The organism is Microcystis aeruginosa LEGE 91341, assembly GCF_015206885.1.
Classification (GTDB): domain Bacteria; phylum Cyanobacteriota; class Cyanobacteriia; order Cyanobacteriales; family Microcystaceae; genus Microcystis; species Microcystis aeruginosa_H.
In genome coordinates this window covers 1-40,455 of the sequence record NZ_JADEXY010000020.1, presented here as the reverse complement: position 1 = coordinate 40,455, position 40,455 = coordinate 1, and the positions used below count along the sequence as shown (strand labels likewise).

General features: G+C 42.6%; 39 protein-coding genes and 1 tRNA gene. 21 read left to right on the top strand and 19 right to left on the bottom strand.

Annotated features, from left to right (window positions below; translation table 11 throughout):
- Positions 1-192: 192 nt before the first annotated feature.
- Positions 193-2,241 (bottom strand): molecular chaperone DnaK, encoded by a 2,049-nt coding sequence (gene dnaK, locus IQ234_RS05260; protein WP_193956304.1) that lies wholly within the window; start codon positions 2,239-2,241, stop codon positions 193-195.
- A 413-nt stretch (positions 2,242-2,654) separates the two neighbouring features.
- Here dnaK and ahr point away from each other — a divergent pair, with 413 nt between their 5' ends.
- Positions 2,655-3,659 (top strand): NADPH-dependent aldehyde reductase Ahr, encoded by a 1,005-nt coding sequence (gene ahr, locus IQ234_RS05255; RefSeq protein WP_193956303.1) that lies wholly within the window; start codon positions 2,655-2,657, stop codon positions 3,657-3,659.
- A gap of 28 nt (positions 3,660-3,687) precedes the next feature.
- Positions 3,688-4,422, top strand: a complete 735-nt coding sequence (locus IQ234_RS05250) for a Uma2 family endonuclease (RefSeq protein WP_193956302.1) — start codon at positions 3,688-3,690, stop codon at positions 4,420-4,422.
- A gap of 125 nt (positions 4,423-4,547) precedes the next feature.
- Here the strand turns inward: IQ234_RS05250 and IQ234_RS05245 are convergent, their stop codons facing one another.
- The 3 genes from IQ234_RS05245 to IQ234_RS05235 all read right to left on the bottom strand — a co-directional run bounded on the left by IQ234_RS05245 (position 4,548) and on the right by IQ234_RS05235 (position 5,936).
- Positions 4,548-4,748, bottom strand: coding sequence for a hypothetical protein (locus IQ234_RS05245; RefSeq protein ID WP_110579292.1), 201 nt, complete (start codon positions 4,746-4,748; stop codon positions 4,548-4,550).
- A 297-nt stretch (positions 4,749-5,045) separates the two neighbouring features.
- Positions 5,046-5,633 (bottom strand): hypothetical protein, encoded by a 588-nt coding sequence (locus tag IQ234_RS05240; RefSeq protein ID WP_193956301.1) that lies wholly within the window; start codon positions 5,631-5,633, stop codon positions 5,046-5,048.
- A gap of 171 nt (positions 5,634-5,804) precedes the next feature.
- A complete protein-coding gene (locus IQ234_RS05235) occupies positions 5,805-5,936 on the bottom strand; it encodes an LPXTG cell wall anchor domain-containing protein (protein ID WP_216362260.1) in 132 nt (43 codons plus the stop codon).
- A 736-nt stretch (positions 5,937-6,672) separates the two neighbouring features.
- On the opposite strand from IQ234_RS05235, the gene IQ234_RS05230 reads away from it, so the two are divergent.
- Positions 6,673-8,583, top strand: coding sequence for an Hpt domain-containing protein (locus IQ234_RS05230; RefSeq protein ID WP_193956300.1), 1,911 nt, complete (start codon positions 6,673-6,675; stop codon positions 8,581-8,583).
- Between the two features lie 11 nt (positions 8,584-8,594).
- Here IQ234_RS05230 and IQ234_RS05225 read toward each other — a convergent pair whose 3' ends face one another.
- The 3 genes from IQ234_RS05225 to clpS are packed head-to-tail and all read right to left on the bottom strand — an operon-like array spanning position 8,595 to position 11,275.
- Positions 8,595-10,112, bottom strand: coding sequence for an ammonium transporter (locus IQ234_RS05225; RefSeq protein ID WP_193956299.1), 1,518 nt, complete (start codon positions 10,110-10,112; stop codon positions 8,595-8,597).
- A 52-nt stretch (positions 10,113-10,164) separates the two neighbouring features.
- A complete protein-coding gene (locus tag IQ234_RS05220; protein ID WP_193956298.1) occupies positions 10,165-10,995 on the bottom strand; it encodes a CPBP family intramembrane glutamic endopeptidase in 831 nt (276 codons plus the stop codon).
- On the bottom strand, positions 10,988-11,275 hold the full coding sequence (gene clpS, locus IQ234_RS05215; RefSeq protein WP_002738526.1) for an ATP-dependent Clp protease adapter ClpS: 288 nt from the start codon (positions 11,273-11,275) through the stop codon (positions 10,988-10,990). The genes IQ234_RS05220 and clpS overlap by 8 nt, the downstream gene beginning before the upstream one ends.
- 200 nt (positions 11,276-11,475) lie before the next feature.
- Here clpS and IQ234_RS05210 point away from each other — a divergent pair, with 200 nt between their 5' ends.
- The 3 genes from IQ234_RS05210 (at position 11,476) to IQ234_RS05200 (ending at position 13,962) form a co-directional block, all read left to right on the top strand.
- On the top strand, positions 11,476-11,889 hold the full coding sequence (locus tag IQ234_RS05210) for a hypothetical protein (protein ID WP_193956297.1): 414 nt from the start codon (positions 11,476-11,478) through the stop codon (positions 11,887-11,889).
- Positions 11,890-12,190: 301 nt separating this feature from the next.
- On the top strand, positions 12,191-13,084 hold the full coding sequence (locus IQ234_RS05205) for a DUF4351 domain-containing protein (RefSeq protein WP_193956296.1): 894 nt from the start codon (positions 12,191-12,193) through the stop codon (positions 13,082-13,084).
- Positions 13,081-13,962, top strand: coding sequence for a DUF4351 domain-containing protein (locus IQ234_RS05200; protein ID WP_193956295.1), 882 nt, complete (start codon positions 13,081-13,083; stop codon positions 13,960-13,962). Before IQ234_RS05205 ends, IQ234_RS05200 begins: the two co-directional genes overlap by 4 nt.
- Positions 13,963-14,015: 53 nt before the next feature.
- Here the strand turns inward: IQ234_RS05200 and priA are convergent, their stop codons facing one another.
- Positions 14,016-16,505, bottom strand: a complete 2,490-nt coding sequence (gene priA, locus IQ234_RS05195) for a primosomal protein N' (protein WP_193956294.1) — start codon at positions 16,503-16,505, stop codon at positions 14,016-14,018.
- Positions 16,506-17,097: 592 nt separating this feature from the next.
- Here priA and IQ234_RS05190 point away from each other — a divergent pair.
- From IQ234_RS05190 to IQ234_RS05185, 3 genes are all read left to right on the top strand, one after another.
- Positions 17,098-18,231, top strand: coding sequence for an RNA polymerase sigma factor, RpoD/SigA family (locus IQ234_RS05190; RefSeq protein WP_110579282.1), 1,134 nt, complete (start codon positions 17,098-17,100; stop codon positions 18,229-18,231).
- Between the two features lie 116 nt (positions 18,232-18,347).
- A complete protein-coding gene (locus IQ234_RS21545; protein ID WP_265578465.1) occupies positions 18,348-18,473 on the top strand; it encodes a hypothetical protein in 126 nt (41 codons plus the stop codon).
- Positions 18,474-18,677: 204 nt separating this feature from the next.
- A complete protein-coding gene (locus IQ234_RS05185) occupies positions 18,678-19,838 on the top strand; it encodes an aminotransferase class V-fold PLP-dependent enzyme (protein WP_193956293.1) in 1,161 nt (386 codons plus the stop codon).
- Between the two features lie 97 nt (positions 19,839-19,935).
- Here IQ234_RS05185 and IQ234_RS05180 read toward each other — a convergent pair whose 3' ends face one another.
- Complete coding sequence (locus IQ234_RS05180) at positions 19,936-20,712, bottom strand: RNA polymerase sigma factor SigF (RefSeq protein WP_193956292.1); 777 nt, start codon at positions 20,710-20,712, stop codon at positions 19,936-19,938.
- Between the two features lie 359 nt (positions 20,713-21,071).
- A complete protein-coding gene (ruvB, locus tag IQ234_RS05175; RefSeq protein ID WP_193956291.1) occupies positions 21,072-22,148 on the bottom strand; it encodes a Holliday junction branch migration DNA helicase RuvB in 1,077 nt (358 codons plus the stop codon).
- Between the two features lie 23 nt (positions 22,149-22,171).
- On the opposite strand from ruvB, the gene hisF reads away from it, so the two are divergent.
- The 4 genes from hisF to IQ234_RS05155 all read left to right on the top strand — a co-directional run bounded on the left by hisF (position 22,172) and on the right by IQ234_RS05155 (position 24,755).
- The gene (hisF, locus tag IQ234_RS05170; protein WP_193956290.1) at positions 22,172-22,936 is read left to right on the top strand and encodes an imidazole glycerol phosphate synthase subunit HisF; all 765 of its coding nucleotides are present in this window, start codon (positions 22,172-22,174) and stop codon (positions 22,934-22,936) included.
- A gap of 246 nt (positions 22,937-23,182) precedes the next feature.
- Complete coding sequence (locus tag IQ234_RS05165) at positions 23,183-23,383, top strand: hypothetical protein (protein WP_185240401.1); 201 nt, start codon at positions 23,183-23,185, stop codon at positions 23,381-23,383.
- A gap of 118 nt (positions 23,384-23,501) precedes the next feature.
- Positions 23,502-23,574, top strand: a tRNA-Ala gene (locus IQ234_RS05160).
- Between the two features lie 131 nt (positions 23,575-23,705).
- Positions 23,706-24,755: an AI-2E family transporter gene (locus tag IQ234_RS05155; RefSeq protein ID WP_193956305.1), complete on the top strand. Its 1,050-nt coding sequence runs from the start codon at positions 23,706-23,708 to the stop codon at positions 24,753-24,755.
- Between the two features lie 244 nt (positions 24,756-24,999).
- On the opposite strand, the gene IQ234_RS05150 is transcribed toward IQ234_RS05155, so the two are convergent.
- A complete protein-coding gene (locus IQ234_RS05150; protein ID WP_193956289.1) occupies positions 25,000-25,839 on the bottom strand; it encodes an ACT domain-containing protein in 840 nt (279 codons plus the stop codon).
- A 232-nt stretch (positions 25,840-26,071) separates the two neighbouring features.
- On the opposite strand from IQ234_RS05150, the gene IQ234_RS05145 reads away from it, so the two are divergent.
- The 4 genes from IQ234_RS05145 to IQ234_RS05130 all read left to right on the top strand — a co-directional run bounded on the left by IQ234_RS05145 (position 26,072) and on the right by IQ234_RS05130 (position 28,698).
- Positions 26,072-26,236, top strand: coding sequence for an Asr1405/Asl0597 family protein (locus IQ234_RS05145; RefSeq protein WP_193956288.1), 165 nt, complete (start codon positions 26,072-26,074; stop codon positions 26,234-26,236).
- Between the two features lie 122 nt (positions 26,237-26,358).
- Complete coding sequence (locus tag IQ234_RS05140; RefSeq protein ID WP_193956287.1) at positions 26,359-26,934, top strand: (2Fe-2S) ferredoxin domain-containing protein; 576 nt, start codon at positions 26,359-26,361, stop codon at positions 26,932-26,934.
- Between the two features lie 121 nt (positions 26,935-27,055).
- Positions 27,056-27,910: a formyltetrahydrofolate deformylase gene (gene purU, locus IQ234_RS05135; protein ID WP_193956286.1), complete on the top strand. Its 855-nt coding sequence runs from the start codon at positions 27,056-27,058 to the stop codon at positions 27,908-27,910.
- Between the two features lie 137 nt (positions 27,911-28,047).
- Positions 28,048-28,698: a DUF3782 domain-containing protein gene (locus IQ234_RS05130; protein ID WP_193956285.1), complete on the top strand. Its 651-nt coding sequence runs from the start codon at positions 28,048-28,050 to the stop codon at positions 28,696-28,698.
- Between the two features lie 375 nt (positions 28,699-29,073).
- Here IQ234_RS05130 and IQ234_RS05125 read toward each other — a convergent pair whose 3' ends face one another.
- The 3 genes from IQ234_RS05125 to IQ234_RS05115 form a co-directional block, all read right to left on the bottom strand.
- A complete protein-coding gene (locus IQ234_RS05125; protein ID WP_193956284.1) occupies positions 29,074-29,295 on the bottom strand; it encodes a hypothetical protein in 222 nt (73 codons plus the stop codon).
- A gap of 347 nt (positions 29,296-29,642) precedes the next feature.
- A complete protein-coding gene (locus tag IQ234_RS05120) occupies positions 29,643-31,208 on the bottom strand; it encodes a TRAP transporter substrate-binding protein (RefSeq protein WP_193956283.1) in 1,566 nt (521 codons plus the stop codon).
- A gap of 365 nt (positions 31,209-31,573) precedes the next feature.
- Entirely contained in the window at positions 31,574-32,569 is a 996-nt protein-coding gene (locus IQ234_RS05115; RefSeq protein ID WP_002788122.1) for an L-lactate dehydrogenase, read from the bottom strand.
- Between the two features lie 413 nt (positions 32,570-32,982).
- Here IQ234_RS05115 and IQ234_RS05110 point away from each other — a divergent pair, with 413 nt between their 5' ends.
- The gene (locus IQ234_RS05110) at positions 32,983-33,324 is read left to right on the top strand and encodes a DUF952 domain-containing protein (RefSeq protein ID WP_193956282.1); all 342 of its coding nucleotides are present in this window, start codon (positions 32,983-32,985) and stop codon (positions 33,322-33,324) included.
- On the opposite strand, the gene IQ234_RS05105 is transcribed toward IQ234_RS05110, so the two are convergent.
- Positions 33,301-34,614 (bottom strand): cytosine deaminase, encoded by a 1,314-nt coding sequence (locus tag IQ234_RS05105; RefSeq protein WP_193956281.1) that lies wholly within the window; start codon positions 34,612-34,614, stop codon positions 33,301-33,303. The genes IQ234_RS05110 and IQ234_RS05105 overlap by 24 nt on opposite strands.
- A gap of 303 nt (positions 34,615-34,917) precedes the next feature.
- A complete protein-coding gene (gene cofG / locus IQ234_RS05100) occupies positions 34,918-35,805 on the bottom strand; it encodes a 7,8-didemethyl-8-hydroxy-5-deazariboflavin synthase subunit CofG (protein WP_193956280.1) in 888 nt (295 codons plus the stop codon).
- A 112-nt stretch (positions 35,806-35,917) separates the two neighbouring features.
- Between cofG and IQ234_RS05095 the strand changes: the two genes are divergently transcribed.
- Positions 35,918-37,582 carry a transglutaminase domain-containing protein gene (locus tag IQ234_RS05095; RefSeq protein WP_193956279.1) on the top strand — a complete coding sequence of 555 codons (1,665 nt, stop codon included), beginning with the start codon at positions 35,918-35,920 and terminating at the stop codon, positions 37,580-37,582.
- On the opposite strand, the gene IQ234_RS05090 is transcribed toward IQ234_RS05095, so the two are convergent.
- The 3 genes from IQ234_RS05090 to IQ234_RS05080 form a co-directional block, all read right to left on the bottom strand.
- Positions 37,579-37,845 (bottom strand): hypothetical protein, encoded by a 267-nt coding sequence (locus IQ234_RS05090; protein ID WP_193956278.1) that lies wholly within the window; start codon positions 37,843-37,845, stop codon positions 37,579-37,581. The genes IQ234_RS05095 and IQ234_RS05090 overlap by 4 nt on opposite strands.
- Before the next feature lie 204 nt (positions 37,846-38,049).
- Positions 38,050-38,637 (bottom strand): hypothetical protein, encoded by a 588-nt coding sequence (locus tag IQ234_RS05085; protein ID WP_193956277.1) that lies wholly within the window; start codon positions 38,635-38,637, stop codon positions 38,050-38,052.
- The gene (locus tag IQ234_RS05080) at positions 38,627-38,899 is read right to left on the bottom strand and encodes a hypothetical protein (RefSeq protein WP_193956276.1); all 273 of its coding nucleotides are present in this window, start codon (positions 38,897-38,899) and stop codon (positions 38,627-38,629) included. The genes IQ234_RS05085 and IQ234_RS05080 overlap by 11 nt, the downstream gene beginning before the upstream one ends.
- A 236-nt stretch (positions 38,900-39,135) precedes the next feature.
- Between IQ234_RS05080 and IQ234_RS05075 the strand changes: the two genes are divergently transcribed.
- Positions 39,136-39,906 (top strand): sirohydrochlorin chelatase, encoded by a 771-nt coding sequence (locus IQ234_RS05075; protein WP_193956275.1) that lies wholly within the window; start codon positions 39,136-39,138, stop codon positions 39,904-39,906.
- Positions 39,903-40,367 carry a 2-amino-4-hydroxy-6-hydroxymethyldihydropteridine diphosphokinase gene (gene folK / locus IQ234_RS05070; protein WP_193956274.1) on the top strand — a complete coding sequence of 155 codons (465 nt, stop codon included), beginning with the start codon at positions 39,903-39,905 and terminating at the stop codon, positions 40,365-40,367. Before IQ234_RS05075 ends, folK begins: the two co-directional genes overlap by 4 nt.
- Positions 40,368-40,455 lie beyond the last annotated feature (88 nt).

Genomic DNA, 40,455 nt, shown 5'->3' with positions numbered 1-40,455 from the left:
GAATTATGAATTATGAATTATGAATTATGAAGTGGGGAAGCTGTCTCATCACCCTATCACCCGTTCGGCGGTTCGGCTGGGCTCACCGTCGAAGCCTGAGCTCACGGCCGAAGCCCAAAACCCTATCACCCCAAAAACCTATCACCCTATCTCCTGACGACCGTCTCCTGACGACCGATAGCTTTTCCCTTTTTAATCTACGGCCTCATAGTCACTGGCGCTCATTTCTTCCCCATCGTAGGGATCATCATCGCTGTCCGATTCGGTGGATTTAGTTTCCAGATTACTATAAGTTCCGGTTCTAGTGCGGGAGAGGGTTGGCCCATTGGTGAAGGTATTCGAGGAAGTAGCCCTGGTGCGGGTGGCTCGAGTCAGTTTTTCGGTGACATCGATCGATTCAAACCCAGTACCGTTAAGGGATTGGTTTTGCTCTTGTCCACCCGTGTAGATGCGGGTACCGATTTCGAGGACAATCTGACGAAATTCTTCCAAGGTGGTTTTTAGCTTTTCTGGGGATAGGGAGGGGTCGCGCAGAGCGATTTCCAACTGTTGCCGCTTCTGGTCGGCCAGTTGCCGGATATCGGGGGCGACTAACTGACTGTTTTCCCTGATGGTGACTTCGTAGCTATAGAAAAGACTATCGGATTGGTGGCGAATATCGATCATTTGCAGACGACGGCGATCGGATTCGGCGTATTTTTCGGCTTCTAGGCGCATTTTTTCAATTTCGTTCGGTTTCAGCCCCCCAGTATGACTAATTAAAATGCTTTGTTCTTTGCCGGTGCCTTGGTCGCTGGCGGCTACTTTCAAGATACCGTTGACATCGATCTCAAAGGCCACTTCGATTTGTGGCACCCCCCTAGGAGCGGGAGGAATTCCTGTCAGGAGAAATTTACCCAGGGTTTTATTATCCTGGGCCATAGCCCTTTCCCCTTGCAGAACATGAATTTCCACCGAAGTTTGACCATCGGCAGCGGTGGAGAAAACCTGAGATTTACTGGTGGGGATAGTGGTATTGCGATCGATAATTTTGGTAAAGACTTCGCCGAGGGTTTCAATGCCGAGGGAAAGGGGGGTGACATCGAGTAGGAGGATATCTTCCACTTCTCCACCTAAAACTCCGGCTTGAATCGCTGCCCCCAAAGCAACGGCTTCATCGGGGTTAACAGAGCGATCGATCTGGCCGGTAGAAAAGAAACGGGAGATTAATTCCTGGACGGCGGGGATTCTGGTGGAACCACCAACGAGAATGACACGATTGATATCGCTAGGCTGCAGTTCGCTATCTTTGAGGGACTGTTGTACGGGTTCGAGGGTTTTTTCCACTAATTCTCTGGTTAATTCCTCAAATTTAGAGCGAGTTAGTTCCAATTCTAGGTGTTTAGGGCCAGTTTCGTCGGCGGCGATGAAGGGGAGATTGATCGAGGTGGTAATCATGCTAGAAAGCTCGATTTTGGCTTTTTCGGCGGCTTCTCGCAGTCTTTGGATCGCCATGCGATCGCTGGATAGATCGATGTTTTCTTGACTTTGAAAGTTCTCCACCAGCCACCGCACTAAGAGGTTATCAAAATCGTCCCCCCCAAGATGGTTATTGCCGGCCGTGGCTTTCACTTCAAAGACTCCCTTCCCCAGTCGCAGGATAGAAACGTCGAAGGTTCCTCCCCCTAGGTCAAAAACGAGGATATGTTGATCTTCGTTTTGTTTATCTAAACCGTAGGCCAGGGCGGCGGCGGTGGGTTCGTTAATAATTCTTAATACTTCTAGTCCTGCGATCATCCCCGCGTCTTTAGTAGCTTGACGTTGGGCATCGGTAAAATAGGCGGGAACTGTAATCACGGCCTCGTTAATCGGTTCTCCCAGATAGGCCTCGGCATCGGCCTTTAATTTTTGCAGGATCATGGCCGAGATTTCTTGGGGGGTAAATTCCCGACCACGAATTTTGATATTGACGGTATCATCGCGACCGCGTTGGCAATGATAGGCAACTCGTCCCCTTTCTGCCTCCGTGTCTTGCCAACGCCTACCGATAAAGCGTTTGATGCTATAGACGGTATTTTCGGCATTAGTGACCGCCTGACGTTTGGCCAGTTGTCCCACTAGGCGCTGGGCCTTGCCGAATCCCACGATACTAGGAGTGGTCCTTCCCCCTTCTGAGTTGGGAACTATAATCGGCTGACCTCCCTCTAGTACGGCAATGCAACTGTTGGTTGTCCCTAAGTCGATGCCGATGACTTTTCCCATGACGCTCTAATAATAACGGTAGTTAATAGGATACAATCGCTGACAAAAATTGTCCCCAAATTAGAAAAGGGCCTTTTACCCCGTCTAATCTTGCCCCGGTTGAAAGCTGGTAGTTTTCCTGTGAGGCTAACAAAACTTGTTGGTAAAGTCCGCACGCCCGCCCAGATCGGTGTAATGGACCATATATCAAGAGTAACCTAAAACCAGTAATTTTGCTGATGCCTCCGCTGCCTATTCTTTGTAGCATCAAAAAATCACCCTTGGAACTATTTGGCGATCGCTGGTAGGATCAAATCCGTTCCCTTCTCTCCACTTCCCATCCTTCTATACTTTTTAAACAGGATTTAGTGCAAGCCATACTCAGAGCAATTTAGGATAAGATAACCAATAAACCAATCCTAGAGGACTTAATCATGATTAGAGCCTATGCTGCCCGAGAAAAAGGGGGAAAACTAGAGCCTTTTGACTACGATCCGGGTATATTAGCGGATGAAGATGTAGAAATCGCGGTGGAATATTGCGGCATCTGCCACAGTGACCTAAGTATGCTCGATAACGATTGGGGACTGACCACCTATCCCTTTGTCCCCGGTCATGAGGTGGTCGGTACGATCGCCGCTCTTGGTGCTAAAGTCAAAGAGTTAAAATTAGGGCAAAGAGTCGGTCTTGGTTGGTTTTCCCGTTCCTGTTCCACCTGTGAAACTTGTATGTCGGGGGATCAAAACCTTTGTGCTACTGCCGAAGGAACTATTGTCGGTCGCCATGGCGGTTTTGCTGAAAGAGTCCGGGCCCATCATAGTTGGTTAGTTCTCTTACCAGAGCAGTTAGATGCGGCCAAAGCTGGCCCGCTTTTTTGTGGTGGTATTACCGTCTTTAATCCCATTGTCCAATTTGATATTAAACCCACGGCCCGAGTTGGTGTCATTGGTATTGGTGGATTGGGCCATATAGCCTTAAAATTCCTCAAAGCTTGGGGCTGCGAAGTAACCGCTTTTTCCAGTAGTCCCGACAAAGAAACAGAAGCAAAAGAACTAGGGGCGACTCATTTTATCAATTCCAGAGACCCAGAAGCCTTGCAATCGGTACAAAATTACCTTGATTTCATTATCTCTACCGTTAACGTTAATCTCGATTGGGGTCTTTATATCGCCTGTTTACGTCCCAAGGGTCGTCTGCATATTGTTGGGGCTGTTCTTGAACCCATGGCTACCTATGCTTTTCCCTTGATTATGGGTCAAAAATCGATTTCTGGCAGTCCTTTGGGTAGTCCCAGTACCGTCAGTAAAATGATTGAATTTGCTGCTCGTCATGGCATTGAACCAGTCACAGAAACCTATCCTATCTCCCAGGTGAATGAAGCTATGGAAAAATTGCGAACTGGACAACCTAAATATCGCCTCGTCTTACAAATAAAATAAAACCATCTCTATCCCGGACGTAACCCCGATGACTCAACCCCTCACTCCTCCAGTTATCGATTGGGAAGAACCACTCATTCCCCCAGAAGATTTGATTTTTGATGATGGAGAACCTTTGGAAACGCACCGTCACCGCAAGGCCATGAATGTCTTAATCGATTCTATCGAACAAGCCTATCAGGATCGAGAGGACTTTTTTGTTGGCGGTAATATGTTTATTTACTTTAGCCGTGAGCGGGTTTTTAATAAAAATTTTCGTGGGCCCGATTTTTTCGTTGTCCTCGATATCGATGGTAGTTATAAACGACAAGGATGGGTGGTTTGGAACGAAAACGGACGTTATCCCGATGTGATCGTGGAATTAATGTCAGAAAGCACCGCAAAAATCGATTTAACTACCAAAAAAAACCTCTATGAGCGGACTTTTCGCTGTTCCCAATACTTCGTTTATAATCCCTTTGATGCCACTTCCCTGCAAGGTTGGGCGTTAGACCAAAATCAATGCTATCAAGAAATTATTCCCGACCAGCGCGGTTGGTTATGGTGTCAACGTTTGGGATTATGGTTAGGAGTCTGGATGGGCAGCATCCAACGAGAAGAAGCCCCTTGGCTGCGTTTTTATGACCTAGACGGCAATTTAATCCTCCTACCTGCGGAATTAGCCGAAATCGAACGTCAGAATGCTGAAATTGAACGTCAACGGGCGGAACGTTTAGCAGCGCAATTACGGCAATTAGGCATAAATCCCGATGAAACCCCGTAATCAGCCTAGGACTGACCCCTATCTCTAAAAACCAAAAGCCCACACCTTCCGATCTCGGTTTGTGTGGGCTGATTGTTCACTTAATTCTAAGATTGAAAGCTGACACTTTGGCGAAATCTAAGAGCCTAACTCAGAGTAGCACCAGAGCGATCATAGGTTTGTGAAGAGAAGTCGGCCGAGAAGCGACGTTGAACGGTTTCCCCGTGGCCATTATCATTGTCAATACCGATTTCAGAAGCACTTCTGTCTAACATCGATTGTTGACGATTTTTAACGGCGTGGTGGTGACGCATCATTAAGGCACGAGCTTGTTGTTCTGTGGACATAATCATTTCCTCCGATCTGCAAATCGCATTTTGAACTTTTTTAATCACCCACTAATATATATAACATACAATTCTGTATCTATTTTTACAAAACGCCCTAATCCCAGAAAAATTAACAAAACTTTACAATAGGAGACAGGGGACAGGGGGCAGCTTTATTCTCCCCACACCCCACACCCGTTCGGACCTCGGCGTGAACTTTTGTCGAACGCTGAGCTCACGGCCGAAGCCCACACCCCAATTCATAATTCATAATTGATAATTCATAATTCATAATTCCCAAGACATCAATCGCCCTCAGACCTTAATCGAACTGGGTTCATCGACGGCGGCGATAATGCGATGACAACCGGAAAAGGGTTGCGCCCATTGATACTGGTGTTCTAAAGGATTACCCCAACAGAGACCGAGATATAATTCCGTGCGCGCCACATCTAATTCCGCCCATTCCGACTGGGCGACTAATTCAGCTAGAGAATCGGCAGAAATAGGACGACGGGAGTTAAGCGCCCACCAAAAATTCATATTAGGGGTGATACTGTTCCAAAAATCTAAAACCGAGGCTTTGGCAGCCATGAGAATTTCCTTGTCACCTGCGACGGCAACTAATTGATTATGAATTTCGGGATAACGGAGAGTGCGATCGCCCCATTGACAAACACGCCAGATAATGCCCGAAACCTGATATTGTTGTTGATAATCGTGAATTTGGCGGCGAAAATCCTGATAGGCGAAGACTTTGCCCACCTTTTCTAGATTGATCGCCTTGGCAATCACCGGATTATCAATGCGCTCCGCCGGAGAGAGTAACAGACGTTCCCCTTTGCAAGTGGCGTGCATTTCTCGCTCGAGGATTTCAATTAACTGCTGTGTCGAGTAAGCCATACTACCGCTCTTACCTGAGAGAGGATTTCTTTTTATGATAAACTCGAATTTCCCTAGTGGAAAGGCTCGATCGCTAGAAAATTGTCATTCATCGGACATATCAGCAGCATACCCCTTAATACTTATGGGCGAAAAAACCTCTGAAAACACCTGTCAGGGAGAGAAGACAGTCTAACTGCTAGGTTTTACATCGGTTGCTTTTTTTCTAGTCCAGAGGGCGAGAATTGTCAGGAAAAGTCCACCCATCACTCCCGCTAAAGGATTTTTATCGATTCCAGTTAATCGATCGGGAATAGTAAGCATAGCTGTTTCAATTAAATTGAGGACTGATAGAATAATATAGTCTGGTTCTCTTCTTTAGCAGTTTCGTGTCTAAAAGCCCGATAATGGATATTTAAAATTCTTTGTACAACTCCAATATCTTATTAATCAGACTGGAGACAGCAGTAACTGTCAATAGGCTAAATACCCGATCACTACCATTTAATTCCTCAGATAATGGCTAAAATTGGGCTTTACTTTCGGTTTTATCAATTAATCCAAGCTTTTGGGGGGTTATAAGCTGAGACCTATTTATAGCGTTTCCTAAGCTAGTGAGGTACGCCTATTTTTCTTCCCTTTTGCCTTTTGCCTAAAACCCATAACTTTTGTACCTCATCAGACTGAAAAACGCTATAAACCAATTATTCTTAGATTAGCCGAATCTCCGCCAATCCCTTTACTGTTGATTTTTGCATGAATGCCGCTTACCTTGTCTCAAAAAGTAATTTAAATTACAAAAAGCTTAACCCCCGAACCCTGGAGCGCATTAATTTTTCCATGAGATGCTCACAGGCAGTTGTTGATGTATTTATAGCGTTTCCTAAGCTAGTGAGGTACACCTATTTTTCTTCCTTCTTGCCTTTTGCCTAAAACCCATAACTTTTGTACCTCAGCAGACTGAAAAACGCTATATAATGATTTAAGAGTCACTGATATATTTAATGAAAAACTAGGCCAATCCAGGACTAGATAGCATCGTGATAAGGGGGATAGGACTTTGGACTCCGCTAACGATCAGAAAATTCTCGGCTATTTTATCGAAGAAGCAAAAGAACACCTGGAAACTTTGGAACAGGGGATTTTAGACTTAGGCAATCTCGTGAACAACAATGAACAGATGAACGAGATGTTTCGTGCCGCTCATTCCGTCAAGGCAGGGGCGGCCATGTTAGGCTATAGCAGTATCCAAAAAACTGCTCACCGTCTTGAGGATGCTTTCACAATATTGAAAGAAAATCCCCTAGAAGTGGATCAAGAATTAGAGTCTTTGTTCCTCAAGGGTTATGATCTGCTTCAGATATTGATCGATAAGCTGCAGGAGCCCTTGGGTTTGCAAGCCGAGGGAGCTGATGCGATCGTTAAAAACGGTGAAGCGACTTTTGCCGAATTACAGGCCCATCTTAACTATCTTCTCGGCCAGGGAAAATCTACTCCAGCTATTGCGGCAGCCCCTTCTATCTCCATCAGCGTCAGAGATATCCTCAAACAGATGTTACAACTGTTTAAACAGGAAGAAACCAGTGCTTCCCGTCAGCAATTACAAAAACTAATTTTATCTCTGTCTCAATTGGCTTCAGAACAGGAACAATGGCAATATTTAGTTAAAAATGCCCAATCGGCCTTGGCTAACCCCAAGCATTCCTATCGTACTCTCGCCCCGGTTATTATTAAGGAATTAAAACAAGCTAGTAATTTATTAGAATGGGGTCGCGGGGAAGAAATCACCGTTAGTCAAGAATTGCAATTATTAGCCGCCGCCAAATTACCACAAATCCTGATTAACCCGGAAGCGGAATTGGTAGCTAGTACTCCAGAACTTCTTTCTGATCAAGATTTAGAAGAAGCTTTAAAATGGAGTGAAAATCAAGATATTAATGAGTCAGAAAAGCCTTCTTTAGAGTTAAGTCAAATCCCAACCGAGCGAAAAGCACAGATAGCAAGTCAAAGGGAAGCATATCAACTGGCTGAAGAAAAATTAACCGCCGAATTTGAGGAAAACCAACGAGCAACTTTAATTGAGGAAACTCTTGCTTGGACTGGTGATAACTTGGAGTTAACCCAAATAGTTATTCGTTTGCTAATCGACAATAAAAACGAGTTGCGGGAAGGACAAGAAAAACCAAAAATTGAACAATTAATTCAGAAACATATTCTAGAAAATTGGTTACAAAATAAAGCGGCAGCCCATCTCCAAAAAATACAAAACATTCTCTTAAATCCTGATGCAAATGTTAGGTCAAGATTAGAGACCTATCAAGACATTTTGCAGGGGAGAGTATTGGCTGATAATAAACCAGAAAAATTGGCACTTCAGCAAGCAGCATTAGTGATTAAAAATGATGATTATCTAGAAGTGACCAATCGAATTTATCAAGAGGTATTTAATGTTCAATGGGTTAGACAGGAATTAGAAAAATTACTTGATGTGGAAAATTCTCCTGCTGATTTAACTAAAGTGTTATCTTTCTTGGCACTATTAGGCTTTCTTGGATTTACTTTCTTGTCATTAAAGACTCCTGAAAAGAATTCTGATGTTGTGGTGACACCCTCACCTAGTATTCCAGAAATTTGTGCTAAACGAGATTTTAATATTAGCTTAAACAAGACTATTCAACAACTGCAAGACTTGAAAAGTAAACAAGGTAATCGGCTTTCTGAAAAGTGTGCGACTCAATTAAATGAGTTAATGTTAATTCAGCAAGCAATAGGATTAGCTGCCAATAATTTTGTGGCTAATCTGCCGGGTAGAGAAGGTGCTTTTGAAATTTTGTGCCAAATCCCCCCAACTTCTGATAACTTTAAAGAAGCTCAATTTTGGGCAAAACGTTGGCACAATGACAAAGCCTGGAAGCTGGATATCGAGCGAGCTTTGCCAGATAATCCAGATTGCCAAAAACTTATTAAATAAACATCAATTTTTCAATCACTAAATACTCCATCACTACCCGTTAATTCATCGGATAATGATACCCGGATTCCTTCCCTTCCCCGTGACCAAAATAAGGAGAATAGGTCAGAAACATTGAAGGATTGACTCCTGATAACAGGAGAGAAGTTAACCTGTGGGTTCTTTTGACGTAAAACAATTACTTGCATATAGTAGAGGAGATTGCCAATTATTAGCCAGAGAATTAAACTAAAAATAAACGTAAATGCCATGACTATAACCCATCCAAAAAATTGAAAAGCGACTTGAGATATGCGACTATTCTGTGTTAATCCAAGGGCGAATTCTCCTGCATCTTTGGTACTAAAGAAACCCACCGCCATTGTTCCCCAAAAACCACAAAAAAGATGTACTGAAATTGCTCCCACTGGATCATCAATTACTTTAGTTTTAACTAAAAATTCTTCCCCTAATAAGACGATAATGCCACTAATGCCACCGATGATAATAGCTGATTTGATATTAACATAACCTGATGATGCCGTAATCCCCACTAATCCCCCCAAAATGCCATTAATCATTATGGATAAACTGACTTTGCGGCCAATTAAAGGATTAAAAATTAATGCCAAAAATCCCCCCGTGGCAGCGGCAATCATTGTGGTAGTAATTGTCATGGGGACATCATTCAAATTTACCGCCGAACCACCATTAAAACCAAACCATCCTAACCAAAGAATGAAACAACCAAGAGTTGCAAATCCTAACTGATGGGGAGCAAAATTTCCCCTTTCTTTTTCTTCATAACGATCGGTTTTGCGATTATAACCAAAGCGTCCATCTCTCGGTTTTAGCAACCAAGCACCCACTAATCCTGCCATTCCTCCCACCGAATGCACCACCGTTGAACCAGCAAAATCTCGAAACTTAAATAAGTTATATAACCATCCTTCCGATGACCAAATCCAATGTCCGGTAAGAGAATAAGAAAAAGCAACTAAAAAGAAACTAAATAGCAAAAATGCCCAAAATTTAACCCTTTCTGCCACTGCTCCCGATACAATGGTCGCCGCAGTTCCTGCAAAGGTTAATTGAAAGAAAAATAAAGTGGCAATTGAACGACCTTTCCACACCTCTTGGAATTGACTGTATTCATTATTAGAGGTCAGAATTTCCAAGAAAAATCCTGTGCCACCAGAGAAACTATTTCCTAGTGCTGATGTATTGCCAAACATTAAACCGAAACCAAACATCCAATAAGCCAAGGCAGAAACACAGAAGACAATTAGGTTTTTAGCTAAGACATTAGTGGCGTTATTAGTACGACAAAAACCCGTTTCTAGCATGGCAAAACCAGCATTCATAAAGAATACTAAAGAGCCGGCTGTTAACATCCAAATATTAGCAACTAAATCCAGAGTAGAATTATTTAAATCCTGTGCTGTGACTTTGCCTACACCGATCAACAGCATGACGATAAGAGAGAAACAAAAAGATAGGATATTACGCAAACGCGGGCGATATTCTAGAAAAGATAATAATCGATTCATCGGCTATAACTCTCATGGGCAATTTCCCCTTTATAGTAATTGATTTAATCCCCTATCGTTCACTCAAAACTGCTTTTTTTCTGATCCAGATAGCGAGAATTGTCAGGAAAAGTAAACCCATCACTCCCGCTAAAGGATTTTTATCGATTCCAGTTAGCCAATTGGGAACAGTACCAGTGTATTTAATTAACTGACCCACATTTAATATATAGTATGCCCAGACTAAACCCGCGTGCAGACCGATACTTTTACCCAAATTACCACCACGGGCGCGTTTTGCCCAACCGAGAATCAATCCTAGCAAGACTAAGGCAGGAAATTGGGGAAAAGTGCGGATAATTTCGGCTAAAGGTTTAATAAAGTGGGTAAGAGCGAAAATTAAGGCACTAATCACTAGAGCGATAGCGGGACGATAATCCTTTTCTAATTCTCGCAGTAACCAGCCCCGAAATAGCAATTCTTCGGCAAAACCCACCGCTAAAGCGACTAAAAACCCCTCCAGGATGATTTTGCTGATTGGGGGATTTGCGGGTAAGAAATTTAACCAACCTAGGAACGCTTGGGACAGAAAAAGCGAGAAAGTGAAAAATAGACCGATCGCTAACCCGTTAATTAACTCGATCAGCGTTTTTCTTCGCCAAATCAAACCATAATCGGCTAATCCCTCATCGCTATAAATTGTCCGTCCCCACCAATGGGATAACCCCAAAAATTCCAGATAGAGAACAGAAAGGGTCAAAATTGAGACCAGATTAGCATTAGTGGCAAAAAAGTGATAGAGGGGAAGTGCGATCGGCAACCAGAGAAAAAGTAAGAGCAAAATAAAAATTCCCAGTCGCAGGGGGACTGGGTAAGTGGCAATTACCCGCAATCTTTTATTCATCCGGTTCGATGCTGCTGGTTAAACCTTTATTTTTCAAGGTTTCACAGTAAAATTCCGCGTGTTCTTGGATGCAGGTAATCACCAAGGCTGTACCATTCGTGTGCGCTTCCATCATGATATCAACTGCTTGGGGTTGCGTCATACCGGCGATCGTTTGCATTAAACTCTGAACCACATACTCCATCGAGTTAAAGTCGTCATTGTGGAGTAAAACGCGATAACGCGGTGCTGGTTTACGGATTGTCGCTGTGGAACGCTTTTCGATGACTTCTGTGGACACCGTTTCTCTCCTTTGAATCTATATCGCGAATACAAGTCAATTACTTAATGATCATAATCAAAATTTCCAGATTGAGCTAGGCTTTTTCTGTGATCCGTGAGGGGGTTGGGTGTTGGGGAGTGGGGGACAGCCAAAGGAATGACATTTTTAGATGGATAGATCATAATTGAATTAACCCTGTAATTTAACCTTATTTCTCTATGTCTGCTGGCGAATTACAAAATCTCGATAAAAATATTCAACGCTTAAAACAACAATTAGCGGGAAAGCGAAACACTTTAGTCACAATTGCACTGGAAGAACAAGTTAGGATCAAGCAGCAAATCGAAGATTTACTCCGACTAATTCGGGATTTTGAACGGGAAAAATGGGATTTAGTCGCCAGCGAGAGTCAAGAAGCTTCCTTTCCTGATGCCGAGGTAATGGTAGCAGAAATTGTCACAGAATTGACGGCAATTACCACAGAACCACCCCCTGAACTTGCTTCTGTACAAATCCTAGAATCATTAAACCAAATTCTGGCTAAACTCAATCAACCAGAGCGATCAGCAGCAGCCAAATTAAAAGCGGCCATATCTACTATACCCCCTTTTGTTTCCCTTTTGGGGCGATAAGCTGAATAATTTAACAGCAAATATCAATATTTATCTTTATCTAAGCAGATTTTAGAAAGTTTTTTTGTCGATGTTAATGTTAATTATCAGTAGTGGGAGATAAAACCTTAAGAAATGTCAATTATCGCTATTCTTACTGACCCTCAATAAATTAGAATCAGATCATAAATGCGATCGCTTGCTCAATTCTCGATGATTAATCTAGAGGCTAAAATCAGCAACTGAGGCAATTAACCTTTTTCAAGCTACCGAGTTTAGGTGGTAGTCACTGATAACTGATAACTGGTAACTGATAACTGAAATGACTCGCTTTATTTGGGATAAATTTAGCAAAGACTTCCTAGAAACCCTTCTTTCTCCCTACGGTACAGTAGTTGTCAGCAAAGAAGTCACCTCAGAAATTAAAGAAATTGATGTGTATTTTAGTCCTAATATCTCTGAAATTCCCTCTCAGTTAGGATTATTAGGCAAATTATGCCAAAATCCCTGTTTATTGGAACCCTATCGCAATGGGATTACCCTTGATGGTATCAATGATTGTCTGTCCAAGCGCTTTGCTATCCGTGAAATCTTCCAGAGAGAAGCAAAGAGAAATAAACAGAGAATATCAGAGGATGAGATACCTAAGTTATGGATTCTCACCCCTACAGCTAGTGAACGCATTTTATCCCTGTTTACTGCTCAATTACAACCCAATTGGGGAGAAGGGGTTTATTTTCTCCCGGAGGGTTTCGGTACAGCTATTGTCGTCATTCATCAATTACCCGCAATCCCAGAGACATTATGGTTAAGATTATTGGGTAGAGGAGGAACAAGAGAGAGAGCAATTGACGAATTAGAAAGATTATCGCCGAATAATCCCCTAAAATCGGCTTCTTTAAACTTATTGTATAATTTGAGTAGAAATCTAGAAGCGTTATCGAAAAAAACACAGGAGGATAGGGAGTTTATTATGCGTTTAGCTCCACTTTACCAACAGGATAGGGAACAAGCGGTTCAGCAAGGTATTCAACAAGGAAGACAACAGGGAGAAGCGTATTTACTCCTCCGTCAACTTCAACGACGTTTCGGTGAAATACCCCAAAATCTAGAAGAAACCATCCGTAACCTTCCTGTGGAGCGGTTAGAAGACTTAGGACTCGCTTTATTAGACTTTGACACTTTGACGGATTTAGACAACTGGTTGCATCCGTGACTCGCTTTATTTGGGATAAATTTAGCAAAGACTTCTTAGAAACCCTTCTTTCTCCCTACGGTACAGTAGTTGTCAGCAAAGAAGTCACCTCAGAAATTAAAGAAATTGATGTGTATTTTAGTCCTAATATCTCTGAAATTCCCTCTCAGTTAGGATTATTAGGCAAATTATGCCAAAATCCCTGTTTATTGGAACCCTATCGCAATGGGATTACCCTTGATGGTATCAATGATTGTCTGTCCAAGCGCTTTGCTATCCGTGAAATCTTCCAGAGAGAAGCAAAGAGAAATAAACAGAGAATATCAGAGGAGGAGATACCTAAGTTATGGATTCTCACCCCTACAGCTAGTGAACGCATTTTATCCCTGTTTACTGCTCAATTACAACCCAATTGGGGAGAAGGGGTTTATTTTCTCCCGGAGGGTTTCGGTACAGCTATTGTCGTCATTCATCAATTACCCGCAATCCCAGAGACATTATGGTTAAGATTATTGGGTAGAGGAGGAACAAGAGAGAGAGCAATTGACGAATTAGAAAGATTATCGCCGAATAATCCCCTAAAATCGGCTTCTTTAAACTTATTGTATAATTTGAGTAGAAATCTAGAAGCGTTATCGAAAAAAACACAGGAGGATAGGGAGTTTATTATGCGTTTAGCTCCACTTTACCAACAGGATAGGGAACAAGCGGTTCAAGAGGGTGTACAACAGGAAGCATTAAAGTTAGTCATCCGTCAACTTCAGCGACGTTTCGGGGAAATACCCCAGAATCTAGAAGAAATCATCCGTAATCTTCCTGTGGAGCGGTTAGAAGACTTAGGACTCGCTTTATTAGACTTTAACACTTTGACGGATTTAGACAACTGGTTGCATCCGTGAACAATAGCGATCTCGCGTAGCGAGCGCGTTGCGAGCGCATTATCCATCCTTGATTATTCTATCGTTAAGGGATCCACATCGATCGCCATACTTACCTTGGGTAAAACTAAGCTTTTTAGGGGAAGAAAAAGACGACCTATATCAGCCTTTTCTCCCGATAATTTTAACAGAATTTGCCAGCGATAACGGTTAGCAACTCGCATAATTGTTGCGGGTGCAGGTCCCAAAATATCCCAATCGGAACCGAAATTATTAACACATTCCTCCGCGACATTTTCAGCACTTTTCTGCACTGCTTCCCCATCTAAACCACTAAAGCGAATTAAGACTAAACTGCCGTAGGGAGGATAATTTAAACCCTCTCTCTGCATTAATTCCGTCTCGACAAAACCCTCATAATCGTGGGTTTGTACTGCTCTAATCACGGGATGTTCTGGGGTATAGGTTTGGATAATTACCTTTCCTTCTGTTTCTCCCCTTCCTGCTCTCCCTGCTACTTGGGTGAGGGTTTGAAAAGCGCGTTCGGAGGCGCGATAATCGGAGTGATAAAGTAAACCATCGGCTGCCATTACTCCTACTAAAGTAACTCGATCAATATCTAACCCTTTGGTGAGCATTTGGGTTCCCACTAAAACATCGAATTCACCATCAGTAAATAGTTTTAATAGTTCCCGGGGAGCATTTTTGTTGCGGGTGGTATCACTATCAAAACGCAAGCAGCGCAAATCAGGAAATTCTTTGCTTAATTCTTGGGTGACTCGCTGAGTGCCAGTACCGAAAAATTTTAGATAGGGAGAACCGCATTCAGGACATTGTTTCGGATGAATGCGACCATAGTTGCAGTAGTGACAGCGTAGTAATTCTTGCGCTCCCGGTTCGGTGTGGTGATAGGAGAGAGAGACATCACAGTGGGGACACTCCAGCACATAACCGCAACTTCTGCAAGATACAAAGGTACTATGTCCCCGACGACTAACGAATAAAATTGCCTGTTCTCCCTTGTCGCGCAGGGTTTCCAGCGCTGAACGCAGGGATTGACTAAACAGGGAACGATTGCCTCGTTGCAATTCCCGTCGCATATCGACGATTTCCACCTGCGGTAAGGGGCGATTTTGGATGCGATCGGGCAAAGATAGGTAAAGACGGGGATTAGCTTGGGATTCTAGCCATGTTTCTAGGGATGGCGTTGCCGAGCCTAAAATTACGGGACAATGGTTTAATTGAGAGCGCCATTTAGCCACGGTACGCGCGTGATAGGTGGGGAGTAATTGACTTTGTTTAAAGCTGCTATCGTGTTCTTCATCGAGGATAATCATGCCTAGGTGGGGTAAAGGGGCAAAAATCGCCGATCTCGTCCCGATAATAACTTGTGGGGTTCCTGTCAACATCTGTCGCCAGGTATCGTATCTTTCTCCTTCCGAGAGGGCGCTATGATAAACATAGACTCGATCGCCAAAACGGGCCACAAAGCGATCGGTTAGTTGCGGTGTTAATCCAATTTCGGGGACTAAAACCAAGGCAGATTTACCCGCTGCCAGGACAGGTGCGATCGCCTGTAGATAGACTTCTGTTTTACCCGATCCCGTCACTCCATGTAAGAGAGTGCTTTCACCACCTTTTAGGGTTTGAATGGCTTCTAAAGCCTGTTTTTGACTAGAAGTGAGTGTTTTTGGTTGATCCCTGCTCATAATCGCCGAGGATAAGCGCAGAAATTCCCGGTCCTCAATCACCACATAACCCTTGTCAATGAGCGGTTTAAAATGTTTTGTCCCCGCAAGTTTTACCAATTCTGGCAGCCACATTTCTCCTCCCTGATGACGGAGAATTTCGACAATTTTACGCTGATTTTCGGTTAAATCCGGAGGAAAGTCGGTTATTAGCAGGGTAATGGCTTTTTTTTGTTTAATATTGGTACTTTTGGGTGCTTCTAGATAACTTTCTACCCAACCGCGCTTAACTAAGTCTCGGATACCGTAATTGGCATTTTTTACTTTTTCTTGCAGGTATTTCGCCGAATAATCGCCTTCTTTTTGATTTTTGAGCAGGGATAAAATCTGACGGGAGAGGGGAGTACAAAAAACTTCCGCACCGGGGGGAATCGCTTCTGGTTTTAATCTGATGCGACGTTGGGAACTTCGCAGTAAACCCGTAGGTAAAGCGACGCGAACAACGGTGATTAAATCCGTTGCGTAGTATTGGGCGATTTTCGTCAATAACTGCCAATAATTATCGGGGAAAAAGCCCTTAGCAATCACATCTTCCACGGGACGAATTTGATTTTCTTCTAGTCCTGCGGGCAAATTTTCGATAAATCTAAGGGCAATTCCCCCTATTACCTGAGAACCAAAGGGAACGCTTAAAATATCGCCGATTTCTACTGTTAAATCCTGGGGGATACTATAGGTTAATATTTGCTGATCCTCTTGACTATCTCTAGGATAAGGGCGATCGACCAAAACCTCTAACCACGGTTGTCCAGTTGTGGTTAATTGGTAAGGTGTGCGAGGTTCCGCTACAGTTAGAGTAGCATGGCGATCGAGCATAGTCAGTGGGGTGATGGGGTGATGGGAAGAATGGGGTATTTAAATTATAGTTTAAAGCTTGAGGGGAATAAAACCAGTTAATTTTCTCTAAAAACAGTTTAAATATTGATTTTTTGCTCACAAATTTTAATTTTTAGCTAGTGAAATCTTCCCAAAAGAATTTTTATCCACCCTTAAGCATTGATAAAGTTAATGATAACTATTGACTATTAGCTATTAAATTGCACCATAGTTAGTCAAAAGGTGAGAATGGTTCTCAATAGAAAAAGCGAAGAATATTAATAAAAAGCTGACTGCTCTCTTGATTGTTAAGAAGCGTGATCTTTACCTAGTCAAATACCAAAAACCTTAGTTAGAGTGTATAAGTGGAAACCCTGAAAGTCTCCCCTATTCACCAGAAAATCTGATTATCTGGTTGAGGGATTTGTAACAATCCACACAGAAGCACCCAATTATATCCCAGAAATGGCCGCCATTAATTAAGAAAACGTTTAAAAAATCTGCTCCCCGAAAATTCAATGCAACAATCAGCCCATTGGGAGAAACTAAGTTTTTCCCCGCTATTATAACCCCACTCCATCCATAACTGCTTATGAAAATCTCTAAACTAGCCGCTGATGATAATTTTAATCAAATCATTGCCCTGGAGACAAATCCTTTAGAACTGGACAGCGTGGATTTTAATGAAAGAACTGACGAAGATCTGACTGAATCTTTACCGGAAACCCTAAAAAACACTCGTGGGAGTAGTGGAACGGGATACGATAAAGGCAGCAATGAAGATACTGTTGGGGCATTTTTTAAAGAAATGGCCCGTTATCCCCTGCTTAGTGCGGAAGAAGAAATTGAATTAGCCTACTCGGTTAAGTTTCTCATGGAAGCGGAAGAAGTACGCCAAAAACTGCAAGAAAATTTACATCGTCCCCCGACGAAAACGGAATGGGCGATCGCTTTAGAATTAGATAATGAACGTCAACTGGAAAACCGTCTTTATCGCGGACGAACAGCTAAACGGAAGATGATTCGTTCTAATTTGCGCTTGGTGGTTTCTATCGCTAAACGCTATTTAAATCGCGGGGTTCCTTTCTTAGATTTAATTCAAGAAGGTGCGATCGGACTCAACCGTGCGGCCGAAAAATTTGATCCCAATAAAGGTTATAAATTCTCTACCTATGCTTATTGGTGGATTCGACAAGCAATCACCCGCACTATTGCTAACGATGCGCGGACAATTCGTTTACCGATTCACATTGTCGAAAAACTCAATAAACTCAAAAAAGCGCAGCGCATTCTCAAGCAAGATTTACAGCGCAATCCCAATGAACGGGAACTCGCGGAAGCGTTGGAAATAACTCCCGAACAATTGCGGCAATTATTACAATTGCGTCGTCAATCTCTCTCTTTAAATCATCGTGTAGGGAAGGGAGAAGATACGGAATTAGTGGATCTTTTGGAAGATGATGATCTACAACTTCCCGAAGATAAAATGAATGAGATGATGATGCGTCAGGAAATTTTCGCAGTTTTAAGTGATGTTCTCACGGAACGGGAAAAAGATGTTATCTCCCTCCGTTATGGTTTAGCTACCAGTCAACCCTATACCCTAGAGGAAGTGGGAGGAATGTTCAATTTATCTCGCGAACGAGTACGTCAAATTCAAACTAAAGCGATGCGAAAATTACGTCGTCCTCAAGTCGCACGTCGTCTGAAAGGATGGTTACATTAATAACTTTTTCTAACTCGTTCTCTCCCCTCTCCTTTTTCCCGGAGAGCTTTTTTTTGTCGATATTTAGCTTAAAATTAAGGTAAAGCTGATTTTCTCAGTAGATAGTCATAATAGCTATGAACCGACATCTCCAACAGAAAGTGAAAACGGGAAAATATCAATCTCCAGAGAATCATCCTCTCATAGATGGAGAAACTTTTGTCACTGAAATTATTCATCGTTTGAAAACGATGGGAGATTAATCTAAAATATAGCGTTTCCTAAGCTAGTGAAGTACACCTATTTTTCTTCCCTTTTGCCTAAAACCCATAACTTTTGTACCTCAGCAGACTGAAAAACGCTATAGGTGGTTATGTCATAAATATACTAGCTAGTCAGTATTTGGATACAATAGGTAATTTTTCAGCTATTTTTTCTAGTTCTCAATAAAATCAAACTAATTCAATATGTCTAAAAACTATTGGTTAATTCCCGATAATATTTATTTTCTCAACCATGGTTCCTATGGTGCAACCCCTAGAATAGTCTTGGATTATCAGCAACAATTGCGGGAACGAATGGAAAGGCAACCTTTAGCATTTTTGGGGAGAGAATTAGAGGGTTTATTAGATATTGCTAGGCAAAAATTAGCGGATTTAGTCAGTGTAAATAGCGATGATTTAGTCTTTGTTCCCAATGCAACCACAGCAGTGAATGCGGTGTTAAATTCCTTAACTTTTCAGGAAAATGAGGAAATTCTGATCACCGATCAGACCTATAATGCTTGTGCTAATGCAGTTAAACATATAGCTAAAAGATGGGGTTTAAAGGTAATTATCGCTAAAATTCCCTTTCCTGTACAGTCCCCTTTAGAAATTAGTCAAGCAATTTTAGCATCTGTTTCTCCCCAGACAAAATTAGTAGTTTTAGATCATGTCACCAGTCCCACGGCCTTAATTTGGCCAATCGCAGAAATTGTGCAAGAATTAAATAATCTGGGCATTGATACTCTCATCGATGGCGCTCATGCTTTAGGTTTTTTACCCCTTAATATCGCGGCAATTAATCCCACCTATTATACTGCTAATTGTCATAAGTGGTTATGTAGTCCCAAGGGGGCTGCTTTTCTCTATGTGCGCGGGGATAAACAGGCAATAATTCGACCTTTAACTATTAGCCATGGGGCTAATTCTCCTCGACAAGATCGCTCCCGTTTTCAGTTAGAATTTGCTTGGATGGGAACCGATGATCCCAGCGCCTATTTATCAGTGCCAAAAGCGATCGAGTTTTTAAATTCTCTCTCTATTGATGGTTTACTGGGTCTGATGGCGAGGAATCGTAATTTGGTTTTAAAAGCCAGAAATTTGCTTTGTCATGCCTTGCAGGTCAATTATCCCTGTCCAGAATCAATGATTGGAGCGATGTCCTCAATTTTAATTCCTAGTTATGCTTGGATAGCAGAAGATTTATCCAGACAACTGTGGGAAAAATATCAGATTGAAGTGCCGATAATTCCTTGGGGAGAAGCATCATTAATTGTGAGAATTTCTGCTCACTACTATAATTCGATCGAGCAGTATGAATATTTAGCCGGGGTTTTAAATTACTTGCTATTGGAGCTAAGATAAGCGGGGAGCATCGGAGCAGGGAAAAAAATCCATAACTGAGTTTTTAAAGTTGGATTGGGAGTTAATAACGAACTTGCGATGAGAACCGATAATTGGGCTAAAATGCCTCTTGGAGCATGGTTTCCTTGAGCATTTCTAAACCCTTTTTCACCCGACGGGAGACGGTAACAACACTAATGCCTAATTGTTCGGCGGTTTCCCGTTGAGTAAGATCTTTAAGGAAGACAAATTCAAGAATATGACGGGTTTTGTCTTCTAATTGAGCCAGTGCCTGTTGTAAACGAATGCAATCCTCTTGACAAAGTTGAAAGCTGCGATAACCGGGATCGGGAACGATGTCTTTTAAACAGGTGTTATTATCTTCATCGTTATTAACCGTCGCATCGAGACTCAGAGGTTCACGGTTTTGGAAAGCCAGTTTTACCTCTTGCCATTCTTCGATCGAAATATTTAAAGCGAGGGAGATTTCCGTATCATTGGGTTGACGATTGTGGATAGTTTGAAAATCCCGACGCATATTTGCCGCTTGTCTGCCTAAATCTAACCAACGACGAGGAATGCGAACCGTGTAACCTTTATCCCGCAGATAGTGTTGAATTTCGCCACGAATATAGGGAATAGCGAAGGAACTAAAAGCATGACCTTTGCTGCTGTCAAAACGCTTAATCGCCCGAATTAGTCCCATACAGCCAACCTGCACTAAATCTTCGTAATTTTCATGGCATTGATTGACCCAATGATGAGCTTCCCTTCTGACTAATCCTAGGTTTAACCGTATAATTTGATCCCGTAACTTATTCTCCCCTGTTTTTTGGTATTTTTGAAACAGGGTAAGAGTTTCTAGTTTAAGATTTTCTTTATTTAGGACAGACATAGGGCGTTAACAGATTTAAAAAACTATTGACTGTAAAAGATTACTATTGCATAGCTTTGACCAATCCCAACACAGTCTGGATTAGAAGCGGCAAGCAATCGCAACAATATAACCTACTACGATCTTGATCATACGGTCTTTACATAAAGGCTTGTGTGATTTCAAGCAGTCAAGGCAGTATTTAAAGACACAAGTGAGCTAAAACGCTGGTAATTAGTGTCCGCTGAAAAAGTTGTTCCTAGTAGCAGGGTGTGAGGTGTGAGGTGTGGGGTGTGGGGTGTAGGGTGTGAATTTTCCCCCCGAAAAAGTCTTAATCCAACAAGGTTTTTAGATTTATTCCGCCAACCCTATCCAGAAAACTAGAACTCAAACAAAGGTAAACTCCGATCCTTATTTTTCGGCAATTTCGCCAGTAAACCTAAATGTTCGTAGGCGGCTGCCGTCACTACGCGACCCCGGGGAGTACGATGAAGATAACCTATTTGTAATAAATAAGGCTCATACACCTCCTCAATCGTCTTGGCATCTTCTCCCGTGGCTGCCGCTACCGCTTCCAATCCCACGGGTTTACCTTGAAACTGTTCGATCATCGTCTTTAATACTAATCGATCGGTCCAATCTAAACCCATAGAATCCACATTTAACTGATTTAATCCCTCAGCGGCTAACTGGGGGGTGATAATAGTTTCTCCCTTCACCTGCACATAGTCGCGCACCCGTTTTAATAAACGATTGGCAATGCGTGGAGTTCCCCGACTGCGACGGGAAATTTCGATCGCACCCGCTTCAGTAATGGGAATATTAAAAATAGTGGCACTTCTGAGCATAATTGCTGTCAATTCCTCAACTGTATAGAAACGCAGACGTTGAATCATGCCAAAACGATCGCGCAAAGGCGCAGTTAAAGAGCCAACTTTGGTAGTAGCACCGATTAAAGTAAAGGGAGGTAAAGAAATACTGCGAATTTTCGCCGCTTGACCTTTACCAATCGTCACATCTAGCCGATAATCCTCCATCGCTGGGTATAATAACTCCTCCGTCACCCGATTCAGTCGATGGATTTCGTCGATAAAAAGAATATCCCGGGGTTGAAGATTGATCAGGATGCCGGTAATGTCCCGGGGACGCTCTAAAGCGGGGGCGGCAGTAATGCGGCAATTCACTCCCATCTCAGCCGCTAAAATTAAAGCCATGGTGGTTTTTCCTAACCCCGGCGGCCCGTAGAAGAGCAAATGATCGATCGCTTCTTGTCTAGCTTTGGCCGCGGCGATGGTGACTTTTAGATTAGCTTTTAAGTCCTGTTGACCGATATAATCCTCTAGGGATTGCGGACGAATCTGCGCTTCTGCTTTTTCCGTTTCTTCTATAGTGGGATTGGGAGTGAGCAGATTTTCCTCGGCTGCCGGGGGGGAATTGTGCGATCGTTTGATGGCCATTGTTACAATCAAGAGTCTAGGATATGTTAGCGAAGCGGATTTTGCCTTGTTTGGATGTCAATAAAGGTCGGGTAGTGAAAGGGGTTAATTTTGTCAATCTTCAGGACGCTGGCGACCCCGTGGAGTTAGCTCGCTTGTATAATCAGGCAGGGGCCGATGAGTTGGTTTTTCTTGATATTACTGCTACCCATGAAGATCGCGACACAATTATTGATGTAGTCTATCGCACGGCGGAACAGGTTTTTATTCCTCTGACCGTGGGGGGTGGCATCCAATCCTTAGAAAATATTAAAAATTTGTTAAGAGCCGGGGCCGATAAAGTCAGCATTAACTCGGCTGCCGTGCGCGATCCGGAATTGCTCGATCGAGCCAGCGATCGCTTTGGTAAACAGTGTATTGTGGTGGCGATTGATGCTAGACGACGTAAGGATGTGCATAACCCCGGTTGGGAGGTTTATGTTCGGGGTGGACGCGAAAATACGGGTATTGATGCTTTATTATGGGCCCAAGAAGTGGAAAAACGCGGGGCGGGTGAGTTGTTAGTTACCAGTATGGATGCCGACGGCACGCAAGCGGGTTACGATCTGGCCTTGACAAAAGCGATCGCAGAAAGGGTGGAGATTCCTGTGATTGCCTCTGGAGGAGCAGGTAATTGTCAGCATATTTACGAAGCATTGACGGAAGGCCGGGCAGAAGCGGCTTTATTGGCTTCTTTGCTCCATTATGGTCAATTAACCATCGCTGAGGTCAAAAATTATCTGCAAAATCACCAAGTACCCGTGCGTTAGCTGGGGAAAATGAGAGCAAGATTTGCAGAACTTAATCTAGGGATTGAGTCGCTTTTTCGGGAAAAGGATTTCTTTAGGCTGCAAACCAAGAAGAGTAAGGTTTACACCTATTACTGAAAGTCAATGGCTGACGGCTGACAACCGCGATCGAGCAACCAGCAAAAAATCCCTATTTTTAACTTCCGTCCGATTATCCCCAGGGAAAATTATGTATTAGAATAGAGGAAAGTTAACAAAATTTAAAATATGTTAGTTCCGATTCTCATCTTTGACCTCGGTCTTGTGGCTTGGTCATTGCATCTAATGCAGCAAGCGTTCGACAAGCAAGAGTTTTCCTTGATGCTGGCGGGAACCTTGGTGGCAGCAGCGGCAGGGGCTATGTTAGTAGTTTATTTCCTCATGGGTCACTGTTTAACCTATTTAACCCAAATTTCGGCTCCTGTCTAAATGGGGGCGATTGTTTTACTCTTGTGGATGAGCGATCGCCTTGAGAGTGACAAATTTTTTTATCTCCACCCCTTGACAAAATGATTCTATTTAAGCTATATTCAAAGATGGTCTTCGCGGGGTTATAGCTCAGTTGGTAGAGCACCTCAATGGCATTGAGGGGGTCAGCGGTTCGAATCCGCTTAGCTCCATACAGTTAAGATAAGAGTTTCAGGGTTACTGGCGACTCGAAAAGTGGCGAGGAGATGGTAGATTGAAAGAGGATTTTTGGTTAGAAAAGTCTCTTTTTACCTCGATACTCTCTCAGGACAAAATTAGTTATATGATGGAGCTTTTTAAGCAACTACCTCGTTGGTTGCGGCTAAGTCTAGTTTTTCCGCTCTTATTTCTCAATGGCTGGTTATTATTCCAATTATTTAGCTATCTAGAACCCTTAGTCAGTATTTTTGTCACTGCTAGTTTACTAGCTTTTGTCTTAGATGTTCCCATCAAACTGCTGCAAAGACGCGGGGTTAATCGCAGTGGTTCGATCGCTATTGTCTTTTTAATTGCCCTATTAATCTTGAGCGTTTTAGGTTTAATTTTAATTCCCCAGATTGTCGAGCAGTTAAGCAGTTTAATCAATAGTTTGCCCCAGTGGATCGAGTCGGGAACCGAACAGATACAAAATTTAGAAAAGTGGGATAAAACTCAGAAATATGCGATTTATATCGAGCAATCAATCACCCAGTTATCGGAACGACTAACCAATGTTTTACAAACTCTTAGCACTCAATTACTGAGCTTTGTGCTGGGAACTATCAACAGTATCCTAAACATTCTCTTTGTTCTGGTTCTAACTGTCTTTCTGGTTCTTTATGGCGAACAAATTTGGGAGGGAATTTTAAGTTGGATTCCGTCTCCCTGGAATTTCAAATTAAGAACGATTATTCGTCAAACTTTTGAAACCTATTTTGCCGGTCAAACCATTTTAGCGGGAATTCTCAGCCTTGCTCAAATTTTTGTTTTTGTCATTCTCAAGGTTGATTATGCCCTATTATTCGGGGTGGCGATCGGTCTAACTACATTAATTCCTTTTGCCAGTGCCTTTACCATTATTGGCATTAGTACCCTACTGATGTTTCAAGATTTTTGGTTAGGGTTAAAGGTTTTGACCCTGACTATTATTGTGGGTCAAATTAATGATAATGTCATCGCCCCTCGCTTAATGGGAGGTATGATCGGACTTAATCCCGTCTGGATTATTCTATCTCTTTTTATCGGGGGCAAAGTGGCAGGAATTCTCGGTTTATTGATAGCAGTTCCCATCGCTAGTGTGCTGAAAAGTACCATCGATATCATCCGCTCGCAGCAAGAGAATGATAAATTATGAATGATGAATTATGAATTATGAATTATGAATTGAGGAGTGGGGAGAATAAATACAAGCTGACTGATAACTCCTGACTCCTGATACTAAATCCAGTTATTAAAAACTGATTATCTATTGCCCGTTTTGCCTATTGCCTTTTGCCTATCCTGATATGTAGCTTATACTCAACGGATTTAGTATGACTCCTGACTCCTAATGACTGATAACTGATAACTGATTACTGATAACTGATAACTGATAACTGTTATGAGCGGCTAATTTCTTCGAGAATAGCCATCGCTTCCGTCACCCTATCCCTAGGGATAAATAAATGATCGTGATAATAACCAGAAATGACATTGACGCTAATTGCTGCTGCGGCCAGTTTCTTGCTAATCACCGCTAAAAATCCCACCGCCGCTAAACTAGAATGCACAGAAAGAGTAATTTGTCTATAAATATATTTGTACTGCAAGTTCGTGCGATCGGCTTGCTGACGGGGAATAATCACCGTTATGCCTTCCTCTTCCTGAAATTGGCAGATAGGGGTTAATTGTAGCTGTTCCAGTGCTGTTGCTGTGAGGGAAGAGAAAACGAATTCTTCAGTATTTAGGACTGGTTTCAGGGATTGGAGCAGAATATTGAGATTAGTTTCGCCTTCCTTCGATTTTTCTGGCGATTTTTTCGCCGCATTCATACACTGATTAGCGGCAGCGTCAGCCACACTATTTTTAGCTCGTTCAATCCAGCGCCAGCTAATGCGATCGAATTGGGTGACTAATTGACAAGCACGCTGATAAAAGGGACGTAAACTATCGCTTTTTACCTTCCAGTCTCCCTTAACTTGATTGATGACTAATTGACTGTCTCCCCGAATTTCTAGGCTTTTTAAGCCTAATTCTTGGGCTTTTTCCAATCCAATAATCAATCCCGTGTATTCAGCCTCGTTATTAGTGGCTATCTCCATATATCTAGTCGTAGTCAAGGAAGTACCCTCGGCTAAAACTATTACCGCTGCACCGGCTGCTCTCCCCGGATTGCCGCGAGAACCACCATCAAAATAGAGAACTGCTGAATTATCGGTTTTTTGAGCTTTTTTATCCATAATTTTCGTCAATAAATCTTTTTATCTCCATTTTTATCCCTTTGACAATTCTAGGCGGTAGCGATTCCAGGATCAGCAAAGCGGACAAGGCAACAATAGCAAGATTTTAGCCGATCGCCGCTACCGGGTAACTTTTTTTTCTTCAAGTTATTGATAATTATTTGCAGTTGTCGGTTATACTGAGAACATCAGCCTAGAGTTATATTGCTAATATTTCTCAATTAAAAGCCCCATGAGTATAGACAAATGGCCATCGCAAGGTGAGAAAATCTTCAATCTTAGTGCTTGGGAGCGCTGGCAAGTGTACCACCGGCTGCAGGCCTTAGACATTGAATGTCAATGCTTGCTCCATCAGCCTTTGCAGGTTCGCATCGATGCCTCCGCTCAACTTTTATAGCTGTGGATTGTCCTGCGACAGATAGAGGCTTCCCGAGGCTGTTTAATCGCTTGGCTAGAAACCAGTTGGCAAGCATAATCCTTGAGAAAAATTAGCAATTTAAGAGTAAAAAGTGAGAAAGTATGTCAAAATCTGCAACTACCATGATTCCCTTTCAAGTGGTCGGTCAATTCCTCGGTTTTGTCCTTAAGGACGGATATAAGGTAAAATACCTGAGAATCAGTGTTGATAAACGGGAATATTGGTTTAAGCCCGAAAAAACACTACGAGACCACATACCTCTCAATATTGCTCTCCACTCATGGCTAAAAGTGACGGGAGAAAGTAGTCTTTGTTCAAAAAAGGGAAAATTAAAACTGAGGGTACTGGGGATTGAGTATTTATCTGGCGAAAAAACCCCAGAAGTGGCTCCAACAAAAGCGAAAAAAGCCACCGTCTTAATCTGTCAGAAGTCCGATTGTTGGAAAAATGGCGGTGCGAGAGTCTGCCAAAGGTTAGAGAGTAGTTTAGAGGAAAAAGGACTGGGAGAAGCGGTGAATATTAAATTAACCGGCTGTTTAAAACAGTGCAAAAAAGGCCCGAATCTGGTAGTTATGCCCGATAAAAAGCATTATAATCAGGTAGCTCCCCAAGATGTCCCCTCCCTAATCGAGCGGCATTTTGCCACTTCTGAGCAAGGGAAGAGCCTATCAGTTTGACTGGAAATTTAATCGGCGATCGCTATTGACAAACGATCTTTTTTGTGTATCAAAGGGACGAAGTGCCTAAAATTGTAATAAATTAGGGATAGAAAAAGTCAATTCTTGCCGCCGATAATTTATGACTGCTGCCACTGCAACCTTGTTAATTTCTTGTCCCGACCAGATTGGTCTAGTGGCGAAAATCGCTAATTTTATCTACGCTAATGGCGGCAATATTATCCACGCTGACCAACACACGGATTTTTCGGCGGGATTGTTCCTGATGCGGATAGAATGGCAATTAGAGGGGTTTAATTTACCCCGTGGGATGATCGAACCAGCTTTCGCCGCTATTGCCAAACCTTTGCAGGCTAGTTGGTCTTTACATTTTTCCGATACTGTCCCGCGTCTAGCCATTTGGGTGACAAAACAGGATCATTGTCTCCTCGATTTATTATGGCGACAACAGGGGGGAGAAATTAGGGCAGCAATTCCTTTAATTATTAGCAATCATCGAGAATTACAATCAGTTGCCAATCAATTTGGTATTGAGTTTTATCATCTTCCCATTACCGCCGAAACCAAGATTGAACAGGAAGCCAGACAATTAGAGTTACTGCGGGAATACCAGATAGATTTAGTGATTTTAGCTAAATATATGCAGGTTCTCACCCCAAATTTTATTAACTTTTTTCCCAATGTTATTAACATTCATCATTCTTTTTTACCAGCTTTTGCGGGAGCTAATCCCTATCAACGGGCCTACGATCGAGGGGTAAAAATTATTGGAGCCACCGCCCATTATATCACTGCCGATCTCGATCAGGGGCCGATTATCGAGCAGGATGTGGTCAGAGTTAGCCATCGCGATACCGTAGCAGATTTAATTCGTCAAGGTAAGGATTTAGAAAGGGTGGTGTTAGCGCGAGCGGTACGTTTACACTTGCAAAATCGCGTTTTGGTTTACGCTAATCGCACGGTAGTATTCGCTTAAGGTTGCTAGGGTAAGCTCATCTAAAATGGTATAAGGTGTATTGGACAAAAAAGAGAGCATTGAAGGTTAAAAATTAGGAAGTACCGGCGCAATTGACTAAAATAGCAATAGACCAAATCGGAAGGAAAAAATTATCTATGGCAACCACATCCGAAGATGTATGGCGACTCTTAGCCGAATTAACTACCGCTCAAAAAGAAACTGACCGACAACTCAAGGAAACTGACAAACAACTCAAGGAAGTTAGTCAACAACAGAAGGAGACTGAACTACTATTAAAAGAAGTTAGTCAACAACAGAAGGAAAACGCCCGACAACAGAAGGAAACTGACAAACAACTCAAAGAACTGGGTAAACAAATTGGGGGACTCGGTGCCAAATTCGGCAGCTTTACCGAAGGACTTGCCCTTCCCTCAATGGAAACGATTCTCAGACAACGCTTTGGTATGGAAGTTGTTAGTCCCAGTGTCCGAGTCAGTAAAGAAGGACAACACCTAGAAATTGATGTTCTTGCCTATACTAATGGTGAGCTAAATACTGCTTATATCGTTGAGGTTAAAAGTCATGCCAGAGAGGATTATATTACACAATTAAAAAGTATTTTGCAACGGTTTCGCCGCTTTTTTCCCGAACACAAAGATAAAAAACTCTATGGCATATTAGCGGCGGTTGATTTATCCCCAGAATTACGCGAAAAAATTCTGCAAGAAGGGCTTTATGTGGCTCGGATTCATGATCAAGTATTTGAATTAGATATTCCCGATAATTTTCAACCTCAAACCTATTAAGTAGTCGTGCAAAATTAATTTCCTAAGGGAATAGAGCGAATAGAAAGCAATATTGACAGATTAGCAGAAATTAGTGAGGCAACGAATTGGCGTATTGATCGGCGATTGCACTATGTGGTTAGCTGGCTGATCAAAACGAATTAATTCAAAAAACTCTCATATTGATTGTGATCACCGATCCAAATCCAGTAATAATCATCTCCCTTTTTCAAGGCTAATGCTCGACACCCGCCACTGACACGAGCAGACCAAAGGTTCTTACCAACCTTTTTGAAATGCAATGATGGGTGAAGTGAGTTTTGCCGCCAGAGTCGATAAGCTTTCCGCGCCTGCTCTTGCATCTCAGGTGACAGTTCAGTATAAGCTTTCCAGAATTCAGACGTTGCGAAGGACTTCATCGAGATCTCTGACGTTGTTGGTTGCCATATCCTCTTCTGCCTGAGCGATGAGGCGATCTAATTTTCCCGATGCTAGGTCCGCTTCAATTTGTCTATCCCAAATCTCATCAAGATAGTCTTGAAGCCAGTTTGCCAGAGCGCGGACTTCACTCTCTGGCAGTTGCTTAATAGCCGACTCAACTTCTGAGCGATTAGTCATATAACAGGTCAAATTTGAAGATCACAGCCATTTTATCGCTAATTAGGGTTTGCTGGATAAATCTAAAAACCTTTTCTGCAAATCTTAGGACAGATGAACTTCTTTCTTGCCTTTGATGTTTGTTTTTACAGATACGATTTAGCATTTGAGATTAGTCAAAAATAGTTTGACTAGAGAAAAAAGAGGTGTGTTAGATTTCATTAACACACTCTACCAGAGCGGCGATCGCTAAATGATATATCCTCAATTATCGCTTGCCCAATCAAGGTCAAGCAGCATTCAAGACTGTGAATTTACATTATCCGAAAGACCAAAAACCAGACCAACCACACTACTAATTAAACCACCTACTGCACTACCATATTTATGGGTTGATTTAAACGAGACATTATTTTAGTTAAGTCGGATAAATCATCCCAACTTCTCATTTGTGTTTTAAATCCTTCCCACTCATCATGTACTTCCTTAAACTGCGGATTCGCATCATACAGTTTAAGAAGTTCCTCTGTTTTAGCTTGAGCTACCTGTAGAACCTCATCGGGAAATGGTAGGATTTTGATATTTCCTGAACTTTCTAACTTCCTTATATCTCCAAGCGTCCGAGCGTTTCTTCGATCATATTCGGATAATATCTTTGTGTAGGTTTCATGGCAAACAGCCTCAAATATTCTTTGATACTCTGGGGGCAAATTTTCCCAAGCATCTTTGTTGACTTGCACATCAAAAGTTGTGCTTGGTTCCCACCATCCAGGATAGTAGTAGTATTTAGCTCCTGCTTTATGCAAATTTAACTGAAAGTCATCGTGCGGTCCAATCCATTCAGCAGCTTGTATAGTGCCTTTTTCAAGCTCGGTAGATATTTCTCCTATTGAGAGTGCTTTTCCAAAAATCTTTTTATCTGTCTTGATACCGAAATAATCTGATAATACATCTGCTCCCAATCCAGGAATACGCATAGTTAACCCATTGAAGTCTGCAACTGTATTAATCTCTTTCTTAAACCAACCTCCCATCTGTCCCCCTGTCGCTCCTGCTGGAAAAGGAATTACATTCAAACCTATTTCTCTGTAAAGACTTTGTATATAAGTTAGCTGGTCGTTAGGATCTTTTTTATATGAGAGCCAAGCAGTTTGTTCTTGAGGACTCAACCCGAAAGGAACAGCACAACCAAAGTAGAGGGGTCTATATTTTTCTTGTTCATAATAAATTCCACTAAATCCGCATTGAATATCGTCTCCCGCACTTACTTTTTGTAATATTTCCTCTGTTAGTATGTTTCCAGTTGTATCAACTTCGATAATAAATTGACCGTTGGTTATTGCTTTAATACGTTCACTAATCATTAATGGAGCGTCAAAAAGAATTACTTTGTTCTTTGTGCTTTCTCCTAAAAAGCTAACCATCTTCCATCGAACAGATGGTTGATATTGACGAGCAAACCAACCAGCCGTCCCAGTCGCAATGGCTGTAACCGTTCCGATAGCTGCATACACAACAGTTCTACGGCTTACAGGTATAGGTCGTTTCGGTGGTGGAGGTTCTCCATTTTCTGTAGCAATATTGACTGCAAGTGCTTTAAATCTGCCACCAGTAGTTGCAATTGTTTGAATATCGCTATCGTCTTCAGGAGTATTATTTACAATTGCTTCTAATAGCAAGGATAGCTCTTTTTCTTTATCTTCACCTATAGCTTTACTAATGCTTTTGGGAAAATTTCTAGCATATTCCTGAAGTTCGCCCCACCTGCCATGATAGGGGTTGCCATTTCTAAGTTCCTGTTCAATACCCAGAAGGCACTCCCATACTTGGTCAAAATACTTTATAACCCGTTTTCGATCTTCATCCTCAGATTGCTTCAAGCGATCGCTGACTTCAAATAATTTGGTTACAATTTCAACTAATTCTCCTAGCATTTCTGTATCTCAATATACTTTTTGCACAATTCTGCCGACTGTATAACACTTCTGAGAGTAACGATGTGACTCAACTTTCAGCATATCACCCCATTTTAGCACCATCGCCAGAACTTTTCTGCGTATCATATAGCCAGATTAAACAAACTCTTTTAAGTAGATTCCTAACAACAAGCTGAAATAAAATAGACTTTTCGGGAATTCTAGGACTAATGGCTTCAGTCCACCCCACAATTAACTAATTTTCGGGGAAAAAGTGCCTAAAATTTCCCCTTGTTCGCTCTTATGGTCGGCACTTTTTCAGTTCAAAAAAATCTAAAAATCTTAGCCAACAATGTTTTTAGATTTATGCAACCAACCCTAGGTTAAATTTCGAGTTGATCGATTAAATCGCGCATGATTTTGGCCGAATTATGTAACTGTTGGGTTTCTCTGGGACTGAGAGCAAGATTCAGGGTTTTAATCACTCCTTTCTCATTAACCACCGAGGGAATACTTAAACACACATCTTTGAGACCGTATTGACCATCGAGGAGAGTGCTAATAGTGAGAATTCTTTCTTGGGAACGTAAAATCGCTTTAACGATATCCGTGGTAGCTAAACCGATCGCATAGCTAGTATAACCCTTGCGTTTGATAATTTCATAGGCGGCGTTTTTAACCTGAAGAAAAATTTCTGTTAAGCTTTCTTGGTCGGTTGCGCTTAAATCCTGCCAATCTCCTTCGAGTAACCTTGCTCCTCCGATATTAGCCGAACTCCAGACAGCAAGCTCACTATCCCCGTGTTCACCGATAATATAAGCGTGGACGTTACGCGCATCTACATGGAGTTGGGTGGATAAAAGAGAGCGTAAACGGGCAGAATCTAACACCGTACCCGAGCCAATCACCCTAGAAGGCGGAAAATGGGTTATTTTCAGGGTAATATAGGTCATGATATCGACGGGATTACTCACCACCAAAATTAAAGCACTGGGACAGTAAACAGCCACATCCGCAAGAATACGGCGAAAAATCGCCACATTTCGTTCAAGGAGATGTAATCGGGTTTCCCCCTCTTTTTGGGCAGCCCCAGCAGTAATAATCACCACATCGGCATTTTGTCCCACATCGGCCACGGTTCCCATTTTCAAGTCCGTGGGTTCAATAAAAGGCATTCCGTGCCTTAAATCCATCACTTCCCCTTCGACTTTATCGGTGGCGATATCCTGGAGAATTAATTCATCAAAACAGTCTTGAATTAACATCGAGTAAGCGCAGGCCATCCCCACCTGACCAACACCGATAATTACCCCCTTGCGAGGACGTAGAGGAGCGGGTTTTTCAGCGTAGGGATTGGGAGTAAATATTTTATCTAGCATAGATTTTGGCAGTTACTGGCTCGGTAAGCTCATTTTAAAGGGAAATGGTTAATATCAGGTAAAAGGAGACCAAGTAAGTGGTTCTAATTAAATAGAAGATAGATTTTGCCTTGGATCCCCCCTGCTCCCCTTGATAAGGCAAAAAAGTGCCAGAAACAAAGGTTGAGAAATCGAGTCGAGAGACTCAAAACCCTTGCACTTTCTGGAGGTGATTGCAAAGGGTTCTGCTTCCCAGTGCGCGGGATCATTCTGTTATTCTGACTTCCCCTCCTGACTCCTGACTCCTGACTCCTGACTCCTAACCCCACCAACAAACTTTTTCAGCAAACCCTAGTTTAAGAGAATTGAGGGCCGCTGACAGCTTCAGGCTATATCCTAAAATTAGGAATAAAGTGACAGTAGGAGGCGAAGCGATGATCTATCACATCACCACGGAAAGAGGTTGGCGAATAGCTCGTGAAATGGGGGAATATCGGGCGCATTCCCTAAAAAATGAGGGATTTATCCATTGCTCTACCTTAGAACAAATTCCGAAAGTTGTGGCCGCTTTTTATCAAAATCAGCCAGATTTGCTGGTTTTAGCCATTTCTCTCGAACAATTGCAGTCCCCGGTCAAATGGGAGCAGCCCCAACATCCTAACCCAGAAAATGCCACTCTAGAGCTAGAAAGAGAGACCTTTCCCCATATTTACGGTGCTATCAACCTAGAATCGGTAGTTTTTGTTAAACCCCTAGAGGAGTTGCTCGATTCCTAGAACTAAATCATCTAACTCTTGGTAATCGGGGAGAGTCGTATCGATGCTCAACCCGCGCCGAATCACGAGGCGATCCCACTGTGGTCGCGATAATAGCTCGCTAAAGTAGCGAGCCTTGAAAATTAACAAATTTGCCTCTAGACCCGTCTTAATGCGCCCTAAATGGGGCAATCCGAGCAGATTTGCTGGGGTGAGGGTGACACTATTTACCCAGTCAGCGTAGGGTGTATCGAGGTGAGCAATCCGCACCGCTTGGGTAAAGACTTCTAAACCATCGTGATCCCCAAAACCATAAAAGGGATCGCGACAGTTATCGCTGGCAAAAGCAACCGGAATTCCCGCTTTTTTCATCTCTTTTATCTTAGTTGTCCCGCGCCAAAAAGGGGTTTTTTCCTCTTGACGATCCTGTAGGTAGAGATTGCACATCGGCAAGCTAACGATAGCAATGCCCGCATTTTTGACTAAATTTAGGGTTTCTTGGATTATTTCAGGGGATTGTACCGCTAAACTGCAACAGTGACCACAGATAATTTGTCCAGAAAATTGCTGTTTGATAGCAGTACGCGCGATCGCTGCTAAACAGGTAGAATCGGGATCGCCGTTTTCATCTAGATGAAAATCGAGATTTAAGCCCCTTTCTTGGGCTAATTTGAAGGTAATATCAATTTGTGCCTGTAAATCGGGATTTGTGTAGGCTACTCCCCCTAATATGCCCCCAAATTCGGCGATTTTATCTGCTAAGGCCGCTCCTTCGGAGGTTTGATAGTAGTCAAGGGAAACTAGAGAAACCGCTTGCAGGGTGATTTTACCGGCCCATTGTCGTTGCAATTCTGCCAAAGCAGTTAAGCTAATCTGTGCCTGTTGACCAAAAGAGTCGATATGAGTGCGAATAGCTGCGGTTCCGTGAGCATAACTGCATTTAACACCGAATTCCATGCGACGATACACATCCTCTAAGCGCCACTCCCGTCGGGAATCCTCTAGGACCATTTTTAAGGCACTGTCAAAAGTGCCATCATGGTTAGGACAACGGTGCCAACTATGACCTTTATCGAGATGGGTGTGCATATCGACAAAGCAAGGAAAAATAATCTTTTTTTTGAGGTCGATAACGGGAATATTATCTTCGGGGGGGATGGTTGAGGTGATGCGATTAATGTTACCTTCATTAATTTCCAGATTAACTAAAGTTAATCCCTCGGAGGTTTGGGGAGAAAACCTCTCATTTTCTAGGAGGGAAACGGGAATATGGGCATTTTTGAGCCAGTAGCGCTCGCTTGAGGGAATCATAAGACCTCTGGTAAAAATCAAAAATTGTTGTTAGGGTTAGGAGTCGGTCGTCGGTCGTCAGGAGAATTAAGAATGAATAAGTAGCTGGTTATAATTAAATTAAAAATGGATTTTAGGTTCGATCCCCCCTGCCCCCCTTGATAAGGGGGGTGCCGATAGGTGGGGGGATCCCCCCTTAATCCCCCCTTAATAAGGGGGGCATCTGAAAGTTTTTAATACCTACCTACTTAATAATCAATTATGCGGTATTAAGTAAGGCGTGTTAAATGGCATTAACAGTGCTATCTTTTACCTGATTAATGTTTACTGATAAACCGGCAGACGTGGCTTTAATTCCCAGCCATAAATTGCTAAAAATTCCTTTAATTTATCGGGGTGTAAATGGAGGTAATCGGGATTAACTTCATCGATAATGCCAATACCGCCTAAATCCCGCGCTCCTGCCGCTAAACAATCCAAGATAAAAAGAGGATCGGGTACTAGATTCGGGGGAATTTGAATGACAATATCTGGGGGCAAAATTTCCCTAGCTTGTCTAACTAGAGCGGGTAATTTTTGCAGATCAAAAGGATTATTTTGCCACTGTTCTCTTTTACCCGGATTGTAGGGTTGTAGGATTACTTCTTGAATATGTCCCCAACGTTGATGAATAGTGGCAATAGTTTCTAAGGTCACTAAGCGATCGCATTCACTTTCACCAATTCCTAATAATAAACCCGTGGTAAAAGGAATTGCTAATTCTCCCGCCCATTGTAACTGTTCTAAGCGCAAGGACGGCACTTTACTGGGAGCCTGACGATGGACAGTATTTAATAAAGTCACCGTCATTTGTTCTAACATTATGCCCATAGATAGATTGACATTTTTCAGTTTTTCCATCTCAGCAAAAGTTAAAATCCCCGCATTGGTATGGGGATAAAAACCCATATTTAAAGCCAATTCTCCCAAATTATAAATATGCCGAAACCATAACTCTCGATTGGCTGCTAAAGGATGAACTTCGCCGCTAAGAATTAAAATTTCCGTAATTTCCGAACCCTGCAAAGCAGTTAAAATCTCTTTGGCTTTTTCCAAACTTAACCAGCCATCAGTGCCTAAATCCCTGCGAAAATTACAATAACTGCAACGATTGAAACACTCGTAGGTAGGTACAAGGGTATGAGAGGGACTATAGGTGACAATTCTTGACATTTTTTTCGGGATTGCAGTTCATTACGAGCATTCAGGGGCGAGAAAATTTGCTATCGTGGGGAGAATTGCTGTTTTATTCACCTAAAAACGCTCTCCCTTTTCGTTTCCTCCTATGATTTTCGATCCTGCCAGTCTTCCCTCCCATCGTCAAACGATTCGTCCGATTAGCGCCACGGCCCTGCACGGAATTGTATTTCAAGATGACAAATTAATCGCTATCGACGCAAAAAACGGCTATTTATACCAAATTGTCCTCGATAATGGTCATACAAGTGTACTTAATTCCCATCGCTGGCAAGAATTCGTCGGGACGACGGGATTGGCAATCGATGATCAAAATAACCTCTGGTTTACCACTCGCGAAAATCTCTACTGCTGCACTCTCGAAGATTTTACCCCGAAATTTTTCACCCGTCTTCCCTACACCGCTAACGGAGTCGCCGTAACCGGTAACACAATTTATGTCACTTGTCAACGTTCTGGACAAATTTTTATATTCGATCGCCAATCGGGACAGGAAATTACTCGTTTATACGCGCCGGGTATCGGCATCGAAAATATCACCATTCGCGAGGAAGAACTTTGGTTAACGGATACCCTAGAACAAACAGTTTACTGTCTTGATCGCGCCACGGGAGAACAGCTTTTTAGCATGATAACTCCTTTTGAATCGCCGACGGGATTAGCATTTTATCGCGATGCTAACAGTGGCAAGGATATCCTATATGTAGCCTATGCTTTCCAAGAACCCTGTATCCGCGATAATCCCAATTCCGAACAAGTTCACGAACTTAGTTATCGTCCGCGTACTTTTGTCCATCCTCTATATTTTCACTACGATCCCGCTAAAAAATACGCCCTTTCTAACGGTTATCTGATTGAATTATCCTACGTCGAGGAATTGGAACCCCTCTATAATATCGAACTAAAAGATGTGGAATGGCGCATCGCTTTACCCTTAGAAACACCACGGCAAAAAATTCGCAGTGTCGAAGCAGTGGGATTGCCTTTTATTGAAGAAATTCAGGACGGGCAGCGGGTGGCAGTATTTAAGTTCGAGCAAATAACCGGCAAACAACGTCATATTTTTGGGTGGAAAGTAGTATTAGAAGTGTGGGGTATTAAATACCAAATTACTCCCCAAGATTGCGAAGATTTACCCGCCTTACCCGCCGATTTTCCCGATCGCTATTTGATTGATAATGATGATCTGGCCATGAATACAGAAATTATCCTCAATGCTGCCGAAGAAGCGACCGGTCGGGAAACCAATCTCCTCCGAAAAGTTTATAGTATTCGTAATTACGTCTATGATCAGCTTTCCTACGGTATCAAACCCAACATCGACACCCCTGATATTGCCCTGCGGCGCGGAGTCGGTTCCTGTGGGGAATATGTGGGTTTATTATTGGCTTTGTGTCGTCTCAATGGTATTGCCTGTCGCACGGTAGGACGCTATAAATGCCCACCCCATCCCCTCGAACGTAATTTACCCCTCGAACCGGATTACAATCACGTCTGGATGGAATTTTATCTGCCCTCTATCGGTTGGGTTCCCATGGAATCGAATCCCGATGATATTTTTGAAGGCGGTCCCTATCCCAATCGTTTCTTTATGGGTTTAGCTTGGTATCACACGGAAATTGCCAAAGATATCCCCTTTGAACGAATGCTCAGTCAAGGACAACCGGTGTTAAAAACCCAAGTTCCCATCGGCGATTTAGCGATTAATCACGTTCAATTTATCATTCTTGAGGAATTAGCCCCAAAAGACTAGAATTCTGAGCCATCATCTAGGATGCCCATTTCTCTGTCTCTTTCTTCTTTGAGTTCTTTGACCATCTGTAAACCCGCACCCACACAGAAGCCCAGGGCTGCCCCGGCACCGGTCAAATAACGTCCATAGATGATTTGATAGTTATAGGGGTTTTTATAGTTGACTTGGCTGGGATTGCGTTCAATGCGACTAATGCCATAACCGATACCAGCACCAACTAAAGCCGTTACTAGGCCTGAAAATAGAACTAGACGAAAGTTCATGATCTTATCTCCCGATGGACTCTGACTTTAGATTATCGCTGAAAATTAGTTAATGGCAAGCTATCGCAATAATTTGTTATCAAGTGAACCAAATCGCCCACAAAGCTAGAACTGTGAATAGGAAACCATAGGATTTATCGAATCGTCAAAAAACCAATCTTTCCCTATAGGTAGTTATTGGTAAAAGTTAAGGTGATTTATCTATTACCAGACTTTTTTTACTCCTGTAGGTAAACCAACTCGCATAAAAAATCTAGCGAAAGCTTGAGATAAATGTTCACGATAGGGAGGACGTAAACGAAGTCTAGGTTGCTGTTTATTTTGCAAGAAGGATTCCAAAAAAGTCCTCGGTAAAGTGTACACATCATGAAAATCAACTATCCGATGAGTTAATTTTAGGTCGCCGATTTCCCCTTCATTGAGCATAGAAAGATTCCATATATAACCATTTTTAATATCATCACAATATCTCCCCCACGCCTTGGCCGTAGGATTTTGTTTCATATTGTTCATCGTCTGTTCCCAATATTCTTGATATTGACTGAGAGCAAGGTGAGGGCAAAGGATGACATTATTGACTTTCTTGTTTTCTAAGTCGCAGCCTTGGGTGATAACAACCAGATCAATCTCAGCTACTTCCACTAAGGATCGAAGTGTTTCAATTTCTGTTTGATTGCTTACCTCAACAGATTTAGAAGCCCAACGAACCACAGGACAATTAAGAATAATATCCCCTTGGGTTAACTCAACATTTGCATCTACCACCTCATACCAAAGGTCATTAGTTATCATCTTCGAGTCGATAATTATCAATTACAACACAAGGTTTCCAAGTGGATTTTTCCTGAGATTTAATGTTTACTTCTTCGGAAAATAAAATTTTCGGTTGATGGGAAACTACAAAAACTCCCCGACAATCCAGTTCATCATCATCATCTTCTGCTGCGTCTATCCGGCAAGATTCTGATGATAAAACTGTAGGTAATTTTACCACTTCTATTAGGGGTGGTTGTTCGTAGGAGGGTAATTTTTTACTGTCTGTTTCCACTTTCACGTTAACTGCCTCGTTGACTAAGTTGGGCGATTAATTAGGTTATACCTCAATATCTAGACTAACTCAAGGCGGCGGGCTGATTTGCTCACACTTTACATCCCGTAAAATGGTAGCACTTGGGGCTAGTGGGGAGGTTTTTCCGCTTACCAGCTAAATTGAGAATATCAGGGGCATTGATGCCTAAAGGGAGACAAAATGTATTAGGCTAAAAACTAAACTATTTTGGCAAGATTTCTTTGAAGACCTCCTCAGCCTACTTATTGGTTTTCCACGGTAGTCGCGATCCGCGTCCAGCCTTGGCGGTGACGCAATTAGCAGCCTTAGTTCAGGAAAAAATCAGTCAACCCGCCGAAAGATTAGGGAGTAAATCAGAGTTTAGCCCATCTCTAGCGGTTCTAGAAGCAGATAATCGGGTATTAGTAGGGACTGCCGCCCTAGAATTAGCGATAACACCACTCCATCAACAAATAGAAGCTTTTGCCCAACAAGCACAAGGCCAAGGATGTAACCAGTTGCAGATTATCCCCCTGTTTCTCCTGTCGGGGGTTCACGTTAAAGAAGATATTCCCGCGGCCCTGGCCAAAGTGCGATCGCCAATTAAGCTAGAGTTAAAGCCCCATTTAGGCAGTTATCAGGGCATAAAATCGCTGTTATCCCGACAATTTGCCGATTTAAGCCCCAAAAACCGCATTTTACTGTCCCACGGTAGTCGTCGCCCCGGGGGTAATCGAGAAGTGGAGAATCTAGCGGCGTTTTTTGGAGCAATTACAGCCTATTGGTCGATAGAACCGAGTTTATCCCAACAAATCGAGAGTTTAATCGCTCAAGGTAGCCAAACAATCGCTATACTGCCCTATTTCCTCTTTGCTGGTGGAATTACGGATGCGATCGAAGCCCAAGTTTTTGAACTAGCACAAAAGCATCCAAATGTCAATATATTTTTAGGTAAATCTTTGGGAGCGACGGGGGAATTAGCCGAAATTATTGTTGAGGAAGGGTGTGGATGAAGCGGGCAGCGATCGCTCTGGGCAGTAATTTAGGAGATTCAGCGACAATTTTAGGGCAAGCTTTAGGGGAATTAGAGCGAGTCAAAGGAATTAAACTAGAAGCTCATTCCCAATGGTATCAAACCGCGGCCGTCGGGCCGCCTCAGCCCGATTATCTCAACGGTTGCGCCATTGTGCAAGTGGATTTATCGCCCCTAGATTTACTGCATAAATTATTAGAAATCGAGCAGTTATTCGGGAGAGTCCGACGGGAAAGATGGGGAGCGCGTACCCTCGATTTAGACTTAATATTTTATGAAGACCTGATCTTAGAAACGCCCGAATTACAGATACCCCATCCCCGCTGCCGAGAACGGGCCTTTGTGCTGCTTCCCCTGGCAGAAATTGCCCCCGATTGGCGAGATCCCGTAACCGGAAAAACTATCCTTCAGCTATTGGGCCAATTGGGATTGGCGGAGTAGGATGTTAGGTGTTAGGGTTTTAGGGTTTTAGGGTTTTAGTTGAAATTCCCCCATCTCTCCTACTCCCCACGTCCCCACGTCCCCACGT

Excerpts from the sequence above, each read along its gene's own strand:
- dnaK (WP_193956304.1), bottom strand. The coding sequence starts at position 2,241 with ATGGGAAAAGTCATCGGCATCGACTTAGGGACAACCAACAGTTGCATT.
- ahr (WP_193956303.1), top strand. The coding sequence starts at position 2,655 with ATGATTAGAGCCTATGCTGCCCGAGAAAAAGGGGGAAAACTAGAGCCT.
- IQ234_RS05250 (WP_193956302.1), top strand. The coding sequence starts at position 3,688 with ATGACTCAACCCCTCACTCCTCCAGTTATCGATTGGGAAGAACCACTC.
- IQ234_RS05245 (WP_110579292.1), bottom strand. The coding sequence starts at position 4,748 with ATGTCCACAGAACAACAAGCTCGTGCCTTAATGATGCGTCACCACCAC.
- IQ234_RS05240 (WP_193956301.1), bottom strand. The coding sequence starts at position 5,633 with ATGGCTTACTCGACACAGCAGTTAATTGAAATCCTCGAGCGAGAAATG.
- IQ234_RS05235 (WP_216362260.1), bottom strand. The coding sequence starts at position 5,936 with ATGCTTACTATTCCCGATCGATTAACTGGAATCGATAAAAATCCTTTA.
- IQ234_RS05225 (WP_193956299.1), bottom strand. The coding sequence starts at position 10,112 with ATGAATCGATTATTATCTTTTCTAGAATATCGCCCGCGTTTGCGTAAT.
- IQ234_RS05220 (WP_193956298.1), bottom strand. The coding sequence starts at position 10,995 with ATGAATAAAAGATTGCGGGTAATTGCCACTTACCCAGTCCCCCTGCGA.
- IQ234_RS05210 (WP_193956297.1), top strand. The coding sequence starts at position 11,476 with ATGTCTGCTGGCGAATTACAAAATCTCGATAAAAATATTCAACGCTTA.
- IQ234_RS05205 (WP_193956296.1), top strand. The coding sequence starts at position 12,191 with ATGACTCGCTTTATTTGGGATAAATTTAGCAAAGACTTCCTAGAAACC.
- priA (WP_193956294.1), bottom strand. The coding sequence starts at position 16,505 with ATGCTCGATCGCCATGCTACTCTAACTGTAGCGGAACCTCGCACACCT.
- IQ234_RS05190 (WP_110579282.1), top strand. The coding sequence starts at position 17,098 with ATGAAAATCTCTAAACTAGCCGCTGATGATAATTTTAATCAAATCATT.
- IQ234_RS21545 (WP_265578465.1), top strand. The coding sequence starts at position 18,348 with ATGAACCGACATCTCCAACAGAAAGTGAAAACGGGAAAATATCAATCT.
- IQ234_RS05185 (WP_193956293.1), top strand. The coding sequence starts at position 18,678 with ATGTCTAAAAACTATTGGTTAATTCCCGATAATATTTATTTTCTCAAC.
- IQ234_RS05180 (WP_193956292.1), bottom strand. The coding sequence starts at position 20,712 with ATGTCTGTCCTAAATAAAGAAAATCTTAAACTAGAAACTCTTACCCTG.
- ruvB (WP_193956291.1), bottom strand. The coding sequence starts at position 22,148 with ATGGCCATCAAACGATCGCACAATTCCCCCCCGGCAGCCGAGGAAAAT.
- hisF (WP_193956290.1), top strand. The coding sequence starts at position 22,172 with ATGTTAGCGAAGCGGATTTTGCCTTGTTTGGATGTCAATAAAGGTCGG.
- IQ234_RS05165 (WP_185240401.1), top strand. The coding sequence starts at position 23,183 with ATGTTAGTTCCGATTCTCATCTTTGACCTCGGTCTTGTGGCTTGGTCA.
- IQ234_RS05155 (WP_193956305.1), top strand. The coding sequence starts at position 23,706 with ATGATGGAGCTTTTTAAGCAACTACCTCGTTGGTTGCGGCTAAGTCTA.
- IQ234_RS05150 (WP_193956289.1), bottom strand. The coding sequence starts at position 25,839 with ATGGATAAAAAAGCTCAAAAAACCGATAATTCAGCAGTTCTCTATTTT.
- IQ234_RS05145 (WP_193956288.1), top strand. The coding sequence starts at position 26,072 with ATGAGTATAGACAAATGGCCATCGCAAGGTGAGAAAATCTTCAATCTT.
- IQ234_RS05140 (WP_193956287.1), top strand. The coding sequence starts at position 26,359 with ATGTCAAAATCTGCAACTACCATGATTCCCTTTCAAGTGGTCGGTCAA.
- purU (WP_193956286.1), top strand. The coding sequence starts at position 27,056 with ATGACTGCTGCCACTGCAACCTTGTTAATTTCTTGTCCCGACCAGATT.
- IQ234_RS05130 (WP_193956285.1), top strand. The coding sequence starts at position 28,048 with ATGGCAACCACATCCGAAGATGTATGGCGACTCTTAGCCGAATTAACT.
- IQ234_RS05125 (WP_193956284.1), bottom strand. The coding sequence starts at position 29,295 with ATGACTAATCGCTCAGAAGTTGAGTCGGCTATTAAGCAACTGCCAGAG.
- IQ234_RS05120 (WP_193956283.1), bottom strand. The coding sequence starts at position 31,208 with ATGCTAGGAGAATTAGTTGAAATTGTAACCAAATTATTTGAAGTCAGC.
- IQ234_RS05115 (WP_002788122.1), bottom strand. The coding sequence starts at position 32,569 with ATGCTAGATAAAATATTTACTCCCAATCCCTACGCTGAAAAACCCGCT.
- IQ234_RS05110 (WP_193956282.1), top strand. The coding sequence starts at position 32,983 with ATGATCTATCACATCACCACGGAAAGAGGTTGGCGAATAGCTCGTGAA.
- IQ234_RS05105 (WP_193956281.1), bottom strand. The coding sequence starts at position 34,614 with ATGATTCCCTCAAGCGAGCGCTACTGGCTCAAAAATGCCCATATTCCC.
- cofG (WP_193956280.1), bottom strand. The coding sequence starts at position 35,805 with ATGTCAAGAATTGTCACCTATAGTCCCTCTCATACCCTTGTACCTACC.
- IQ234_RS05095 (WP_193956279.1), top strand. The coding sequence starts at position 35,918 with ATGATTTTCGATCCTGCCAGTCTTCCCTCCCATCGTCAAACGATTCGT.
- IQ234_RS05090 (WP_193956278.1), bottom strand. The coding sequence starts at position 37,845 with ATGAACTTTCGTCTAGTTCTATTTTCAGGCCTAGTAACGGCTTTAGTT.
- IQ234_RS05085 (WP_193956277.1), bottom strand. The coding sequence starts at position 38,637 with ATGATAACTAATGACCTTTGGTATGAGGTGGTAGATGCAAATGTTGAG.
- folK (WP_193956274.1), top strand. The coding sequence starts at position 39,903 with ATGAAGCGGGCAGCGATCGCTCTGGGCAGTAATTTAGGAGATTCAGCG.